This window comes from Brotocaccenecus cirricatena (genome assembly GCF_020687045.1).
Classification (GTDB): domain Bacteria; phylum Bacillota; class Clostridia; order Oscillospirales; family Oscillospiraceae; genus Vescimonas; species Vescimonas cirricatena.
Map to the genome: position 1 here is coordinate 1 of NZ_JAJEPW010000020.1, position 53,582 is coordinate 53,582.

Sequence of the window (53,582 nt, forward strand, 5' to 3'; positions counted from 1 at the left end):
TGCCCGCCGCCTGGTACTCCGTGGAGCGCGGCGACGTGTATATTGCCGTGCTGAACCACACCTCCGACAAGGATACCTTTCAGCAGTTTACCCAGTGGCTGGTGGAGGACGCGGCCAAGAGCACCTGCACCTGGAAGGTGCTGGTGACCCACGTGCCCGCCTACTACACCAATCCCACCGGCGGCGGCGAAACCTATGTGCAGTATCTGCCCGCAGCCTGCGATGCGGCCGGCATCGACTTCTACTTCTCCGGCAACGACCACAGCTATGCCCGCACCGCCCCCATGACCGGCGGTCAGGTGGACGAAAACGGCACGGTGTACTACATCTGCGGCTCCACCGGCGGCAAGTCCTATTCCATCGTGAACAACCCCGACTTCCACTTTGACGTAGCCACCCTGGACTTCGACAGCGTCTATGTGGACGTCACCGCCGACCGCTTCCAGGCCACCGTCACCGCCTATAACGTGGCCGCCGACGGCACCCGGACGGTGCTGGATCAGTTCACCAAGCGCACGGCTCCCGTCTGTGCAGACGACGAGCACTCTTATGTGTATGACCGGACCACCGGCGAATTGGAATGCTCCGTCTGCGGCCACACCGAAAACGCGGCCCAGGTGCAGTATAACGGATGGGCCACTGATAAGGACAGCGGCCGGAAGATGTTCTTCTCCGCCGGGCAGCCGGTTACGGGTTATGTGAAGCTTTCCGATCAGTTCTATCTGTTTGATGAGACCGGCCTGGCCTATGAGGGCAATTATGACCTCTGCGGTGAATCCTGCTTCTTTGAGTCCGGCAAGTACGTCAGCAGCTCCAACGCCGATGTGCTCAATGCGGGCAAGCTTGGCGATGACATTGCTTATGTCATCTATAAGGATGGCAGGATGGTCCTTGATGGCACGGGCAGGACCTATGACTTCCAAAGCAATGGTATGCGTCCCTACATCCACTATATTCAGCAGATCAGGTCCATTCGGATCGGGAGCGGCATCCAATACGTCGGTACATATTTGTTTGCATTTACAAATGTGACCTCCGTTGAGTTTGCTCCTGACGGAGCACTGAGCTACATTGGCCCCGCCGCTTTTTATCAGTGCTATTACCTCCAATCCATCGAGATCCCCAGCAGCGTGAGGCACATCGGCAACAATACGTTTGCCGGCTGCCCGGTCCTGAGCAAGGTCGTTATCCCCAGCGAGACAACCGCCATGCACTACAATACTTTCCGCAACAGTGCGAAGGCAACGCTCTATGTAGTGGAGGGCAGTTACGCACAAAACTATGCCATCAATTACAATATTCCCTATGTGCTGACCAGCACACCGATCAGCGGCGGAATCGTAACTGTAAATGGTGTCCTGTACTACTACAAGGGCGGCCATCCCTACTATGCGGGTCTGTTCCAGCTTGACGGCAACTACTATTATGCCCGCTCCAGCGGCCAGCTGGTGGTTGACCGTACCTATTGGATCACCAAGACCAACGACCTTCTGCCTGCTGCGAACTACCAGTTTGATGCCGACGGCAAGATGCTGAACGCTCCGACCCCCGATCCCAAGCCGGACCCCGATCCCAAGCCGGATCCTGATCCCAAGCCGGATCCTGATCCCGAGCCGGACCCCGATGCTCTGAGTATCGTCAGCGAAAACGGCGTGCTGTACTGCTATCAGCATGGCAGCCGCTATTATGCGGGTCTGTTCCAGCTTGACGGCAACTACTATTACGCCCGCTCCAGCGGCCAGCTGGTGGTTGACCGCGTCTATTGGATCACCAAGACCAACGACCTTCTGCCTGCCGCGAACTATCAGTTTGATACCAGCGGCAAAATGCTGAACGCTCCGACCCCCGATCCCAAGCCGGATCCCGATCCCAAACCGGACCCCGATCCCAAGCCGGATCCCGATGCTCTGAGTATCGTCAGCGAAAACGGCGTGCTGTACTGCTATCAGCATGGCAGCCGCTATTATGCAGGTCTGTTCCAGCTTGACGGCAACTACTATTACGCCCGCTCCAACGGTCAGCTGGTGGTTGACCGCATCTATTGGATCACCAAGACCAACGACCTTCTGCCTGCCGCGAACTATCAGTTTGATGCCAGCGGTAAAATGGTCGGCAGATAACGCATATCCAAAATTAATTTCGGGCTGGCTGGGAATCTTTTTCCCGGCCAGCCCGAAAATGAAAGAGAACATTACGATGAATGTTGAAACACTGGTTGTAACGACTGGCCAAAGTGATAACCACCTCCCCCAGCAGATGCATATTCAGACAGATGCCCTCATCGGGAATCAATGCGGCAAAGACAGTCTGTCAGAGCATGTCTATCTCGGCCACAAAATCCGCTATATCAACACCTCTACCCATGGTGTCGGGATCAATCGAAACGAAGTCTTAATGCGCGCTACAGGGGACATCTGTGTTTTAGCAGATGATGACATGGTTTTTCTGGATGGATACGAGAAAACGATCTGTACCTGGTTCCAGAAGCTCCCCCAGGCAGACATCCTGCTTCTGAATCTGGAGGGCGGTAAGGCTCGGCACCGCAACACAAAGGTGACGCGGATCACCACTATGAATTACGGAAAATACGGTGCCGCCCGTATAGCATTCCGCCGCGAGGCGGTGCACTTCAGCGGCGTGATGTTCCATACCATGTTCGGCGGCGGCTGCCGATACAGCTGCGGCGAAGATACCCTTTTTCTGCGGGACTGTCTGCGTAAAGGTCTCCGTATCTATGGCATTCCGGCATCGATCGCGCAGATTGATGACAGCAGTTCATCTTGGTTTCAAGGCTATTCCGACAAATATTTTCAGGATAAAGGGATTCTCTATTATGCGCTGGATGGTAAGTGGGGACGTCTGCACGCGTGGATCCATTGCTTCCGTCACCGGCACAGGTATCATGAGTATGGTTGGAAAAACGCTGTTAAGCAAATGGTGAAAGGAATGGGTACGGTCAAGTGATACACAAACCTGTTTTTTCGATCATCGTTCCGGTTTATAATGTGGAAAATTATCTGAACGCTTGCGTTCAGTCTCTTATAAATCAAACTTTTTCTGATATTGAGATCATATTAGTTGATGATGGCAGCCCGGATAACTGCCCCGCTATGTGTGATACATATGCCGCCGCAGATTCCCGCGTGCATGTCGTTCATCAGCCGAACAGCGGACTATCTGTCGCGCGAAATACGGGGCTCGCACATGCTGCCGGGTCCTATGTTCTCTTTGTTGACTCAGACGACATTATCAACCTCGACACATGTCAGCGCCTGCTCCCCTTCGTCGATAAAAGCGCAGATATCATCATCGGCGACGGGATCAGCGTTGGTTCCAGGAAAAAGCTCTCCCATGGATATACCGCAGCCTGTGTCCGCGGGGATATGTACCTGAAGCTGGCGCTGCATGAAGGCTCTATGCCTATGGCGGCGGTACTGTATATTTACCGGCGTGAATTTCTGCAGGAGAACCGGCTTGTTTTCAAGCCGGGAATTCTCCATGAAGACGAACAGTTTACGCCCCGTGCATTTCTATCTGCCGAAAGGGTAATTGAAAGTGGTATTTGCTTTTACCACTATATCACCAGAGATGACTCCATCACCACGCAGCAGGACTTGCGCAAAAATGCCGCCGATTTGTATGACAGCATTTTGGAGCTAACCGATTTGTATAAACAACTTGCAGATCAAAAGCTGAAAAATCGCCTGCTGGATTCGCTTGTAACAAAATACCTGAGCCTGTTTCAGGCCGGCAGACTCCAGCAATATGGGAAAGCTTATATTCACAAGCGCTTCGTACTATGCAATGCCAGGCGTCCAAAGACCGTTTGCAAAGCGTTGTTATTTGCCATAAGCCCCCCATTATACTGGCACGTGAATAACTGGGTAAAACAAAGGAGGGCGTAGTATGGAAGTGCCGCATCAAATTCCTAAAATCATCCATTATTGTTGGTTTGGTAAGACTTCCTTGCCGGAGGATGCGCAGCGCTGCATTGCCAGTTGGAAAAAGTTTTGCCCTGATTATGAGATTGTGGAATGGAATGAAACGAAGATCAATCTTTCCGCCCTGCCTCTCTATGTCCAACAGGCATATGCAGCACAAAAGTGGGCATTTGTTGCAGACTATGTACGCCTTTATGCTCTGATCAGGTATGGCGGAGTCTATATGGATACGGATGTAGAGCTTGTTGCCCCTCTGGATCGTTTTATGAACCAGGCAGCTTTTGCAGGGTTTGAGGATGCCTCGCATGTTGCAACATGTGTCATGGCCTGTGAGCCGGAATTCCCTCTTTTTAAAGAATTTCTGCTGCAGTACAGCAATATGCAGTTTTTGAATCCGGACGGAACGTTGAACACGACCACGAATGTATCTCGCCTGACAGATATCTGTCTCGAACGGGGGATGCTCCAGAATGGTCAATGTCAGTCTGTTGCAGGACTTACGATTTACCCTGCGGATTACTTTTGCCCTTTGGCATTGGATACCGGCCTTTTAAAACAGACAGAAAACACGGTCGCCATTCATTGGTTCGCAGGAAGCTGGTGGAGCAGCGAGGAAAAATACGCATGGAAAATCACCCGTCGCCTGCATCGCATCCTTCCTGTAAAAACGGCCAAACGGCTGGGCAAAGCGATCGCAATTGCACGATATCGCGGATGGAGTTCTCTTGCAGAAACTTTTTCCGATTTTTGCAGAAAGCAGAGGAAGCATGAATAATAAACTCGAAAAAAGCAAGAAACTGATCCAAAACGTCTTTCTCTTTTTTTTAGCAAGCTTTATCCCAAAAACCATCTCATTTTTCATGGTTCCGCTGTATACAGAGTGCCTGTCCACCCTGGAATACGGAACGATAGATCTGATCACGACAACCGTTCAGCTGCTTCTTCCTATATTGACTCTGCAAGTTCAGGATGCCATTCTGCGTTTTTCCGTTGCCGGACAAGATGATCCCCGCAAAGTCTTTTCCATTGGCCTGCGTATTGTATCAGCTGGCTTTGTTTTTTTGGCGTCTGCAACATTTTTGCTGACCATGCTGGGAGTTGTGGACCTGAACGGAGCTTACATTGCTTTTTTTCTTGCAAGCTATCTCACCGGTGCGCTGGGCAATGTTGTGAACTATTTTTTGAGAGCCCTGGACAAGGTCAAAGAAATCACGATCGCCTCAGTTATTACTTGTCTGATAACTGTGTCATGCAATCTTTTGTTTCTGCTGATCTTCCGTTGGGGTGTAAACGGATATTTACTGGCGAATATTCTCGGGCATGTATTGAGTCTGCTGTATCTGATGCTCGCAGCTCGTCTGGGACGATACATCTCTTTCCGGATAAATGATCCGGAGTTGACCCGCCGGATCATTGTCTTCAGCCTGCCGATGATCGTCAGCGCACTTTCCTGGTGGATCAATAATTCGCTGGATAAGTATATTCTTTCCTTTTTCTGCGGCGTCTCTGCAACCGGGCTTTTGGCTGTGGCCTATAAGGTTCCGACTATTATCTCCACCCTTGGCGCAACCATTTCCAAAGCGTATTCCGTTTCGGTGCTGCAAAATTTCGATCCAACAGATAAGGATGGATTCTTGGGGCAAAGCTATGCGGTCATCAGCTTTTCTATGGTGCTGTGTTCCTCCGCCCTGATGCTGATAAACATTCCGTTATCGCGGCTGCTATTTGCCAAAGAATTCTATGCGGCCTGGCAATTCGTACCTCCTCTGCTTTTATCGGCATTATTTAACTACATGTCGCTTTCCTGTGAAAACATGTGCCTTGCATTGAACCGCACGAGACTGATATCTTCAACGGCGCTGATAGGGGCGGGCATTAATACATTTCTGAACCTCTGCATGATCCCCCTTTTGGGAAGCTATGGCGCAGCGGTCGCCACGGCTATAGGCTTCTTCTGCGTATGGATGATGCGTTATATATGGATCCTGCGGCATATTCAATTGAAGAACGCACGCATAAAGGAACCCCTCAGCTACGGGCTGCTTTGGGGACAGATGTTCGCCGCATACTGGGGAAATCGTCTTTTGCTGCTGCAGATCTGCATTTTCGTCGTACTTATTTTCTTATATTGGCGCGAGTTTAGTCAAATGCTGCACGTCATTCTGAAAAGAATATCTTCACTACATTGTAAGGGGACACTGTGATGCTGCTATCCTATATTGTTTATTTCGGCTTACTGATAGAGTGCTGGATATTCTCTTATTTTGCCGAGAAGCGAAACCGCAAGCTTCTCATATGGGTAATCATTCTATCCCTTACCATGGCTGCCGGTCTGCGAGCCTATTCGGTAGGTCTTGATACCCCGAGCTATGTTGAGAAGTTTTCGTACATATACAAGGGGATGTTTTCCTATGCCTACGGTCTGGAGGAGTCCTTCAAATACATCTGCTATGGTATTTTGCACGTGATCCCGAATGCATCGTTTTTGCTTGGGCTATTGGCGCTGATTACGCACGCCTGCATTATTTTACGATTTTGGGAGCTGCGCGGGATCGCGTCCTTTCCATGCATGGTCGTATTCTATTATATGTCTTTCTACTTCATGTCCCTCAACGGGATAAGGCAATTTGTCGCTGTGGCAATCGTTTTTTGGGGAACGCGCTATTTGGGGCAGAAAAAGTCCCTGCGCTTTATTTTGTGCATTTGTATCGCCGCATTGTTCCACCAGACTGCAATCGTAGGCTTCCTTCTTCTGCTGCTGAATGCATTTCAGTGGAAGGAATTGCAGCAGAAGCAAAAGCTCCTGTACATTCTTTTCATTCTTTGCGTTCCGTTAATCATTGTCCTGCTTTCAAATAAGATGGCCCAATATAGCCGCTATTTTTCTGATCTTTCCATTAACATAGGGCTGATCGTGCCGGTAAAGCTTGCACTATGGATGTTGTGTATGCTGTTAATGGCGCACAGTGCAATGTATCAGGAATTCCTGTCATCCATCCATGCTTCCGAAAAATTCGACGTGCGCATATCGTACATAATTTATCTTTTTGGGCTTTTGCTCGTCTCATTGGGATACTTCTTCCCGACTTTTATCGAACGCATCAGTTGGTACTTTTATGTTTATGAAGGGGTATTTTATGGGGCCCTATTGAAAAATACGGAACGGGGCACAAAAATTCCAATTTCCTGTGGGATATTTCTCCTTATCGCCTATGGGTTCTGGTACAGTCTATCGCATGATTCTCAAGGAGTGATGCCATATCTGTTTATAATCTAAGCATATATTGACTTTTATATTCTGATATTTGTGTAGAACAAGAGCATGTCTCGCCGGTATTTACCGGTGAGACATGCTCTTGTTTATGTATTCGCCTCCGACAACGAGTTTCAAACCGTCTAGTCCACGACCTTTGAGTAACTGAAAGTGTCAGACTTACCCGATCTCCTCATTTACCGTAATGATCGAATGCGAATCGATCCAGTAGCATCCGAATCGCGCAAAGGCCACTGTCTTGCCGGAATAGGCCGGAACCGTGAGGCTGGCAAGATACCCGCCCGACATGGTATTCGTTCCAGTATCCTTCCAGTACGGGGCTGCTATCACCGCCTTGTTCGCATCATAAAATGCGATGCGTTGTTCGTTGATAGCGGCCGACCCTTCCTTCAGGTTCATCCCCTCAAATCGTACCGTGTCCCCGGAATGGACCGGGATGAATCCGGTAATGTATGTCGATGCTTGCGAGGACGGTTCACCAGTGCTGTTCAGCCGGTATCCCTGCTGGTATCCGACGCCGTTGAATACCGCCCCGCCGGCGTCCGTCGAAATGGGGATCTGATTTGTATACGCCGCAGTCGCCACAGCCGTGATAACGACGTTCCCGGTCACGCTTGCAATATGGACGGTGCTGCCGGACACCGCCGTGACCGTGATATCTGTGCCGCCCATGGTGACCGAGATGCTGCCGAGTTTCTTCCCGGCATTGGGGGTAATCGTGACGCTGAGCGCCGCGCCTTCGCTGATTTCCGTCCCCGCAGCATTGCTTGTGCAGTCCGTCAGATGCTGCGTCAGAGTATACTGCGTAACGTAGTCGGAGGCATTCAGCGCGGCGGGCGTTCCGTTTATGGCTGCTGAACGGTATGCGTTCAGCTCGTCGATCGTCAATCCGGCTTTCAATGCCCACTTCACGACATTATCCCGGAGGGAGGACTTTCCGAATGACGCGAAATAATTGGCCAGGCCGGTGTAGTTGGCCGAGGTCCGCTTCTGCGGCGTTCCGGCATCCGAGAGAGAGGAAAAGCCCGAAAGCTCATAGTCCATGTCCACGTGCTTTCTGGAAACGCCAAGCAGCGCAAGCAGGATGAACGACAGGGTCCCCGTTCTGTCCCGCCCCAGTGAGCAGTGATAGATCACCCCGTTCCCGTGGATGACCACATCGAACACCGCCCGCAGAAGTGCGGCCATCTCTGCGTAATGGGATTTCGTCAGGTCGACGAGGTCGCTGTAATAGGCCGACAGGGGATACCGCTTGTAATACACCTCGCTCCCAAACGGGGAGCTTTCCAGAGACGCGTTATCCCGCAGATCAAAGTGGTAGCGGATGTTTGCATTTTGGGCGATATTGGCATCTGCGGATTCCGCTGCACCCGGTGCGGCGCAACGATACATCCGCCCATACCTGACGGTTCCTCCGTCACATGCCCATCCACCGAGGTCCCGGCAGTTTTTCACATAGCCGATAAACTTCATCATGCGAACTGTTCCGGTCGGCTTCACGCGCCCGCTGTCGATTACATCCCCTCCGCTGCCTTTCACGATGTAGCGGAGGACGTGCCCGGGGACTGCGTTGTAGATCACGGTTTCTCCTCCCAGGATATTGTTGAGCTTTCCCCCGATGCCGGTGGTCTCATCCTGCTGGTAACGCGTTCCCCCCTGCATCGTGAGCGCTTTGCCCAGCGGAGCATCCTTGATTCCGCTGGCCCCCGTGTAGCTGTCCAGCACGCTTACGCTGCCGCCGTTGGCGTCCGTATAAGCGGCCTCCGCCGCAGTCAGATAGGCCGCAACCGTGGTGCTCATTTGCGGGTACTCCTCCACGTCAGGCTGTAGCGGAGCGATCGCCAAAACGGCATCGGCCATTTGGGCGACCTTATAGGTGGCCGTACTGCCGTTTTTGGCCCGGATGGCGTTTGCGATGGCCAGGACGCTTGCCTCCTCATAGAGCTTCTTTGCCATCAGTAGCTCACCTCCGTCCCGTCCGGCAGGGCCGCCAGCACATCAGCGACTATCTCCGCCTTGTCCGCTGCCGTCCAGTAGTCCGTCCCCTTCACCGGGGCGTGGCCAGCGGGGCCCCTGGGGCCGGTGTCGCCGGTGTCGCCTTTGGGGCCCTGCGGGCCGGTGCCGCCGGTGTCGCCTTTGGGACCTTGCGGACCGGTATCGCCGGTGTCGCCTTTGGGGCCTTGCGGGCCGGTATTACCGTCTTTTCCGTCAAACTCTCCGCTGGCCTTGGCCTGTGCCAGCGCCGCCTCCGTGGCCGCCTGCAGCGTGTCCGCCGACAACGCCCCCACCTCTGCCGCCGTGTAGGTCGGTTTGCTGTCCTCTTTGGCCCACGCCGGTACGGTGGGGTCCGCCTCCTTCACCGGATGCTCGGTCAGGTATCCTGCCACCGCCTTGGCGATGTCCTCCTCAGACGCACCGCCCATGCCACGGATCAGCTCCATCAGCTGATCGTACACGCTTTCGGGCGGGTCCGCCGGAGCGCCGCCGGGCGTGGTGACGGACGGCAGCACCCGCAGGTCCGCCGCCCGGCTGGTGTGCAGGTCCCCGGCGTACAGGCCCACGGACGCCCACCCCGGCGTGCTGAGCACCGGCAGAGCCGCCGTATTGCCGGTGAATACCACGTCCTGATAGGTGCCGTCTGCCAGGTTCACCCGCATGGTCTTGGTATCGTAAGCGGCCCACTCTGCATCCAGGTCCCACACCACCGTATAGTCGCTGTTGCCGCAGATCACGGTCCCCGTGCCTCCGGCCCGCTTGTCCCGAATTTTGATCTTGATTTCAGGCATTTGCATCAACTCCCTTCGGATACGCCCGCACGCGGCGGAAAAGTTGCCCCCGCTGTTGCCGTCTCCGTCTTAGTATGTGACGGGTGGTATATCGGCTATAGCACCCACCTTATTTCAAATAATACAGCTGAGTAACTTGATAACTAGTCTTACGCTGTTAATAGGCCACCACACCGTACCCCAGAATCTCATAGTATCCCACCGGGTATTGGTTCACCCGGCAGCTGTCGCCGGAGTTGCCCTCCACGGTGTAGATGATCCCGTCCTCGACCTTCCAGACAATGCCCACGTGGTCGGACTGCCCGTCCTGCGGGCCGGAGTGACCCTTGTTGTCCCAGTCGAAGAAGATAATCATGCCGGGCGCAGGCTCGATGGCGTTATCCGCCCATTGGCCACGGTCTCGGAACCACTGGACGCCGTTGACGCAACCTGTGAATTTGGGAATGACACCGGTGTCGATGTAGCCGCACTGGTCGGCGCACCAGGAAACAAAGCAGGCACACCATTCCACACGGCTGCCGAAGCCATACCATGACCAATAGGGCTCGCCGCCTACGTTGCCTACCTGCGTCAGCGCCACCTGCACGATCTGGTCGTCTGCACCGTACACGCCGTAGAGCACAGCCGCCCACATTCCGGAGGTGCCTTCCTCCAGCAGGGCATCCAGATGCTCCAGCTGCCGTTCTCCGAAGCCGTATTCCGCTGCCATCTCCGTTGCCGTTTTGTGGCTGACCACAATGTGCAGTGTGGTCTTGGTCTCCGTGACGGTCTCCTCCAGAATGTTGCCGTGGCCGTCGTCGCTTTCGATGATGGTCGTCACGCTTTCCGTGGTGGTGGAGTGGGAGATGGTGTTCATCGCCCAGAAAATATCCCGCAGAATCTGCTCCTTTTCCGGTGTGACCGTGGCCACCTCCTGCGGGTTATCCGGATCGGAGGTAACCTTCACTGCATAGACCGACAACACCTCCGGCCAGACGGCCCGGGAACCGGACATCTCCAACGTGTCGTAGACTACAGAGCCTTTGATATCGTCCAGCTGCGCCTGATACTCCTGATTGATCTCCTGCACCACCGTCCGCATGGGCTTGTCGCTGCCGGTATCCTCGCTGGAAAAGAAGATGCCGAAGCATGCCACCACTGCGGCGATCAGGCAGATGATCACTATGACGATCAGCGCCACCCAGCCGCCTGCGGCGATGGCGGCCACCAGTGCCTTGATGCCTTTGGATTTCTCCCGGGTCTTGATTTCCGCCATCAGCCCACCTTCTTTGCCACCACCACGAAACGGCCGTTTTTGTAGGTGTATTCGCAGGTGGAGAGAGTCAGCAGCGTATCGCCGTATTCCACTTCCATGTCCGTATCGTACAGCGCCCGGGCCCGGACATTCTCCAGAAATTCGGCAAATTCCGCTTCATCCATGTTGGTGTACTCGTTGTACCGGAAGGTGTCCCGGTTGGTGTTGAACCGGAAGGCAGCCACCACCTCATATTCGCCGGAGCCGGATAGGGTGTCAAAGCGGATAGTCTTGTGCCCCTCATAGAAGCCCCTGTCCGCATAGCCGCAGAGGTCAGCGAACATAGTGCCGTCGTTCATATGGTGACCGTAGATAACGATGTTGTTGCTGAGCCCCGGCGCACAGCCCTCGTCGATGTAGGGCACGCCATAGTTGCTGTATGCCTTGTCAAAGCCGTGCTTCAGGTAGTAATCCGGGTTATCCGGCGTCTGCATGACGGGATAGTGGATGCTCGTTTCGTCAATGGAGATCCAACCGACGAAGTCATTGTTCTGTTCAAAAAGAGCGCCATATTTCAGCTTATCAGCACGGCCCTCAATGCAGTCCCGGAGGGTCTCCATGTAGCCCAGCTCCAGCTTTTCAAAATCCCGCAGGACGTCGGCAACGGGGCACGGGGATTTCATCAGGGCCTGGCACTGCTCGGGCTGCAGTTCCAGATCCTCCATGGCAAATAAAATATCCTGCCGCACGGCGTACTCATAAGCGTGCTGCAGGATCTCATCCGGCGGAAGGGTCAGCAGCCAGTCCCGGTAGCTGTCCTGTTCCGCCTCCATCTTGTGGTAGCTGGCAGTATTCAGTTCTTCAGGTGTCATTGTTCCTCTCTTTCTCTCATCCCGGCTGCACCAGACGCTTGAACTTCAGCGGACATTCCGCAATGTAGCGAGTGATCAGCCGACTCTCGGCCTTGGTTTCGGGATAAGCGGTAATGGTGATGGTTTTGGTGTTCCAGTCCAGCGTATAGGTGTCGGCAGCCACATTGGTGATGTGGTGCTCCGCCAGGAAATCCCGGAAGGCCTGCATGGCCTCCAGATTATCCGACATAATGACGTTCACATAGGTTCTGTCCTTGCTGAGCTGATCGCTCACAAGGCAGGCCAGCGAGCAGCCCACGCCGCCCGCGATGGCGACTACCAGCAGTGCCAGCATACTGTCCGCCGACACGATACGCTTGGTGATCCAGAAATAAATGAAGTCGGACAGGATCGCGGCGATACCCGCCAGAACCCACCGACTTCTCTGGATCAGTATGGTTTTTGTAGTGGAAAGGGCGTTGTCCAGCACCTTGGCCAGAAACAGCGCACCGAGATAGAGCATAGGCTTGCCTCCTTTGATTTTTGTATTTGAACGGGCAAAGGCTGAACTTGCTTTTTCGTGCGGATCCGCATCTCATGAACTTGCTTTTTCGTGCAAATTAAACTCCTACGAACTTGCTTTTTTGTGTTCCCCGTGTTATACTTGGCATATAAATAGGGTAAGCTATCTGCATAAGGAGTGAGAAGATGCTGAAACGAAAAATATACGATGAACTCGTAGCGTGGAAAAGCAGCAGCAACGGAACAACTGCCATGATGATCGATGGCGCACGCCGTGTCGGCAAAAGTTATATTGCCGAAGCGTTTGCAAAGGCTGAATACAAAAGCTATATCCTGATCGATTTTGGACGAGCTCCCACAGACGTACTGGATCTATTCGCCAACGATAGCTCTGATCTTGATCTATTCTTCGCAAAACTCGCAGCCTTTTATGCAACGCCTCTCCACAGAAGGGAATCGCTGATCATTTTTGATGAAGTTCAACAATATCCGAGAGCACGCCAGCTTATCAAATATCTTGTAGCGGATGGCCGGTTTGATTACCTTGAAACAGGATCGCTGATTCGGCTGAAAAAGAATGTCCAAGATATCATTATTCCTTCGGAAGAGGATCACATTGAGATGTTTCCGCTGGATTTTGAGGAATTTCTCTGGGCAATGGGAGACGAGGCCACATATCCACTGATTCGGCATTGTTTTGAAGCAAAGCAACCCCTTGGCGCAGCACTTCACCGGAAGATCATGAATGACTTTCGCCAATACATTCTGGTTGGGGGGATGCCTCAGTCCGTTCTTGCTTACATGAATGGCAAGGACTTCGAGGCATCCGATGTTGCCAAACGCAGGATTCTGAAGCTGTATCATGAGGATGTGGCAAAATTTGCAGAGGGATATGAAGATAAAGTGTTTGCCGTATTCGATGGCATTCCGGGTCAGCTTTCAAAAAAAGAAAAGAAATACAAGCTTTCGTCTCTCGGAAAGCAGGCTCGTTTTCGCACTTATGAGGATTCATTTGTGTGGCTGAACGAAGCCATGATCGTAAATACCTGCTTCAATGCAACGGATCCTCATGTTGGGCTTGCGCTGAGTGCTGATAACGCCACGCAGAAGTGTTATATGGCAGATACCGGATTACTTGTAACGCACACTTTCCAGGATAAAAAATACACAGACAATGAACTTTATCGTGCAATTCTCTTCGATAAACTTAATATCAACGAAGGAATGCTGATGGAAAACATTGTTGCACAGATGCTTCGCCATAGCCGTTCGCGCCTGTACTTTTACTCTCGTTCCGACAGCCAAAACCGGGAAAACCACATGGAAATCGACTTTCTAATTACCGAAGGGAAAAAGATTGCTCCGGTAGAGGTTAAATCCGGCAATTATCGCTCCCATTCCTCTTTAGATAAATTTCGAAAGCACTTCTCATCTGTAATTGGCAATTCCTATATTCTCTACACCAAAGATGTTATGATCAAAGACGGCATCATTCATCTGCCTCTTTACATGGCAGAATTGCTATGATGTGAAGGGGCCTTGTAAATTTTTGCAAGGCTCCTTCCGCATATAACGAGTTGCTTTTGCACCTTCTGAATTACCTTGCCAGCCTCAGAATCAGTTCCTCTACATCCTCCGTAGACTTTCCGGCATTCAGCAGCTTATTGCGCCAGCGGAGAAGGATGCTGCGGGCATAGCGGGCTTCCTGCGGCGTCAGGGTCAGGACAACTTTGTCACGCTTGCGAAAGAACATAGCGGGCACCTCCGTTTTTTCTCCAGTGTAGCCGGAGGGGACGGCGGCGTCAACTGTGCGAATCAGCGTTCCCGATCCCGTTCCTTCTGCTTCACCTCCAGCACGGACCCGCAGGCCTGTTCATACTCCTTGTCGGTGATGAGCCCGGCCTTGTAGTCCATATAGGTGGCTGCCGCCTGTGCGTCCTTGATGGCACGGATCAGGGTCTCGGGCTTGTCCCGGATGGACTGGATCCAGGCCTGAACGTAGGCCTTGTGATTGTCGATGTGCTGGGGCGTGGCCGTCACGTCCAGATCCACGCCCATGAAGCAGGAACACATTATTCCGGTGAGGAACTGGCAAAGATGTTTTCTCTCAACGAAACCTTGACCAACAGACTGGGTGCCGCTGTTTTAATGCCGCCTTTCCTGGTGGGCCGAGCGTTGAAAAAGTATAACAACGGACAGCCGATCGTCTACTATACCGAAGGCGTCTTTGCGCCGGATACAAAGATCAGACTTCAGTCCATGTCGGATGCGCTTGGCGTATCTTATTCGGCACTTATCAACCGGCTCAGAGAACTGAGGCTGCTGGAATGCAGACCGATCGAAGAATATATTGACCACGCTCTTTTCCCGAAGGCATCAATATGATTCAGTATGACGCACGTTTCGGTACACCCAGCGACGAGGTGCTCCGAAAATTGGAACTGTCACGCATGGAAGTAGAATCCATGGAAAAGAGGAACCTTAACTGCCCAATCTGCGGCTTTCGCATCCTTGGTGTGTACGCTGACCGAAACGGTCATGCGGAAGTGAAATGCCGCAAATGTAAGTTTGAAGGTCCCATCAACCTGGCCTACTTCAGAAGGCAGCATCGGCACCATAGGTATATCCGCTTCGATAACCGCAAGCGGAACGTCACCAGATAACTTATAACTGAATATCTGAAAACAATACGATTTCTAATCGTGCAAGCGGAGCAGGACCCGTAAAGGGCTGAAAAACTTCCAAGCGCCGTACGAAGCCGGATTGAGACAAATTACAGGATCATTGTATCCTGATGTCTCTTTCCGATTTCTGCGGCGCTTTTTTGCACGGTTTTGCTTCGTACTGCGTTAGAAGGTCTTTTCTCAAAGCTCGCGCTTGGGAAAGGACCTTTATGTTTTGTGCCTGGCTTTGCTACATAGGCCGATATCCGTAGCTCCGAAATTTGGATTTCAACCAACAAACCAAATTTCAAAATAAGGAGCTACGAATCATGAAGAAGGAATTCTGGATCAAGAAAGATCGAACCAAGGACGAACCGGATAATTGGAAAAAGATGAGCAGCTATGAATTTGCTCGTTTTATGGAAACGGCAGATGGAAAGTCCCGCAAGGAGAATATCGCTAGGGTTCCCGGCGGCGAGTCCGGCGAACCGATCATCTATATGGAAGTTGACAGTCAAACCGCAAAAGAGTGGAAGCGTGAAAACAACAGGGCCTGTTATCTACAGAAAACCATGAATGCATTGGGCATCGAGGTGATCTCCTACAATGTTTCTCCTAACACTGAGGATTGGGAAGTAAATGGAGAGGCCTTGCTGGAGAACCCTGATTGCCATGTGGAGGACGATGTCCTTCGCAGCATTCTCACGGAGAATATGCTCGATGCAATGTGCCATTTGTCGGAGATTGAGCAGGAAGTAATCACCCGTCTGTATTTATTAGATGATCCTATGACCGAGCACGAGTTTGAAAAGGCTTTCGGTGTCAAGAGGTGTACGGTCCACTATTACAAAGTAAGTGCGTTAGAGAAGCTCAGAAAAATGCTGAGTGAAAATGTTTAAGGCAGTTACTAACAATTCACGGAAAAATTCAGCAACTGGTTAGTAGAAGGACTATTTTCATATCTGTCTACATACGCACCGAAAAACACGCATAAATTGAAGCAGGAAACGCTCCGGAAAGGAGGGCAGCCATGGACGTATTTTTGATTTTCCCCAAGTCTCAGCAAGCGCAAAAGGAGCTGGAGCAGCAACTTGCAAAATTTCAGGCGGATCAGGCGCTGAAAAACATCCACCTTCTGCCCTGCGGCACAGAGGAGAAGCTGGAACTGATGGACGCCGCCGTGAAGCATATAAAAGCGCAGCAATAATACATAGCAGACGAGCAGACCAGCCTCAACAGCCGGTCTGCTCGTTTTTCATATGTTTCTCGCTAAATTTGGCCCCACAAGGTTCACATAGAGCCGCGCGATGGCTTCAAGCTCCCGCTGAGCGCAAGGTCAGTCACGCCGATAGATCGCCTCCAGCCGTTTTCTGGATTCCTCCAGCGTATAGGCAGGCGCACCGGAAAGTCGGGCAGCCTCTGCTGCCTCCAGCTTTGCGCGCAGCTTCAAGGTTTCCTCGCGCTGTTCAGCTTCTTCATGCGCCAAATCAGAGATCATGCTGTAGTCGTTACACAGTGCAGTCGAAGATTTGATAATCATGGGTCGGCATCTCCTGAATGATTCTGTAATAATTCTATCGGACTTTTTTGCAGCTTTCAAGACTCTGCTTGAAATACTTCTCCCATGTGGATTTGAAAATCTGCTTGCGGTTTTGCTCCCAATGCTTGAGATTTCCAAGGCTGACGCCCAGCTTGTCCGCATATTGTCTCTGCGTCAGCCCCAGTTTCGTTCGGATCGCCTTGATCTGGTTGCCTTGACCATTCCTCAGAAATAGATTGTAGTCATCCAGAAGCATATCGACCGGCACTTCAAAAAGCTGCGCGATTTTCTCCATGTGCTCCGGCGGATAGAGGTCCTTGCCGTATTCCTCATAGTGGACGTAGGTGCTCCGGTCTATCCCAGCGTAGTCTGCAACGTCTCTCTGCCGCAGTCCTTTCTGGTAGCGAAGCCAGCGCAGCTTGTCCGCCGTTTCGGCGATTTCCGAGAAGTCCGAGAACTGCAAATTGAACTTTTCTGCGTCCTGAAACTTGTGCGGCAGCACCACCGGAAATTGAAGAATCTGGAGCGGGGCTACTTTTACCGCGCCCGATACATTGGAAATCAAAATATAGCAGCGGACTCCAACACTCGCCAGCAGATGCCATTTTGCCTCAAAAGGTGTCCGTTCCGCCACCTGCAAGGCCGTTTCTTCCGTTAGGTTAGTATAGCATTTTCAATACACCTGGACGCATAGGTTGCCAGGCGGATTTTTTTGTCCGGCTGGAAGGTGTTCACGGCCTTGATCAGGCCGATGGTGCCGATGGAGATCAGATCCTCCTGGTTGGCAGCCTGGGTGTAGTACTTCTTGATGATATGGGCCACCAGGCGGAGATTGTGCTCCACCAGGCGGTTGCGGGCAGACAGGTCTCCCCTGCCCCACTGCTCCAGGCACTCCCGCTCCTCCTGTCGGGACAAAGGACGGGGAAACGACCCGGGATTTCCGGACAGGTGCAGCGTCAGAAACAAGCTGTTGGACAGCAACAGCAAAGCCGCCGATAACATAAGCCATCCCTCCTTCACGGCAATCCTATGCCCAGGAGGGATGGTCCTATGTACCCGCGGCATACACTGCGTTTGAACCAGCGGTTCTCCGGCTCCCACCGGTATACGCAGCAGCTTACACGTCCTCGGGCTTGGAAATGGCCGCAGAGGGCGTTTTTTCATTTTGTTCATCAGAGGAAAGAATGCGCACCTCCAGACCGGTAATATAATTATCCGGGTGTCCCTCGCAGCACTGATCCACGATGTTGGGGGTGATAACACAGTCATCCACCGGCAGCTTCCGGCGGCGGGCTTCGTCAAACAGGCGGTCAATGGAGTCCTGAATGGTGAGATACGGCCCATAGTGATAGCCGCAGAGATAGTCCCCGGCGGGGATATAGGAAACGGGCTGGTCGGCCATCAGGTCCGGCAGGCGGCGGGCCTCGGCGGGAGTATCTTCATAGAGGTAGGCGCCGAACCATTTCCGCTGCCCCTGATAAAAGCCCACGGTGGGATAGAAGTAAAACAGCTCATGGGTAAAGAGGTTGATTTCCTCGCCGATGTGCAGAAAGGCCCGGCGCGGGAAGGAGCGGACATAGAATTTATCCCGTTGGCTGGCGGCCTGCTCCCGCTCGATAAACTCCACCTTCTGCTGGATGATCTGGATGGTGGCGTTCAGCTCGTCGCATTGACGGCGCAGCTGCTGCGCCTGCTGGGAGAGCATTTGCAGGTTATCACGCAGGCCGTTGCTGTGGAGAAAGGCCTTGATCTGGGCAAGAGAGTAGTCCAGCCGCCGCAGATACCGGATCGTGGCCAGCGGATAGACCTGGTCGAAGTGGTAAAAGCGGCGGTTATTTTCGCTGTTGCGCACCTGCGGCACCAACAGGCCCTTGGCGTCATAATGGCGCAGCAGCTGGACATCCATGTTGAAAATGTCGGCAAGCTCCCCGATGGTCAAAAATTCTTTCATAAAAAACCTCCCATTTTTCCGGGGTATAACAGCAGGATTTTGTGAGAACACCAGAAAATCCGGAAAAATCAAAATTAGGGCTTGAACCTATAACTGTTATAGGTTGTAGGGTGAGTATATCATTTTTGAAGCAGCTTGACAAGTATCTGGATGGAGGGATCTCATGCAAACCTATTTGAAGAATGGCTACATCGTCTCCATGGATCAGCAGGACACCGTTTTTGACGGCGGCGGCGTGCTGGTGGAGGATGACCGCATTACGGCGGTCGGTAAGGTTGACCCCAGGCTGGTGAAGCCCGACGCGGAGGTCATTGACCTGCAGGGCAAGTATGTGCTGCCCGGGTTTGTGAATACCCATGTGCACACCTCCCAGCAGATTTCCCGGGGCGTAGGCGATGATGTGGATTTCATCTGCTGGCTCCACGACCGGATGTGGCCCTTTGAGAGCAGCATGACGGAGGAGGACTCCTATGTGTCCACGCTGATGACCAGCTTGGAGCTGATCCGCTCCGGCGTGACCTCCTTTGCTGAGCCCGGCGGACAGTTCGTCTCCGGCATGGCCCGGGGTACGGCGGAGTCCGGTCTGCGCGGCAAACTGGCCAAATCCGTGATGGACTGCGGCGAGGGGCTGCCGGAAATCTGGCAGCGCACCATGGAGCAGGAGCTGGAGCAGCAGGTGGCGGACCTGGAGAAATTCCACAATACGGCCGATGGAAGGGTGCAGGTATGGTTCGGCCTGCGCACCATTTTCAACAACACCGATGAACTGTGCGTCCGCACCAAGGAGCTGGCGGACAAATACGGCGTCGGCATCCACATGCATGTGGCCGAGGCTAAGGAGGAGAAGGAATATACCTATGCCCGCTGGGGCGAGGGCACGGTGAAGCATCTGGAGCGGCTGGGCGTGCTGGATAAGAATTTGCTGGCCGTTCACACAGTATGGCTGACGGATGAGGAGCTGGAGCTGTTCAAGAAGCGGGAAGTGAAGATTTCCCACAACCCAGCTTCCGCCATGCGCGTGCTGGGCTTTGCACGGATCCCGAAGATGCTGGCGATGGGGCTGCGGCCCTCCATCGGTACGGACGGCGCGTCCTCCTCCAACCACATGGACATGGTGGACGAGATGTGGCTGACCAGCCTGATCCACAAGGGCTGGCGTCTGGACCCCACGGTGGTTCCCTCGCAGGATATTCTGCGGATGGCCACCAAGTGGGGCGCCCGCGCACTGCTGGACGAGGACCTGTACGGCAGTCTGGAATGCGGCAAGAAGGCGGACCTGATCGTCATTGACCCCCACGGTCCGTCGATGATGCCGGTGAACGACAAAATCGCCGCCCTGGTAACGGCCATGCATTCGGCCAATATCCAATCCACCATGTGCGACGGCAAGTGGCTTATGCGGGACCGGAAGATCCTAACCCTGGACGAGGAGGCCATCCTGAAGGAGGCCTGCGACCGGGCCAAGGCCATCTATAAGCGGGCGGGCATTGAGCTGCCGGACCGCTTCCCGGTGGTGAAGGTTTAAAGGGTTTTCAACGGTGCGGGGCACCAGAACATAGAAGCAGCAAGCGGAATTATGCGTTTAGTATGGAGGTACAGCATGAATCAGAAATTACTGTCCGTTGCGAAGGGTGAGACTCCGGCCGATCTGGTGATCCGGAACGGCAAGGTGGTCAATGTCTATTCCGGTGAGATCTATGACGGCGGCGTGGCCATCTGCGGCGACACCATCGCTGCCGTGGGCGATGTGGAATACTGCATCGGCGAGGGCACCCGGGTGGTGGACGCGGAGGGAAAGTATCTGACCCCCGGCTTCCTGGACGGACATATCCATCCGGAAAGCTCCTCGCTGGCCATCCGGCCCTTTGCCGAGGCGGTGCTGGCACACGGCACCACCGGCATTATGACGGACCTGCACGAGGTGGGCGTGGTGTCCGGGCTGGAGGGCATCGAGGCCATCCTGAAGGAGGCCGAGGCCACAGACCTGAAAATTTATTTCGTGGTGCCGTCCCACGTGCCGTTTTCCCCCAATCTGGAGACCAGCGGCGGGCGCTTTAATCCGGAGATTATCCGCAAGGCCCTGAAGCGTCCGGACGCGGTGGGCCTGTCCGAGTGTGTCGGCCCCTATATCACAGCCGGGTTCCCCGATCTGCTGGAGTCCTTTGACACCACGCTGTCTATGCCCGGCAAGACCCTGCAGGGCCATCTGCCGGATATGTACGGCCCGGCCATGAGCGCCTGCATCGCCGCCGGTGTGTCCACCGACCATGAGTCCTTCTGCGAAAAGGATGTGTTTGAGCGGCTGCGCAACGGCTGCCACCTGATGATGCGCGAGGGCAGCGCCGCCCGGAATATGCCGGTGCTGCTGAAGACCGTGATGGAAAATCATCTGGACACCGCCATGGTCAGCATCGTCACCGACGACCTGCACACGGTGGACCTGCAGGAGCGGGGCCATCTGGACGACTCGCTGCGCACGGCCCTGGGCATGGGTCTGGACTTTGTCAAGGCCATTCAGATGGTCACCGTCAACTGCGCGCGGGCTTTCAATCTGGACCGGGAAATCGGCGGACTGGCACCCGGACGCCGGGCAGACGTCAACATCACCACCGGCCCGGAGGATTTCCGCGTGCTGACCACCTTCGCCGGCGGCCGCCAGATCACAGACAACGGCAAGCTGCTGGTGCACTATGAGACGGCAGAGCATGAGCCCTGTGTGCTGAACACCATGCACCTGAAAAACCCCATCACGGCGGACAGCTTCAAGATCCATGCCCCCGCAGGCGCCAAGAAGGTGAAGGCCCTGGTGATGGATACGCTGCCCTACATGCCCTTCACCAATCGCCGGGACGTGGAGCTGCCGGTTGTGGACGGCGTGGTGCAGTGCGATGTGGAGCAGGATGCGCTGTATATTGCGCAGGTAGAGCGCCACGGCAAGAACGGCAATGTGGGCAAGGCCTTTATGGGCGGCTTCCACATCCGGGGCGGCGCAATGGCCTCCTCCGTGGGCCACGACAATCACAACATCATTGTCATGGGTGACAGCTTCGAGGACATGGCACTGGCGGTGAACCGCTGCGTGGAGCTGGGCGGCGGACAGGTGATCGTCCGCAATGGAAAAGTGGCCGCCGAGGTGGCATATCCCATCTGCGGTCTGCTGAGCGACCTGCCTCTGGATGAGCTGGCGGAGAAGAAGAAGGAACTGAACCGGGTGGCCCATGAAATGGGCACGGAAATCGCCATTCCCTTCATGTTCCTCAGCTTTATCTGTCTGGCGGCGATCCCTGCTTACGCCATCACCGACTGCGGATTCATTGATGTGGTGCAGCAGAAGGTCATCGACCCCATTCTGGAGGTCGTGGAATAAAACCGAATCCCCCAAAACCCAACTTGCAAAAGAGCACAGAGAGGAGCAACATGAAAAACGATTTTTTTAAGCTGAAGGATCACGGTACCACCGTCCGGCGGGAAGTGCTGGCGGGTATCACCACCTTTATGACCATGGCCTATGTGCTGGCAGTGCAGCCCTCCGCCATCTGCGGCTTCGGCCCCGATCCCTACATCACGGATATAAACGGCGTTGTGATCAGCAAGTCAGCGCTGCTGGTGATGTGCGCACTGGTCAGCGGCATCATCACCCTGTTTATGGGCCTGTATGCCAATCTGCCGCTGGCGCTGTCCACCGCCATGGGCAGCAACTTCATTCTCGGCGGGCTGGTCAACAGCGGCACGGTGTCCTTTGGTTGGGCCATGGCGCTTCTGCTGTGCTCCGGCATTCTGTTTATCCTGGTAACGGTGCTGGGCGTGCGGAAAATGGTGGTGGATCTGCTGCCGAAGAACCTGAAGATCGCCATACCAACCGCTGTGGGCTTCTTCATTGCCTATCTGGGCTTTAAGAACACCGGCCTTGCCGCCTTCAGCGACAGCGGTCTGGCCTTGGGTGATTTTACCCAGCCCGCGGTGCTGCTGGCCCTGATCACCATGGCGGTGATGGGCGTGCTGACGGCCTATAAGGTGCGCGGCGCGATTCTGATCGGCATCATTGTCGGCACCGTCATCAGCATCCCCATGGGCGTGTCCACGCTGCCCACCACGCTGGTGTCCCTGCCGGATATGAGCGAAATCGGCAACCTGGTGCTGTGCTACGACTTCAAGTCCGTGCTGGCAGACATCCCCGGCGCGCTGGTGTGGATCTTCATCCTGTTCACCAGCGACTTCTTTGCCACCTTCGGCGCGCTGATCGCCGTGGGCGCCCAGACCAATATGCTGGACGAGGACGGCAACTTCCCCCAGATTGAAAAGCCCTTCCTGGTGGATGCCGTTGGCACGGTGGTGGGCTCCGGCACCGGATGCACCACCATCTCCACCTTCATTGAATCCACCATCGGCGTGGAAGCAGGCGGCCGCACGGGTTTGACGGCGATCGTCAGCGGCGGGCTGTTCCTGGTGTGCATCTTCCTGTCCCCGCTGTTTCTGATGATCCCCACTGCCGTGACCGGCGTGACGCTGATCTTCGTGGGCTTCTCCATGCTGTCGGGCTTTACGAAGCTGGACTTCTCCGACTTCAAGAGCTGCTTCGGTCCCTTCGTGATGATCCTGTTCGGCACCTTCACCGGCGACATCGCCGCGGCAATCTGCCTGGGCGTGCTGACGGACGTGCTGATCAAGGTGCTGACGGGCGATGCAAAGAAGGTCCACCCGGTGCTGTATGTGCTGTGCATCCCGCTGGTGCTGTACTTCATCGTGTAAATAATCGGATAACAAGGCTCCCGGCGTACCGGGATGAATAGTCCGGATTGTGCAGAATGGCGCAGCTTACGCTGCGCCATTCTGATTTTTTGCCGCGCTTGAGTCGGCCGATCAAAGCGGTTCTTTTTCGTCCGGCTGCCGCCGGTACACGCAGCAGCCCTCCGCCATGCCGCAGAAGCGGAAGCCGGACTTTTCCGCGATGTGCCGGGTCACCGTCTGCTCCGGGACGCACTCAATGACCACGCCCCGCCCCTGACGCCGGGCGCGGTCCGTCAGCAGCCGGGTCAGCTCCCCGGAGTATCCCCGGCCCCAGCGGCTGCGGTCCAGGACCCAGCCCAGCTCCATGGACACATCGTCATAGGGGTGCCAGATCACATACCCCGCAAAGCCGCCGTCATCCACCGCCAGGATCAGCGGCTCCGGCGTCAGCCCCGCCCGTTCCAGAAAGGCCCGGGTCTGCTCCCGGGAAAAGGGCGGCTCCAGATACCGCATGACCTCCGGGTCCGACAGCAGCCGGTGCAGAGGCTCCAGGTCCGCCTCCGTCATTCGGCGGGCCCGCAGTCCGGCAGACTTACGCTCCATGCCCGCCTCCCTTACCGCAGCCAATCCGGCAGGGAGTGGCTCTGGACGCTGCTGACCATGCCCATGGCGGCAAACAGGGTCACGATGGACGAGCCGCCATAGCTGAAAAACGGCAGCGTCAGGCCGATCACCGGCAGCACAAACAGGCACATACCCACGTTACTGATGGTCTGGAAGATCAGCAACGCTGCCACCCCCACGCAGACATAGGACTCCGTGGTGTTCCGGGCCTTCCGCGCCACCATCAGGCACCGCACGATGATGGCCGCCAGCAGCAGCAGCACCGCCAGGCACCCCAGCATCCCCAGCTCCTCGCCGATGGCGGAGAAGATGAAGTCCGTGTACCGGAACGGCAGGCTGCCGGAGTATTCGCCCTGGGTCTGTATCCCGTGGAACAGCCCCTGGCCGGCGAGCTTACCGCCGCCCAGGGCCAGCAGGCTCCGGGTCTGCTGCCATCCGGCCCCCAGGGGGTCCAGGTTGTGGTCAAACACCACCATGAACCGCTCCTTCATATAGTCCGGGATCTTGTCCAGCTCCCACAGCAGGTAAAACGCCGCGCCGCCGCCCAACAGGGCGATGATGAACCACCGGGCCGCCACTCCGGCCACAAAGGCCATGGCCGCGAAGATGAAGATATACACCAGGGCGCTGCCCATGTCCGAGGAGATGACGTAGTAAAGCCCCACCATCAGCAGCACGTGCCCCGCCAGAAACGCAATGGAACGCAGGGATTTCAGCCCCCAGTTCTCCTTGACCCACACCAGCTGCCGGCTGAGCACCAGGATGAACGTCAGCTTCACGATCTCCGCCGGCTGGATATTGGCCGGAAAGCCCTGGATCCCCAGCCAGGCCCGGTTGCCGTTGTTTTCGATGCCCAGCGGCGTTTTCAGCAGCAGGAACATGACGATGCCGAAGCCCAGCAGCCATTTCCAGCGCTTGGCGGCCTCGGTCAGGTCGATCTGGGACATGAGAAAATAGATGCCCACTCCCAGCACAATGGCGCAGGCCTGGACGATGACCATCTTCCAGGAATTCAGAAAGTTCGTGGCGCTGGCGATCATCACCAGCCCGAACAGGGCCGCGCCGCAGCAGAGACACAGCAAAAGCCAGTCGGCCTGCCGCAAAATATCGAAAATGCTATCCTTGATTCGTTTCAGCATGAAAGGCTCCTCTTGTAAAACCGGTTGCATGGAACATGATATCAATTTAGTATAGCATACGAAACTTTTTCTGTAAACCGAATTTTCTCTTTTCAAGCGGGAATTCCTGTGATATAATCAGTTGATTTTACGGAGAGGAGGCCACCTATGGAGTATATCACCCACAGTCCCGCGGAAACGGAGGAGCTGGGCTGCCGTTTGGGACGGACCCTGGGCCCCGGTGCGGTGGTGGCCTACTTCGGCGGCCTGGGGATGGGCAAAACCGCCTTCACCCGGGGACTGGCCCGGGGCCTTGGCTGCCGGGGCCGGGTCACCAGCCCCACCTTCACCATCGTCAACGAATACGACGGCCCCACGCCCCTGTTCCACTTCGACATGTACCGCCTGGCGGACGCCGACGCCCTGTTCGACATCGGCTGGGAGGACTATCTGGACCGGGGCGGCGTGTGCGCCGTGGAGTGGAGCGAAAACGTCCGGGAGGCCCTGCCGCCGGACGCCGTTACCGTCACCATCGCCCGCTGTCCGGAAAACGACGGCTGGCGCAGCATTACCATTGAAGGAGGGGAGCCGCTTTGAAAATACTTGCCATCGAGACCTCGGCCAAAAGCGTCTCCGCCGCCGTGGTGGAAAACGGTGTTCCCCTGGCCAGCGCCTATCAGAACATGGGCCTGACCCACAGCCGCACCCTGATGCCCCTGGTGGACGGTATGCTGTCCGCCGCCGGACTGCGGGTCCGGGATATGGACCTGCTGGCGGCCGCCAACGGGCCGGGCAGCTTTACCGGCCTGCGCATCGGCGTATCCGCCCTGAAGGGCCTGGCCTGGGCCCTGGAAAAGCCCTGCTGCGGCGTGTCCACCCTGGCCGCCATGGCCCGGAACCTGGCCCATATGGAGGGCCTCATCGTCTGCGCCATGGACGCCCGGCGCAATCAGGTGTACAACGCCCTGTTCCTGGCCCATGACGGTGTTCTGACCCGGCAGTGTCCGGACCGGGCCATCGGCCTGGCGGAGCTGGCGGAGGAGATAAAAAACCGCCCGGAGCCGAAATTTGTTGTTGGCGACGGGGCCGGGCTGTGTTATAATTATCTGTTGGAGCAGGATGTCCCCTGCCGGATGGCCCCGCCTCAGCTGGTGATGCAGAACGCCGTGGGGGTGGCCCTGGCGGCGGGGGAAATGGCTGCCGCCGGACAGGTCACCACGGCCCGGGACCTGGTTCCCGTGTACCTGCGGCTGAGCCAGGCGGAGCGGGAGCGGCTGGCCCGGGGCCTGAAGATCACCTTGGATTAATAATTTTATATATAAAGGAGAAGCACCATGTTTAGCGAAAAAGTCCACGTCATGAACCATCCCCTGGTGGCCCACAAGCTCACCATCCTCCGGGACAAGAACACCAGCGTCAAGGATTTCCGGGAGCTGGTGTCCGAGATCGGCATGCTCATCACCTATGAGGCCACCCGTGACCTGCCGCTGACCACCAAGGTGGTGGAAACTCCCCTGTGCAAGGCGGAGCTGCCCACTCTGGCCGGTAAGAAGTTCGCCGTGGTGCCCATTCTCCGGGCCGGTCTGGGTCTGGTGGACGGCGTGCTGCGCATGGTGCCCTCCGCCCGCGTGGGCCACATTGGTATGTTCCGGGACGAGGAGACTCTGGAGCCCCACGTCTATTTCTGCAAGATGCCCAAGGACGTGGCCGACCGCGACATCATCATCGTGGATCCCATGCTGGCCACCGGCGGCTCCGCCGATGCCGCCATCACCGAGATGAAGAAGCGCGGATGCCACAACATCAAGCTCATGGTGCTGGTAGCTGCCCCTGAAGGCATTGAGCACCTGCAGAAGGTTCATCCCGATGTGGACATCTATGTGGGTGCGGTGGACGATCACCTGAACGAGCACGGCTATATCGTTCCCGGTCTGGGCGATGCCGGCGACCGCATCTTCGGCACCAAGTAACATGACGCGTTTTCCCCTGTCCCGGTACAGACCGGGACAGGGGATTTTTGCTTTTTCCTGCCCTTTTTGATATTCGCAAAAATAATGATTGACATTTGTCTTCATTTTTTATATATTGTATCTGCCAAATTTCAACGAGAGATATCAGGCCTATCCGCAAGGCCTCCCTTTGAACAGAGAAAAGAGGTAAGAAAAAAATATTTTACGAACGGGGGAGGATAAATGTCCAAAGAGTTGATTCGCCTGCGGGACCTCTGCATGGCGTTTGACGACGAGCTGGTTCTCGATCACATCAATCTGTATATCAACGATTCTGAATTCCTCACACTTCTGGGCCCCAGCGGCTGTGGCAAGACCACAACGCTGAGGATTATTGGCGGTTTCACGACACCCACGTCGGGAGACGTCACCTTTGACGGTGTGAGGATTAATGATGTCCCGCCGCATAAGCGGCAGATCAACACGGTGTTCCAGAAATATGCGCTGTTCCCTCATCTGGACGTGTTTGAGAATATCGCCTTTGGCTTGCGGATCGCCAAGGTGCCTGCCGAGGAAATTGAGGAGCGCGTGACGGAAATGCTGGGCGTGGTGAGTCTGAAGGGCTTCGAGCACCGGAAGATCACCCAGCTGTCCGGCGGCCAGCAGCAGCGGGTGGCCATCGCCCGGGCGCTGGTGAACCGGCCCAAGGTCCTGCTGCTGGATGAGCCCTTGGGCGCGCTGGACCTGCGCCTGCGGAAGGATATGCAGAACGAGCTGAAGCGTATCCAGCAGCAGATGGGCATTACCTTCATCTATGTGACCCACGACCAGGAGGAGGCCCTGACCATGTCCGACACCGTGGTGGTGATGGACAAGGGCCGCATTCAGCAGATCGGCACCCCCGAGGACATCTATAACGAGCCGAAAAACGCCTTTGTGGCGGACTTTATCGGCGAGAGCAACATCTTAAACGGCACCATGGTCCGCGACAACGTGGTGAAAATGTACGGCAAGGAGTTCCCCTGTGTGGACGGCGGGTTCGCCCCCAACGAGCCGGTGGACGTGGTCATCCGCCCCGAGGACATCGACATTGTCCCCGTGGAGCAGGGGCAGCTGGCGGGCACCGTCACCAACGTCACCTTCAAGGGGATGCAGTACGACATCATTGTGGACTTCCGGGGCTTCAAGTGGCTGATCCAGACCACGGACCACTCCCCGGTGGGGGCCCGCATTGGCGTGAAGATCGACCCCGACGGCTTCCACATCATGAAAAAGAGCGAATATTCCGGTCAGTTCGGCGACTACAGCTCCTATTCCGAGGAGTATGAGGAGCTGGCGGACGCCTCCTGGGAGACGGATGAGGAGGAGAGCGGGGATGAAGAATAAGCTCTCCCGGTTCGCCGTGCCCTATGAGGTGTGGATGGCCATTTTCGTGGTGGCCCCCATCCTCATCATGGTGATTTATGCCTTCTCCTCCTCGGAGGGGGGCTTCACCCTGGACAATTTTGTGCAGATGGGCGGCTATACCCAGGTGTTTCTGCGGTCCTTCAAGCTGGCCATCATCGCCACGCTGATCTGTCTGGTCATCGGCTATCCTGTATCCTATCTCATGAGCCGGGAGGGTCCGGCCTTCCAGCGGACGGCTATGGTGCTGATCATGCTGCCCATGTGGATGAACTTCCTGCTGCGGACGTATTCCTGGATGACTATCCTGGAAAACCACGGCCTGCTGAACCAGCTGTTTGAAAAAATCGGGCTTATCAGCCTGTATAACCACATTTTCGGCACGGAGCTGGAGTATTTCTCCATGATGAATACCCAGGGGGCCGTGGTGCTGGGCATGGTGTATAACTATCTGCCCTTTATGATCCTGCCCATCTATTCCGTGATCATCAAACTGGACGGCTCCCTGCTGGAGGCCGCCCGGGACCTGGGGGCCAATTCCATGACGGTGTTCCGCCGGGTGATCCTGCCCCTGAGCCTGCCGGGGGTCATCTCTGGCATCACCATGGTGTTTGTGCCGTCGGTGTCCACCTTCGCCATCAGCCGGATGCTGGGCGGCGGCACGGAGCTTCTGCTGGGCGACCTCATCGAGCGGCAGTTCCTGGGCGGGGCCTATAACCCACAGCTGGGCGCGGCCATCTCCCTGGTGATGATGATCATCGTGCTGGTGTGCATGCTGGTGATGAATCGCTTCGGTGAGGGTGAGGAACAGGCGGTGATGCTATGACCGGCCGCAAGCAGAACAGCGTCGGCGATCGGGTGCTGATGGCGCTGGTGTTCCTGTTTCTCTATGCACCCATTATCATTCTCATCGTGTTCTCCTTCAACGCAGGCACCAGCTCCAGCGTCTGGAAGGGCTTTTCCCTGAAATGGTACGAGTCCCTGCTGTCTAACCGCCTGATCATGAACAGTGTGTACACCACCCTGATGGTGTCGCTGCTGTCCACCATCGTGGCGGCCATTGCGGGCACGTTTGCCGCCATTGGACTGTACGCCATGAGCCGGCGGCGCCGGACCATCGTCAATTCCGTCAACAACATCCCCATGATGAACGCGGATATCGTCACCGGCGTCAGCCTGTGCCTGCTGTTCGTGGTGTTCTTCAACGGATGGGGCGCCTTTGCCGGGTGGGTGAACTCCTGGCAGTCGGCGGTGGTGCTGCCGGAGCGGCTGACCATGGGCTTCGGCACCCTGCTGATCGCCCACATCTGCTTCAACATCCCGTATGTCATCCTGTCCGTGGGGCCAAAGCTGCGGCAGATGGACCGGAACCTCATCGACGCGGCCCAGGACCTGGGCTGCACTTGGATGCAGGCCTTCTGGCGGGTGGTGATCCCGGAGATCAAGCCCGGCATCGTGTCCGGCGCACTGACGGCCTTCACCATGTCCGTGGATGACTTCATCATCAGCTACTTCACCGCCGGAACCAGCGCCTCCACCCTGGCCATGACCATCTACGGCATGACCAAAAAGCGCGTCAGTCCGGAGATCAACGCCATTTCCACCCTGCTGTTTGTGACGGTGCTGGTGCTGCTGGCCATCATCAACCTGCGTGACAGCCACGCCGCCCGGCGGGAGCATCACGCGGCGGCGTCCGCCGCCTCCGGCGGCCCGGTGAAGCCCCACCGGCGGCCCAACAAGCTGTTGCGCCGGGCGGCGGCCGGAGCCATGGCCTGCGCCTTAGTGGCGGTGCTGGTGGTCACCGGACACTCCGTCCAGTCGGAGCGGGTGGTGAACGTGTGCTCCTGGGGCGAGTACATCGACGAGGACCTGATCACCCGGTTCGAGGAGCAAACCGGCATCCGGGTGAACTATCAGACGGCGGAGAGCAACGAGGCCCTGTATTCCCTGATCAAGATGGGCGGCGCGGATTTCGACGTTATCGTCCCCTCGGACTATATGATCGCCCGCCTGATTCAGGAGGATATGCTGGCGGAGCTGGACTACAGCCACATTCCCAATTTCCAACTCATTGACGACACCTACAAGAACCTCAGCTACGACCCGGAGAACAAGTACACCGTGCCCTACACCTGGGGCACCCTGGGTATTATCTACAACACCACCATGGTGTCCGAGCCTATTACCAGCTGGGACGCCATGTTCGATCCCCAGTACGCCGGTCAGGTGCTGATGATCAACAACTCCCGGGACGCTCTGGCCGCGGCCCTGCTGGACTTGGGCTACAGCATCAATACCACGGACCCCGGCCAGCTGGAGGAGGCCTTCAACCTGCTGAAAACCGCCAAGGACAGCGGCGTGTATCAGGCCTTCGTCATGGACGAGGTGTTCCAGAAGATGGAGGGCGGCAATGCCGCCATCGCCATGTACTACGCCGGCGACTACCTGACCATGCTGGAAAACAACGAGGACCTGGCCTTCGTCATCCCGGAGGAGGGCAGCAACTGGTTCGTGGACGCCATGTGCGTCCTGAAGGACACCCAGCACATGTCCGAGGCGGAGGAGTGGATCAACTTCATCGCCTCCACGGACTCCAACCTGTCCAACATGGACTATATCTGGTACGCGTCCCCCAACCGGGAAGCCCTGGAGCAGTACCCGGCCTACTATGCGGAGGTCAACGAGGAGGAGCTGGATCCGGAGATCTACGAAATTATGGCCCCCCCGGCGGAGACGCTGGACCGCTGCGAGATCTATGAAAACCTGCCCAAGGACACCCTGCGGCTGTATGACCGGCTGTGGACCCGGCTGGGCGTATAAAGGAGGAACGGATATGATCGAAATCGGCAAATCCTATACCATTGAGCAGGTGGTCACCCCGGAGATGACCGCCCGGGCCATCGGCTCCGGCGGCCTGGAGGTGTTCGGCACCCCGTTTATGATGGCCATGATGGAGCACGCCGCCATGGACTGCGTGCAGCCGGACCTGCCGGAGGGCAAGGGCACCGTGGGCGTGGACATTCACTCCAGCCACCTGGCCCCCACCCCTGTGGGCATGACCGTCCGGGCCACGGCCACCGTCACCGGCGTGTCCGAAAACGGCAAGCTCATCACCTTCCGGGTGGAAGCCAGCGACGACTGGGGCCCCATCGGCGAGGGGACCCACACCCGGGCCATCATCGCCAACGACCGCTTCCTGCAGAAGTGCAACAGCAAGCTGACGGAGCGGAAATAGCCCCAGCAGCTTCCAAAGAGGGAGGAGAGCGCCGCTCTCCTCCCTCTTTTTGCAATGCCCGCAAAAAAAGTTGTCCCGCCCCTTCAAAAGCTCTTGCAATCAGAGGACGGGAACCGTATAATATAAGTTCAGTGTGAAAACACGGGATTACGACCGAATAAGGAGTGTGAGACAATGACCGAGGAAGTGAAGGCCCCTCTGACGGAGGAGAGTGCCGAAAGCAAAAACTTTATTCTGAACTTTATCGACGAGGACATCGCAGAGGGTGGCCGGTTCCAGGGACTGACCGTTCACACCCGTTTCCCGCCGGAGCCCAACGGCTATCTGCACATCGGCCACTGCAAGGCCCTTTGCATCGACTTCGGCACCGCCGAGCGTTACGGCGGCCTGTGCAACCTGCGCATGGACGACACCAACCCCGCCAAGGAGGACACCGAGTATGTGGACGCCATCCAGCAGGATATCCACTGGCTGGGCTTTGACTGGGGCGACCGGTTCTTCTACGGGTCCGACTATTTTGAAAAGGACTATGAATACGCCGTGGAGCTCATCAAAAAGGGCCTGGCGTATGTGTGCGAGTTGACGCCGGAGGAGTTCAAGGCCAACCGCGGCGACATCGGCATCCCCGCCACCTCCCCCTACCGGGACCGCCCCATTGAGGAGAATCTGCGTCTGTTTGAAATGATGAAGAACGGCCAGGTGGAGGAGGGCAAGATGACCCTGCGGGCCAAGATCGACCTGGCCAGCGGCAATCTGAACCTCCGGGACCCCATCATTTACCGCATCCGCTTCATCAACCACCACCGCCAGGGCACCAAGTGGTGCATCTATCCCATGTACGACTTTGCCCACCCCATCCAGGACGCTCTGGAGGGCATCACCCACAGTCTCTGCTCCCTGGAGTTCGAGTCTCACCGGCCTCTGTATGACTGGGTGGTCAGCAATGTGTCCATCCCCTATCACAAGCCCCGCCAGATCGAATTTGCCCGGCTGGGCATCGACCACACTGTCATGAGCAAGCGCAAGCTCCGCAAGCTGGTGGAGGAGCACTATGTCTCCGGCTGGGACGATCCCCGGATGCCCACCCTGTGCGGCCTGCGCCGCCGGGGCTATACCGCCGCCTCCATCCGCAGCTTCTGCGAGCGCATCGGCGTGGCCAAGTCCCCCAACACCGTGGAATACGGCTTCCTGGAGCACTGCCTGCGGGAGGACCTGAACGGCTCCGCCCAGCGGACCATGGCGGTGCTGCACCCGGTGAAGCTCACCGTCACCAACTATCCCCAGGGCCAGAGCGAGACCTTCACCGTGGAGAACAACCCCACCGATCCCAGCCAGGGCACCCATGAGATCACCTTCAGCCGCCACCTGTGGATCGAGCATGAGGACTTTCTGGAGACGCCCATTCCCAAGTATAAGCGCCTGTATCCCGACGGCCCCGAGTGCCGCCTGAAGGGCGCGTATCTGGTGAAGTGCACCGGCTGTGTCAAGGATGAAAACGGCCAGATCGTGGAGGTCCTGTGCACCTACGACCCCGACAGCCGGGGCGGCGATCCCGCCGACGGCCGCAAGGTCAAGGGCGCCACGCTGCACTGGGTGGACGCGGAGAGCTGCGTGGACGCCGAGGTGCGCCTGTATGACAATCTGTTCTCCGATCCCCAGCCCGACGGGCCGGACAAGGATTTCCTGAACTGCCTGAATCCCGACTCCCTGATGGTGCTGGAGGGCTGCAAGGTGGAGCGGGCCATGGTGGACGTGGCCCGGGACTTCGACCGGGTGGAAAACCGCACCGGCATCAACGCCCCCACCTTCCAGTTCATGCGCACGGGCTATTTCTGCATGGATAACCGGGACTGCACGGCGGATCACCTGGTGTTCAACCGCAGCGTGTCCCTGAAGGACAGCTTCAAAAAGTAACCTGTAAAGTAAAAGTTGCGCTGCCCAAAAGGCGGCGCAACTTTGTTTTGCTGGACAAGAGGCGGGGCAGCCTATATAATAGGGAAAAAACGGGAGGACCACGCCATGCCTCTGTACGATGCCGTTCGCGCACCCCGGCCCCGGAAACGGGACCCCAGGCTGCTTGCCTGCATAGCCATCGCACTGACCCTGGTGTTGCTGGCATTTTTTCCCATTCTATGGGCCGCCCATTTACAGCGGCAGTACCGCCATTTTATAAGCGGGCTGGGAGAAAGCGTCCTATATGCCAAGGCGCAGGGAAGTCTGTACGTCCGGCAGAACGGGCGGCAATTCCGGGCCCGGGAGCCCGCCTCCCGGCTGTATCTGGAGGTGAATGCCGCCGGCATGGGCAAGCGCCAGAGCAGCGCCCCCGATTCTGCGCCGGACGCGGAGCTGGAGTTCGGAGACGGGTGCATCCTGCGCTTCTGGGGCCTGGACGTGTGGGACGGGTACAACCGCCAATGGGTCCCCGGCGTGTTCGTCTGGTACCGGGGAGCCAACGGAAAAATCTATATGTATGACACCGACCAGATGCAATGGCAAACGCTGGTGCGGTGCCTGCCCGAAGAATAGGAGGAACGATATGGGTCTTTATGATGCGGTGCGCCGGGAGGAGAAACCCCGGCGGCGGCACCCCATGTGGGTGGTGGCGCTGGCCTTTGCGGCGGCGCTGGTGACGGCGCTGGGCCTGACCATCAGCAAGCCCCAGCGGGATCATGACCGGTTCATCCGCTGCATGAGCGACATCTCCAGCAGCACCACCTACGCTTTCAGCGGAAAATTCACCTCCCTCCGGGCCCGGGTGGACGGCCAGGACCTGCGCATCACCCAGGAAAACGGCTATGCCCTGTACGGGAAGCTCTTCAACATGAACGCCACCTTCAGCCGGGACGTCCCCAAGGAGGACAGCCTCCGCCTGGACTACGGCGACGGGGCGGTGCTGGAGCTGTGGCCCTATCACCTGCCGGACGGCTCCGACCGCAGCGAGGGCATATTCGTCCGGTTCGTAAATCCGGAGGGAAAAACCTACACCTACTACACCGACCGGGACACCTTCGCCCGGGTCACCCAATGCCTGTCGCCGGAAAATAACCCGGCATGGGCGGAATAACCGATTTTCGCAGGACGGCTTCCCGTCCTGCGATTTTTCTTGAAAAAAACCGGGATTTATGATATCATAAGCTGATTATATATGCACACAAGCGGGACGGGAGCCGCAGGCTGCGGAAGCGTCCCCTCCCGTAGGTCCTATGGAGGAGGAACACCGTTGAAATCCAGAGTTTTTGAGATCATTGCCGCCGAGCAGGCCCGGCAGAACAGCACCGTGGAGCTGATCGCCAGCGAAAACTTCGTGAGCGAAAATGTCATGAAGGCCGTAGGCTCCTGCCTGACCAACAAATATTCCGAGGGCTATCCCGCCCAGCGTCCCTCCGGCAACCGGGGCCGGTTCTACGGCGGCTGCCAGTATGTGGATGAGCTGGAGGAATACTGCTGCCACCAGTGGCAGGCCGTCTTTCAGACGGACTATCACGTCAATGTCCAGCCCCACAGCGGCTCCTCCGCCAACCTGGCCGCCTATATGAGCGTGCTGAAGCCCGGCGACACCATTCTGGCCATGAGCCTCAACAACGGCGGTCACCTGACCCACGGCTCCCCGGTGAATTTCAGCGGCAAGCTGTTCCACATGGAGTTCTACGGGGTGGACGAAAATGGCTTCATCGACTATGAGGACGTCCGCCGGAAAGCCCGGGAGTGTCGCCCCCAGCTGATTCTGGCCGGGGCCTCGGCCTACAGCCGCACCATCGACTTCCCGGCCTTTGCCGACGCCGCCCGGGAGGCGGGGGCGTATTTCATGGTGGACATGGCCCACATCGCAGGGCTCGTGGCCGCCGGGGACCATCCCTCCCCCTTCGGCCTGGCAGACATCATCACAACCACTACCCACAAGACCCTGCGAGGCACCCGGAGCGGACTGATCTTCTGTAGGCCCGAGCTTGCCAAGCGGGTGGACAGCGCCGTGTTCCCCGGCTGCCAGGGCGGCGCGCTGCAGCACGTCATCGCCGGAAAGGCCGTCACGGCGGAGGAAGCCTCCACGGAGGAGTTCCGGGAATACATCCACGCCGTTGTCCGCAACTGCAAAGCCATGTGCGATGAATTTATCTCCATGGGCTACAAGGTGGTCACCGGCGGCACGGACAATCACCTGTTCCTGCTGGACCTGACGGACACCGGGCTCACCGGGAAAGCCGTTCAGGATGAACTGGACCGCCACGGCATCACCCTGAACAAGAACTGCGTCCCCAACGAGTCCCGCTCCCCCCAGCAGACCTCCGGCGTCCGCATCGGGACGGCAGCCATGACCACCAAGGGCTACACGGAGCAGGATTTCATCGCCGTGGCCCGCCAAATTGACCGCATCATCCGGGATATGCAGGATATGCGGAAGGAGTGACAGAAACGTGTATTTAAAAGCACTGGAAATTCAGGGCTTCAAATCCTTTCCCGACAAAACGGTGCTGAATTTCGGCGCGGACATCACCGCCATCGTGGGTCCCAACGGCTCCGGCAAGTCCAACATCTCCGACGCCATCCTGTGGGTCATGGGCGAGCAGAACAGCCGCCAGCTCCGGGGCGCCAAAATGGAGGACGTGATCTTCGGCGGCACGGAAAAGCGCAATCAGATGGGCTTTGCCCAGGTGACGCTAATCATCGACAACACCGGCCACATCTTCCCCCGGGACGAGAGTGAGGTGGCCGTCACCCGCCGCTATTACCGCAGCGGGGAGTCGGAATACTATATCAACCGCCAGTCCGTGCGGCTCAAGGACGTCAACGAGCTGTTCATGGACACCGGCATGGGCCGGGAGGGCTACTCCATCATCGGCCAGGGCAAGATCGACGAGATCCTGTCCGTGAAAAGCGGCGAGCGCCGGGAGGTGTTCGAGGAGGCGGCGGGCATCAGCAAGTTCCGCCACCGCAAGGATGAGTCTGAGCGGAAGCTCCAGCGCACGGAGGAGAATCTGGTGCGCATCAACGACAAGATCGCCGAGCTGGAGCTGCAGGTGGAACCTCTGCGGCAGCAGGCGGAAACGGCGAAAAAATACCTGGTGCTGCGGGACGAGCTGCGGGTGCTGGAGATCTCCGTGTGGCTGGAAAACCTCCAGGCCCTGCGGGCCGGTGCCCTGAAGCTGGAGGCCGATCTGCGGACCGCCCAGGAGGACCGCCAGCGTGCCCAGGAAGACCTGGACGCCGTGTATGCCGCCGGGGAGGAGAGCCTGGAGAAGATCCGGGACAACGATGTCCGGGCCGAGGCCCTGCGGGGCCAGGTGTCCCAGCTGGACGCCGCCGCCCAGGAGGAGACCTCCGCCATGGCCGTGCTGGAAAACAGCCTGAGCCATGACAAGCAAACCCTGGAGCGGCTGGACCGGGAGCTGGCAGACACCCAGCAGCGGGCCGGTAATCTCCGGACCCAGGCTGACGCCCTGACGGACCGCATAGACCAGATCGACGCGGAGGTCCAGGACCTGGCCCGGCAGCTGGAGGAGCTGATGGACGCCCTGCGGCAGCTGGCCGAAAGCGCCGGAAGCGCCCAGCAGGAAGCCGAAGCCCTGCGAGCCAAGGAGACCCTGGCCGTGGCTGACGCCGCCCGGGGCCGGACGGAGCTGGCCGCTCTGGACGCCACCCGGACCCAGGCCCAGGCCCGTCAGGCCGCCATCGCCGCCGACAGCGCCGCCGCCCGGGAAAAGCTGGACCAATGCCGCCGGGAGGCCGAAGAAAACAACGCCTCCCTGACTGCCGCCCGGGAGGAGGAGCAGGCCGCCGCCAACGTCATCCAGGGCCACAGCCTGAAGATGGAGGGCCGGCGCCGCCGGGCCCAGGAGGCCGCCCAGCAGGCCGAACAGCTGCGCCGGCAGCTGGCCGCCATGGAGGACCGCATCCGTCTGCTGACGGAGATGGAGAATGACTACGAGGGCTTCTCCCGGGCGGTGAAGGGCGTGATGCAGGCGGCGGACCGGGGCACCCTGTCCGGGATCCACGGCCCCGTGGCAAGCCTTATGACCACCGACCCCCAATACACCGTGGCCCTGGAGATCGCCCTGGGCGCGGCTTTGCAGAACATCGTGGTGGACCGGGACACCGACGCCAAGGAGGCCATCGCCTTCCTGAAGCGCCGGGACGCGGGCCGCGCCACGTTCCTGCCCATGAGCGCCATCCGGGGCGATATGCTCCGGGAGCCGCGCCTGGACCAGGAATACGGCTTCGTGGGCATCGCGTCCCAGCTGGTGACGTATGACGCCCGGTATGACGGCATTTTCCAGAATCTGCTGGGCCGCACCGTGGTGGTGGAGGACCTGGACTGCGGCGTGAATATGGCCCGTCGGTATCAGAACCGCTTCCGCATCGTCACCCTGGACGGTCAGGTCATCAACCGGGGCGGCTCCATGACCGGCGGCAGCGTCAGCCGCAGTGCCGGGGTCCTGTCCCGGGCCAGCGAGCTGTCCGGGCTGCGGGAGCAGCTGACGGGGCTGAAAGCCTCCCTGGACCAGGCCGCCCACCGGGCGGAGGAAACCGGCCGGGACCTGCAAAAGGCCCAGTATGAGCTGGATGTGGCCCGGGAGCAGCAGCAGAACGCCGCCCAGCAGGTGCTGGCTCTGGAGACCCGCGGCCAGCACTATGACAGCCTGCGGGAGACCCTGGAAGCCACCCTGGAGGCCCTGGACGCCGAAAATCTCCGGCTGACCCGGCAGACGGCGGACGGTGACGCCCGCCGCCGGGAGCTTCAGACGGAGATCGACGGTCAGGAGGACCTGGCCCGGCAGCTGCGCCAACAGGCCCAGGACTGCCTGGCCGGGCAGAGCGACCTGCAGTCGAAAACCGGCGGCATCTCCGACCGGATCACCCGCTGCAAGGAGCAGCAGGCCGCCCTGGCCGCCGAGCGCCAGGGAGCGGAGAGCCGCCTGGCGGACCTGCGCCAGCTGATGACGGACCTGGACGGCGACTGCCGCAGCCGGGAGGATCTGGCCCGGCAGCTGCATGAATCCCAGGTCCGGGCACGGGAGCAAATGGCGGAGCATCAAGCCCGCTGCGACTCCCTGCACCGGCAGGCGGAGGACCTGCGCGGGCAGCTGCAGACCCTCCAGCAGGAGAAGCTGGACCTGGAGCAGCAGCGCACAGCCCTGAACCGCCAGACCCAGACCTGCAACGACGCGGTAATCGCCGCCCAGCAGGAGCTGTCCCGGCTGGAGCAGAAGCGCAGCGCCGCCGCCATGGAGGAGAAAACCATTCTCGATAAGCTCTGGGAGCGGTATGAGCTGAGCCATTCTGAGGCCCAGGCCCAGCGGGTGGAGCTGGAGAGTGTCCCCAAGGCCACCCGCCGCATCGGCGAGCTGAACCGGTCCATCAAGGCCCTGGGCACCCCCAACATCGGGGCTATCGAGGAGTATGAGCGGGTCAACGGGCGGTATACCTATCTGTCCGACCAGCGGGCGGACGTGGAGCAGGCCAAGGGCGAGCTCACCGGCGTCATCGACCAGCTGACCCAGCAGATGACGGAGATTTTCGCCCAGCAGTTCAGGCTCCTCAACGACAGCTTCCAGGAGACGTTTCTGGAGCTGTTCGGCGGGGGCAAGGCCCGGCTGGAGCTGGAGGATGAAAAGGACATCCTCAACTGCGGCATTGAGATCAAGGTGCAGCCCCCGGGCAAGCAACTGAAAACCATCACCCTGCTGTCCGGCGGCGAAAAGGCCTTTGTGGCCATCGCCCTGTACTTCGCCATTCTCAAGGTCCACCCCACCCCCTTCTGCGTGATGGACGAGATCGAGGCCGCCCTGGACGAGGCCAACGTGGTGCGCTATGCCCGCTATATGCGGCGCATCGCCGGAAAGACCCAGTTCATCGTCATCACCCACCGGCGGGGCACCATGGAGGAGGCCGACGTGCTCTACGGCGTCACCATGCAGGAGCGGGGCGTCAGCCGGATCCTCACCATCAACCTCAACGATATGGCCAAAGAGCTGAATATAAAGTAAGGAGACACGATTATGGGACTGTTCAAAAAATTCCGGGACGCGTGGTTTGCGCCCATGTCCTTTGACTCCCTGGACGACGATTTTTATGACCGGCTGGAGGAATCCCTGATCCTGGCGGACGTGGGCATGGACGTGGCCCTGGACGCCACCGAGAAGCTGCGCCGCCGGGCCTATGACGACCGTCTGCTGACGGCGGACCAGGTGAAGGGCGCTCTGCGGGAGATCCTGGCCGAGAAGCTGGAGGTGGGCGACAGCCGGCTGGACCTGTCCACCCAGCCCAGCGTCATTCTGGTCATCGGCGTCAACGGCGTGGGCAAGACCACGTCCATCGGCAAGCTGGCCTATCAGCTGAAAAAGCAGGGCAAAAAGGTCCTGCTGTGCGCCGGTGACACCTTCCGGGCCGCCGCCGCCGACCAGCTGGAGATCTGGGCGGGCCGTGCCGGGGTGGACATCGTCCGCCAGAACGAGGGCGCGGACCCCGGTGCCGTGCTGTTCGACGCCCTGGCTGCCGCCAAGGCCCGCCGCAGCGACGTGGTGCTGGTGGACACCGCCGGGCGGCTGCACAACAAGGCCAATCTCATGAAGGAGCTGGCCAAGCTCCGGAAGATCATCGATCGGGAGCTGCCCGGGGCCGCCAAGGAGACCCTGCTGGTGCTGGACGCCACCACCGGCCAGAACGGTCTCATCCAGGCTCGGCAGTTCAAGGAGACCGCCGGTCTGACGGGCATCGTGCTGACCAAGCTGGACGGCACCGCCAAGGGCGGCATCGTCATCGCCATCGCCCAGGAGCTGCAGGTGCCGGTGAAGTATGTGGGCCTGGGCGAGGGCATCAAGGACCTGGCCCCCTTCGACGCCAAGGAATTTGTGGGCGATCTGTTCTGATGGGAGGGACGAATATGATCCGTGCCGACGGAAGAAAGTATGACGAAAGCCGCCCGGTGGAGATCACCACGGGCTTTATCAAATTTGCCGAGGGCAGCGCCCTGATCCGCTGCGGCGACACGGTGGTGCTGTGCAACGCCTCGGTGGAGGACCGGGTCCCGCCCCATGTGCGCCCGGGCTGCGGCTGGGTGACGGCGGAGTATTCCATGCTGCCCCGGGCCAACCGGGAGCGGTCCCGCCGGGACGTGGACAAGCTGAAGCTGTCCGGCCGCAGCGCCGAAATCCAGCGGCTCATCGGCCGGAGCCTGCGGGCGGCGGTGGATATGCGCCGCCTGGGCGAGCGCACCATCACCATCGACTGCGACGTGCTCCAGGGTGACGGCGGCACCCGCACCGCCTCCGTCACCGGCGGCTTTGTGGCCCTGGCCCTGGCGTGCCGGGGTCTTCTGGAGCAGGGGCTGGTGAAGGCCATGCCCATCCGCCACTATGTGGCCGGTATCTCCGCCGGTATCGTGGACAACGTACCCATGCTGGACCTGCAATACTCCGAGGACAGCCGGGCCATGGTGGATCTGAACTGCGTCATGAATGAGCAGGGCGGCATCATCGAGCTGCAGGGCACCGGCGAGGGCCGGGCCTTCACCGCCCGGGAGCAGCAGGAGCTGGTGGCTCTGTGCGCCCAGGGCAATGCCCGGCTGATCCAGCTGGAGAAAAACATATTGGGGGAGATTCTATGAAATTCGTTTTGGCATCCCATAACCGCAAGAAGCTGGCGGAGATGCAGGAGATTCTGCGTGAGCTGGGGGTGGAGGTGGTCCTTCAGTCCGACGTGGGCCTGGACCTGGAGCCGGAGGAAAATGGAACCACCTTCGCCGAAAACGCCGCCATCAAGGCCATGGCCGTGATGCAGGCCAGCGGTCTGCCCGCCATTGCCGACGACTCCGGCCTGTGCGTGGACGCGCTGAATGGCGCACCGGGCATCTATTCCGCCCGATACGGCGGCGTGGACAGTGACCAGGCCCGCTATCGCCTGCTGCTGGAGAATCTCCGGGGTGCTGGGGCCCGCACCGCCCATTTCCACACTGCCATCGTCTGCTGCTTCCCCAATGGGGACCGGCTGGACGCAGCCGGAGATTGCTTCGGCACCATTGCCTATGCACCCCAGGGGGACAACGGCTTCGGCTATGACCCGGTGTTTTTCGTGCCGGAGCTGCGCAAGACCTTTGCCCAGCTAACGCCGGAGGAGAAAAACGCCATCAGCCACCGCGGCAACGCCCTGCGTGCCTTCGCGGCGGAGCTGAAAACCTATCTGGAAAAGAACTGAGGAGCATCTATGGAACTGACAAGCAAGCAGAGAGCCCAGCTGCGGGGCATGGCCGCCAACCTGGACACCATCGTCCACGTGGGCAAGGACGGCATCGGCGACAACCTGGTCAAGCAGGTCAACGACGCTCTGGAGGCCCGGGAGCTGATCAAGGGCCGGGTGCTGGAAAACTCCATGTACACCGCCCGGGAAGCGGCAGAGGAGCTGAAGGTGGCCGCCCGCTGCGAGGTGGTGCAGGTCATCGGCAGCAAATTCGTTCTCTTCCGCTATCAGCACAACAAGGACAAGCGGAAGATCGAGCTGGAAAAAGACAGGAAGCGCAGCGTATGAGGATCGGCATTTACGGCGGCACCTTCAACCCCATCCACCGGGGCCACCTGACGGCGGCCCGGGCGGCTATGGACGTCCTGGGGCTGGACCGTCTGCTGCTGATCCCCGCCAGCGTTCCGCCCCACAAGGCCCTGCCCCAGGGCAGCGCCGAGCCCGCCGACCGCCTGGAAATGGCGGCCCTGGCCTGTGCCCAGCTGGGCCCCGTGGCCCAGGCTCTGGACATCGAGCTGCACCGCACCGGCCCCAGCTATACGGTGGATACCCTGCGTCAGCTGCGCATGGAGCATCCGGAGGATGAGCTGTGGCTTCTTATGGGGACGGATATGTTTTTGTCCCTGGAGCGCTGGTATCATGCGTCGGACATTCTGTCTCTGGCCCACATCGGGGCCTTTGACCGGGCCCACCCCCAGCCGGGGGAGGATCTGGCGGCCCAGAAGCGGCTGCTGGAGACGAAATACGGGGCCACTGTGGCCATCATCGCCAACCGGCAGGTTATCGACCTGTCCTCCACCCAGGTGCGGGAGGCCCTTGCCGCAGGCCGGGGCCGGGATCTGGTGACGGACCCCGTATACGGCTATATCCAGCGCCGGGGGCTGTACGGCGTTCACACGGACCTGCATCACCTGACCCCGGACCAGCTGCGGCCCATCGCCCTGAGCTATCTGAAGCCCAAGCGCATGCCCCATGTTCTGGGTACGGAGCAGGAGGCCGTGCGCCTGGCCCGGCAGTATGGGGCCGACGAGACCCAGGCCCGGATCGCCGCCCTGCTCCACGACTGCACCAAGAAGCTGGACATGGACCGGCAGCTGGCCCTGTGCCGGCAGTACGGCATCCCCCTGGACGACCTGGAGCAGCACGCCCTGAAGCTGCTGCACGCCAAAACCGGCGCGGCCATCGCCCGGGACGTGTTCGCCGTGGATGACGCGGTCTACCGCGCCATCTACTGGCACACCACCGGCCACGCCAACATGACCAAGCTGGAAAAGATCATCTATCTGGCGGACTATATCGAGCCCAGCCGGGACTTCCCCGGGGTGGACGACCTGCGCCGGGCGGTCCATGCCGACCTGGACCGGGGCCTGCTGAAGGCGCTGGACGACAGCATCCGGGATATGCAGCAGTGGGGCAACCCCGTGCATCACAACACCCTGGACGCCCGAGACTATTTATTAAGAGGTAAACAGATATGAAAACTGCGAAGGAACTGGCCCTTATGGCGGCCCGGGCCCTGTCCGACAAGAAGGGCCGGGAGATCCAGGTGCTGGAGATCGGCGATCTGACCACCCTGGCGGACTATTTCGTCATCGCCACCGGCTCCTCCAATACTCAGATCAACGCCCTGGTGGACAACGTGGAAAAGGTCCTCTGGGAGGAGGCCCAGGAGGAGCCCCTGCACCGGGAGGGCTATCGGGCCGGCACCTGGGTGCTGCTGGACTACGGCTGCATCGCCATCCACGTCTTCAACGCCGAGGCCCGGGAGTTCTACGGCCTGGAGCGCCTGTGGCGCGACGGCAAGCCCCTGGACCTGACCGGCGTGGTGGATTGACAGCCATGAAGCTGGTTGTCGATCAACTGCAAAAGCGCTTCGGGACCCAGGAGGTGCTGCGGGGCGCGTCCTTCACCTTTGAACAGGGGAAGATTTACGGTCTCATCGGCCGCAACGGCGCAGGCAAGACCACGTTCTTCAACTGTCTCAACGAGGACCTCACCGCCGACGGCGGATCCTTCCACCTGGAGGACGACGCCGGTGCCGCCCGGCCCGTCACCGCCGACGACATGGGCTATGTGCTCTCCACCCCGGTGGTGCCGGAGTTTCTCACCGCCCGGGAATTTCTGCAATTCTTCCTGGAGATCAACCGGGGCAAGATCCCCTACCCCAAGGCCCCGGACGTATACCTGGACTATATGTGCATCGACCCGGCCGACCGGGGAAAGCTGCTGAAGGATTTCTCCCACGGCATGAAAAACAAGATGCAGATGCTGGTGAACATCATGGCGGACCCCGCCGTGCTGCTGCTGGACGAGCCGCTGACCTCCTTTGACGTGGTGGTGGCCGACGAGATGAAGGCCCTGCTGCGGCGGATCAAGACCCGGCATATCATCCTGCTGTCCACCCATATCATGGACCTGGCCCTGGACCTGTGCGACGACATCGTGATCCTGCACCACGGGGTCCTGCAGGAGGTACGGCGGGAGGACCTGGCCGATGAGGCGTACAAGGACCGCATCATCGCCGCCCTGAAGGAGGAGCCGGATGTGGTTTGACACCCTGGTTTTGCAGCTGCGGCTGCACATGGCCTATCGGGTCAACGGCATTCTGTACCGGCTGCGGTTTCTGCACCTGCCCTATGAAAACAGCTTTGCCAAGACCCTGGGGCTGGTGCTGGCCGTCCTGCGGGAGATTTTCGGCATACTGCTGGGAAAGCTCCTGTATATGGCGGTGTTTTTCGCCGCTCCCCTGCTGCTGATCCATCGGGAGCTGCCGTCGGAGCTGTACGGCCATCTGCTGGTGTTTCTGACGCTGATCGGCGGTATTTTCAACAACAATCTGCTGAATGGCGGCCGGGACGCCTATTACGCCGTGATCCTCCTGCGGATGGACGCCCGGCGTTACACCCTGTCGGCGTATGGGTACTATCTGCTGAAAACCGCCGTGGGCTTCCTGGCGGCGGCGCTGTTGGTGGGGCATCTGATCCTGGGCCAGGGGCTGGCCCTGTGTCTGCTGACCCCGGTGCTGGTGTGCGGCGTCAAGCTCCTCTCTGCGGGACTGGAGCTGCGGCACTTCCACCGGCGGGGTATCCTGCCCCGGGACGAAAAGAGGTTCTCCCTGCTACAGGGTGCCTCCGTTCTTCTGCTGGCGGCGGCGTATCTGCCCCCTCTCCTGCTGAACCGGGCCCTGCCCTCCGCCGCCGTATACGCTGTCTGCGGGCTGGCGGCGGCTGGCGGCGCGTGGGGTGCCGCATATCTGCTGCACTTTTCCGGCTATCGCCGGGTGTACCGGCACCTGTTCACGGCGGACGTATCCCTGCTCAGCGGCAACGACCCCCAGGCGACAGCCCGGGAGACCCAGGCCCAGTATCAGAGCAAGCTGACCCTGGACGCAGGCCCGAACAGCCGGAAAACCGGCTGTGCCCGGTTCAACGAGCTGTTTGTGCGCCGCAATTACCGGCTTCTGATGCGTCCGGCCCGGCGCACCGCCGTTATCGCCGGGGCCGCGCTGGCCCTGGGCTGCGCCGCCTGTCTGGCGCTGCCGGAGATAGCCGCCGCCATCAACGGCGCACTGGTTCCGGCGCTGCCGATGATGCTGCTTCTGATGTACTTCATCAACCGGGGCAACACCGTGACCCAGGTCCTGTTCTTCAACTGCGACAGCAGTATGCTGTCCTACCGGTTTTACCGGCAGCCCCGGGTCATCCTGGGCATTTTCACGGCCCGGCTGAAATCCCTGACGGCCATCAACCTGCTGCCCACCGCCGTCATCGCCCTGGGGCTTCCCCTGCTGCTGTTGTGCAGCGGCGGCACGGACACCCCCACGGATTATCTGGTGCTGCCCCTGGCCATTCTGGCCATGTCCGTGTTTTTCTCGGTGCACTACCTGGTGCTGTACTACCTGCTGCAGCCCTACACCGCCGGGCTGGAGAACACCAGCTTCGGCTATCGCCTGATCACGGGCCTGACCTATTTTGTCTGCTACATGATCTACGCCAACGTCCACGGGGCAACGATGGCCTTCGGCATCGGCATGATCGTCTTTGCCGCCGTGTATGTGGCCGCGGCCCTGCTGCTGGCCTATCGCCTGGCCCCCAGAACCTTCAGGCTGCGCACATAACAAAGCGCCTCTGGCCGAAAAGGCCGGAGGCGCTCGCTATTTTTTCTGTTATTCTCCCTTAAGCTCCCGCCGGATGGTCCGGAAGCGCTCCGGGATCTCCTGCTCCGTCATGCTCTTGGGAGCCTGCACGGTTCCGGCCTCTCTGGCCGTCTCATAAAACCAGCATTTGTACTCCACAGTTTCCAGGGTGTGTTGCATCTCCTCGATCCGGCGGCGCAGCACCTCCCGCTGGCTCCGGAACATCTCCAGCCGGTCGCCGATGGTGTCGTCCCCCTGGGCGGACAACTGGATGTAATGCCGGATGTCCCGAATGGACATTCCCGCCTTTTTCATGCAGCCGATCATCCGCAGCCACTCATAGTCCGACTCCTGAAACACCCGGATCCCCCCGGGGGAGCGCTCCACCTGGGGCAGCAGCCCCTCCTTATCGTAATACCGCAGCGTGGAGGCAGGCACCCCCAGCCGTTTTGCCATTTCACCCACCGTATAGGCCATAAAAATCCTCCATTCCGTTGGTTCGCTTTCCCATCAGCCCTCCACCGCCGGGAACAGGTTCCAGGGGTAGGTCCGGGGCGGCGGGCAGAACACGTCCACCTCACGGCCGGTGACCGGATGGCGGAAGGCCAGGCGGCAGGACCACAGGGCCGCCGTGCAGTTGGGGTCCTTGCTGCCGTACCGGATATCCCCCAGCAGCGGCAGCCCCCGGGAGGAAAACTGCACCCGGATCTGGTGGGTGCGTCCGGTGTGTAGCCGCACCCGCACCAGAGACAGATCCTCCGTCCGGGACAGCTCCCGGTATTCCAGGCTGGCCTCCCGGACGCCCTTCCGGGGACGCTTCACCACATAGCTCTTGTTGCGCCCGGCGTCCCGGAACAGCAGGTCCGTCAGGGTGGCGGCAGGCTCCTGCGGATGGCCCCGCAGCACCGCCAGATATTCCTTCACCAGCTCATGGGCCTGCACAGCGGCGGTGAGTTTTCCGGTGACCTCCCGCCGCCGGGAGAACACCATGACCCCGCCGGTGATCTTGTCCAGCCGGTGCACCGTGGCGATATAGGGGTTCTTCTGCCCCTGGGCCAGGTAGTGCTCCCGCAGCAGCTGCGGCATACACCGGCCGCTTTCGCTGTCCTCCGACAGCACCCCCACGGGCTTGCAGCAGATCACCAGGTGGGCGTCCTCATACAGAATCTTCAGCGGCTCCATGGCTCACCAGCGGCGGCGGCCCCGATAGGCCCGGCGCTGGCGGCGCTTCCCGCCCCGGCTGCCGTACCGCCGGCTGCGGCGGCCCAGCTTCAGCCACAGAATGAACACGATCACCAGCACCACAACGGCCACCAGAGCCAGCTTCACCCAGGTCTTGGCGAAAAACGCCTCCACGGCGGCCTTGGCCACCAGGAAACGGGACGCGGACACGTCCGCCTGGGCCAGCAGCGGCACCTCGGCGCACACCTGGTCGTTATAGGTAATGGTCAGGGTGCCCAGCTCCTGCCCGGCGGTGACGGGGGCGTTGACCACGTCCTCCTTCAGGGTGACGCTCTTGCGGATGTCCTCATCCTTGGCGTCCTTAGGCAGGAAGGCCTCCACGCTCTGGGCCGGATACAGCATCACCGTGTCCGTCTGCTTGGACAGAGCCACCGGCTGGCGGTACAGCTCGTCGGTGGCCGCCACCTGGCGCATGGAAAAGTTGTTATATGCCCAGTTATACAGCTTGGCGGACTCGGAGAAGCTCTCCACGGTGGCGCCGTTTCCCTTGCAGCCCAGCACCACCGCCACCAGACGGCGGCCGCTGCGCTTGGCGGAGGACACCAGGCAATAGCCGGACTCCTCGGTGGAGCCGGTCTTGATGCCGTCGGCTCCGTCGTACTGATAGCCCATGATCCTCCAGTTGGAGATTAGGGAATTGGTGGTGTACAGCTCCCGCTCCTCGGACATGTTGGTGGCGGGCACCACATAGGAGGCGGTGCTGCAGATCTTCATGAAGGTCTCGTTTTTCATGGCCTCCCGGGTGAACAGATAGATGTCCCAGGCGGTGGAATAGTGGTTGGGGTCATGCAGGCCGTTGGGATTGACAAAGTGGGTGCCGGTGCAGCCCAGCTCCTGGGCCCGCTGATTCATCAGGGCCACAAAGGCGTCCTGGGATCCGGCCACCGTCTCCGCCAGGATGCAGGCCGCCTCGTTGGCGGACACCAGCATCATGCAGTACAGCAGCTGCTCCACCGTCAGCACCTCGCCCTCCTTGATGTCGGCGGAGCTGCCGGTGGGGTCCATGTCGTTGACCAGGGACGGCGCCGCCACCTGCTGGTCCAGGGTCAGCACCCCCTGGTCCACGGCCTCCAGGGTCAGCAGGGCGGTCATGACCTTGGTGATGCTGGCGGGATACTCGGTGTCCCGCTCGTTGAGCCCGTACAGCATCCGCCCGGACTCATAGTCCATCAGCAGGGCCGCCTTGGCGTTCACCTGGGGCAGGTCCACCGCACTGGCCTGGGGCACGCAGAACAGGCCCGTCAGCAGAAGCGTCAGCAAAAAAACAGATAAAAACCGGCGAATTTTCATTTTCTTTTTCTCCATCTATGCTATAATGGTGGTGGGATAAGGGACAGCGTGCCCGATCCCTGCTTATCACCTCTCATTATAAGCAAAATCCAACAGGGAGTCAACAACAGAGCCTATGGGAAAAGTTACAAAAACGGAAATATTTTTGCTGGTCCTGACGCTTCTGTTTGCGGCGGCGGCGGTAGCGGCGCTGTTCTTCACCGGCCGCCCCCGGTCCGAGGGGTACACCGTCACCACCCAGCGGGACGATGCCGGTCCCCAGGAGCCCCAGTCCGGCCCCCTGAACATCAACACGGCCACTGCCGCCCAGCTGGAGACCCTGGACGGCATCGGCCCGGTGCTGGCCCAGCGCATCGTGGAATACCGCGAGACCAACGGCCCCTTCGCCTCCGTGGAGGGACTCCTGGAGGTCAAGGGCCTGGGACCCGGCATATTGGAAGCCATCCGCCCCCAGATCACCATAGAGGAGGAACCATGAAAATTTTAGTAGTAGACGACGAGCAGCTGCTGGTCAAGGGCATCAAATTCAACCTGGAAAACGAGGGCTATCAGGTGCTCACCGCCTATGACGGGGCCGCAGCCGTGGAGCTGGCCCGGCGGGAGAGCCTGGACCTGATCATCCTGGATCTGATGATGCCCCAGCTGTCCGGCAGCGAGGCCTGCATGAAGATCCGGGAGTTTTCCGACGTGCCCATCATCATGCTCACCGCCCGCAGCGAGGACGCGGACAAGCTCATGGGCTTTGCCTGCGGGGCCGACGACTATGTGACCAAGCCCTTCAACATCCTGGAGCTGAAGGCCCGGATCAAGGCCCTGCTGCGCCGGGCCAGGGGTCCCGCCCGGCCGGGCCGCAATTCCGCCCTGCTGACGGCGGGGGATCTGAGCCTGGATACCGAGCAGCGGGTGGCCATCCGGGACGGCCGCACCATCGACCTGACGGCCAAGGAATACGACCTGATCGAGCTGCTGATGAAAAATCCCCGGCGTGTCTATAGCCGGGAGAGCCTGATGAACCTGGTGTGGGGCTATTCCTACGCCGGGGACTACCGCACCGTGGACGTGCACATCCGCCGCCTGCGGGAGAAGCTGGAGCGGGTCCCGGCGGAGCCGGAATACATCATGACAAAGTGGGGAGTGGGTTACTATTTTGCGGGGGAAAACCAGCCTACAGTTTAAGTTCAGCATGAGCTATATCCTCATCATCCTGGCGGTGCTGGTGCTGCTGAATACCTATCCGCTGCTGGTGTCCCAGAGTCTGGTGTTCCGGACCAAGGAGACGGCCATGAAAAGCAGCGTCAAGATGGTGGAATCGGCCCTGTCGGGCCTGCCGGAGCTGACGGAGGAAAACGTGGGCCAGGCCCTGGCCTCGGTGGAGGAGACCGGCGTATCCCGCCTGCTGGTGACGGACACCTCCGGCTGCATCCTGTTCGACACCCGGGAGGGCGGCAGCGCCAAGGGGATGTACGCCATGTATACCGAGATCGTCCAGGCTCTGGACGGCAGCGACGCCTTCTACTGCCGGTATGACAGCCATGCTTTTTTAAGCCGGGGCGCTTCCCCGGTGGTATACCGCAACCGCATCATCGGCGCGGTGTACGCCTATGAATACGACACCCAGCAGGCGGAGCTGCTGCAGAGCTTCCAGACCAACCTGACCCGCATCTCCCTGCTGATCGGCGTTCTGGTGGTTGCCCTCAGCGCTCTGCTGTCCCGGGCCTTCACCCGGAAGATCCGGGAGCTGCTCCAGGCCATCCGTCAGGTCCGGGAGGGGGCCTACAGCCATCGGGCCTCCGTCCGGGGGAATGATGAAATCGCCCAGCTGGCCACAGAGTTCAACAGCCTGACGGACCGCCTGCAGACCACCGAGGCCGCCCGCCGCCGCTTTGTGTCCGACGCCAGCCACGAGCTGAAAACGCCCCTGGCCGGTATCCGTCTGCTGACGGACTCCATCCTTCAGACGGAGGACATGAACGCCGACACCACCCGGGAATTTGTGGAGGATATCGGCCGGGAGGCCCAGCGGCTCAGCCGCATCACCGAGGACCTGCTGCGCCTGACCCGGCTGGACAGCGGCATCCAGGACGCGGCCTATCCCGTGTCCGTGTCCCGGGTGCTGGAGCGGGTGGTCCGTATGCTGGGGGTGGTGGCCCGGGAAAAGGAGGTCACCCTGACCTATGAGACGGAGGAGGACGCCGTGGTCCGGGCCACCGAGGACGACATCCACCAGATTCTCTATAACCTCATGGAAAACGGCATCAAGTATTCCGGCTCCATGGGCTTTGTCCACACCACCCTGAAAACCGTCGGCGACACCGTGGTCATTTCCGTGGAGGACAACGGCATCGGCATCCCCAACGAGGACATGGAGCACATATTCGAGCGGTTCTACCGGGTGGACAAGAATCGCTCCCGGGCCGTGGGCGGCACGGGTCTGGGTCTGAGCATCGTCAGCGACACCGTGCGCCGCCGGGGCGGCTCCATCCGGGCCCAGCACCGGCAGTCCGGCAGCGGCACCGTGTTCATCGTGGAGCTGCCCCTGGCCCGGCGAGAGGAGGCGGACGAATGAAAAAACGGATCTTTCTCCTGCTGCTTTGTCTGGCACTGCTGCTTACCGGCTGCGCCGCCAGCCGCCGTACGCCCAAACAGACCTTCCGGATCTACGGCCTGTCCGGCGCCCCGGGCGGCGATGCCATCTCCGCCGTGGACGTGGACTGGTCGGAGCGGAAAAGCCTCACCGTGGACCAGCAGGCCCAGGCGGCTCTGGAGCAGCTGCTGGGGGCGTGCACCGAGCCGGGCTACCGCACGCCCATCCCCCAGGGGGTGACGCTGCGCAGCTGCCAGCTTACCGGCGGCATGGCCCTGGTGGACTTCTCCCAGGGGTATGAGCAGCTGTCCGGCATCGACCTGACCATCGCCGACTACTGCGTCACCCTGACCCTGTCCCAGCTGCCCGGTATCTCCGTGGTCCGCATCACCGTGGAGGGCCAGGACCTGGCCTATCGGACCCACAGCCTGCTGCAGTCCCGGGAGGTGCTGATGACCAGCGAGGACGACGTGACCCGCACCCTGGGGGTGCGCCTGTTCTTCCCCGCCTGGGAAAGCGGCCTGCTGACGTCGGAATCCCGGACCCTGACCCTCCACGAGGGCGACAGCGCCGTGGAGGCCATCATGTCCGCCCTGATGGAGGGCCCCCAGACCGAGAGTCTGTCCCCTCTGCTGCCGGAGGGCTTCCAGATGCTGACGGTCCGGGTGGAAAGCGGCACCTGCTATCTGAATCTGCCCCGGTCGGACGTGTCCCTGCTGCCGGAGGGCCTGGAGGCCCAGCAGCTGCTGGTCCGGGGCTTGGTGAACTCCCTGTGCTCCGCCAACGGCGTGGACCGGGTCCAGCTGCTGCTGGACGGCCAGGTGGCCGCCTCCTTCGGCCAGGTGGACATCAGCGGCCCCCTGTACCGGGAGTGACCGCTCCGATTCCTGAAAAAAGCGTGCTGCCCGCGGGCGGCACGCTTTTTTTGAACGATTTTGGCTTACTCCTGGTCCTCGTCGTCCTGGGCATTGGCCAGGTCGCTGAGATCGAACTCCAGCTTCTCGCCGCAGTTGGGGCAGCGGATCTCGCCGCTCTCCAGGGTATCCTCGTCGAAGACGATCTCCTCCTCGCACACGGGGCAGGTGGTCTCGAAATAGGACTCGTCGTCGTCATCGTCGTAGTCCTCATCCTCATCCTCGTCCACGTCGTCATCCAGCTCGTAGAGGGCCTGCTCCACGTCGGACAGATCGTCGCTGACGGCATCCAGACCGTCCTCCACGTCGCACAGCTCGTCCTCCAGGTCCACGAACTTCTCAGCCATGTCGTCCAGCACGTCGATGATGGCAGCGATGAGCTTGCCCTCCTTGGTGTCGGTGTCCAGCGCCAGGCCCTCGGCCAGGCCCTTCAGATAAGCTACCTTCTCAGAAATTTCCATGTTCATGCTCCTTTCCTGATATGGGTGGTGGTGGGAAAACCGCAGTCCTTACTTGGCGCGGCCCAGATACTCGCCGGTGCGGGTGTCGATGGTAATCTTGTCGCCAATGTTGATAAACAGGGGCACCTTCACCTCGGCGCCGGTCTCCACGGTGGCGGGCTTCAGGGTGTTGGTGGCGGTGTTGCCGGCCAGGCCCGGCTCGGTCTCGGTGACCTCCAGGTCCATGAAGTTGGGGCACTCCAGGCCGAACACGCTGCCCTTATAGCTCAGCACCTTGCACACGGTGTTCTCGGTGATGAAGCGGAAGGCGTCTCCCAGCAGGTCCTTGCCCAGGGGCACCATGTCGAAGGTCTCCTGGTCCATGAAGTAATACAGGTCGCCGTCGTTATAGCTGTAAGCCATGTCCTTGCGCTCCACGAAGGCTTCCTCGAACTTTGCGGTGGGGTTGAAGGAAGTTTCGGTGACGGCGCCGGTGACGATGTTCTTCATCTTGGTGCGCACGAAGGCCGCGCCCTTGCCGGGCTTGACGTGCTGGAATTCCACGACCTGCATGATCTTGCCGTCCATTTCAAAGGTCTTACCGTTACGGAAATCGCCGGCGGTAATGGTTGCCATATGTGTATCCTCCCATGTCATGAGAAAATAATCCTCAGCGGGAGTATTTCCTCGTATTCAAAAATTTGCCTATACAGCTCTATTATTTTACACGATAATAGGCGCTATTGCAAGAGCCAGACGGGATTTTTTCCCGGTTTTCCCGAAAAATCAGTCTCCAACAAAGCAAAGTTAAAAAGCCTCGCAGAGTTCACGGCCCGCAGGCCGTGAATCAAGTGCAATCCGTTTTTTGCGGCGGCGTGTACGTCGCAAAAAACACTTTGCGCGGAGAGAGTGTGTTCCGATGGGCTG

At 59.1% G+C, this 53,582-nt stretch carries 55 protein-coding genes and 2 pseudogenes; 37 read left to right on the forward strand and 20 right to left on the reverse strand.

The features are described 5' to 3' along the window. The 6 genes from LKD37_RS08055 to LKD37_RS08080 form a co-directional block, all read left to right on the forward strand. The coding region (locus LKD37_RS08055; RefSeq protein WP_302928741.1) for a leucine-rich repeat protein at positions 1-2,120 on the forward strand (2,120 nt) is incomplete at its 5' end. Then, positions 2,092-2,964, forward strand: a complete 873-nt coding sequence (locus tag LKD37_RS08060) for a glycosyltransferase family A protein (RefSeq protein ID WP_302928795.1) — start codon at positions 2,092-2,094, stop codon at positions 2,962-2,964. The genes LKD37_RS08055 and LKD37_RS08060, both read left to right, overlap by 29 nt. After that, positions 2,961-3,905 (forward strand): glycosyltransferase, encoded by a 945-nt coding sequence (locus LKD37_RS08065; protein WP_302928742.1) that lies wholly within the window; start codon positions 2,961-2,963, stop codon positions 3,903-3,905. Before LKD37_RS08060 ends, LKD37_RS08065 begins: the two co-directional genes overlap by 4 nt. Before the next feature lies 1 nt (position 3,906). After that, positions 3,907-4,716 carry a glycosyltransferase family 32 protein gene (locus LKD37_RS08070; protein ID WP_302928743.1) on the forward strand — a complete coding sequence of 270 codons (810 nt, stop codon included), beginning with the start codon at positions 3,907-3,909 and terminating at the stop codon, positions 4,714-4,716. Then, on the forward strand, positions 4,709-6,145 hold the full coding sequence (locus tag LKD37_RS08075) for an oligosaccharide flippase family protein (protein ID WP_302928744.1): 1,437 nt from the start codon (positions 4,709-4,711) through the stop codon (positions 6,143-6,145). Before LKD37_RS08070 ends, LKD37_RS08075 begins: the two co-directional genes overlap by 8 nt. Beyond that, the gene (locus LKD37_RS08080; protein ID WP_302928745.1) at positions 6,145-7,218 is read left to right on the forward strand and encodes an EpsG family protein; all 1,074 of its coding nucleotides are present in this window, start codon (positions 6,145-6,147) and stop codon (positions 7,216-7,218) included. Before LKD37_RS08075 ends, LKD37_RS08080 begins: the two co-directional genes overlap by 1 nt. Before the next feature lie 156 nt (positions 7,219-7,374). On the opposite strand, the gene LKD37_RS08085 is transcribed toward LKD37_RS08080, so the two are convergent. The 5 genes and pseudogenes from LKD37_RS08085 to LKD37_RS08105 form a co-directional block, all read right to left on the reverse strand. Then, the gene (locus LKD37_RS08085; protein ID WP_302928746.1) at positions 7,375-9,171 is read right to left on the reverse strand and encodes a tyrosine-protein phosphatase; all 1,797 of its coding nucleotides are present in this window, start codon (positions 9,169-9,171) and stop codon (positions 7,375-7,377) included. Beyond that, positions 9,171-10,001: a collagen-like domain-containing protein gene (locus tag LKD37_RS08090; RefSeq protein WP_302928747.1), complete on the reverse strand. Its 831-nt coding sequence runs from the start codon at positions 9,999-10,001 to the stop codon at positions 9,171-9,173. The genes LKD37_RS08085 and LKD37_RS08090 overlap by 1 nt, the downstream gene beginning before the upstream one ends. Positions 10,002-10,158: 157 nt before the next feature. Further along, a pseudogene (locus tag LKD37_RS08095) lies at positions 10,159-11,220 on the reverse strand (CHAP domain-containing protein); the annotation flags it as partial. 35 nt (positions 11,221-11,255) lie between these two features. Then, on the reverse strand, positions 11,256-12,107 hold the full coding sequence (locus tag LKD37_RS08100) for a DUF3848 domain-containing protein (RefSeq protein WP_302928750.1): 852 nt from the start codon (positions 12,105-12,107) through the stop codon (positions 11,256-11,258). Positions 12,108-12,123: 16 nt separating this feature from the next. Beyond that, positions 12,124-12,609: a hypothetical protein gene (locus LKD37_RS08105; RefSeq protein ID WP_302928751.1), complete on the reverse strand. Its 486-nt coding sequence runs from the start codon at positions 12,607-12,609 to the stop codon at positions 12,124-12,126. A gap of 185 nt (positions 12,610-12,794) precedes the next feature. Between LKD37_RS08105 and LKD37_RS08110 the strand changes: the two genes are divergently transcribed. Next, entirely contained in the window at positions 12,795-14,135 is a 1,341-nt protein-coding gene (locus LKD37_RS08110) for an ATP-binding protein (RefSeq protein WP_302928752.1), read from the forward strand. A 70-nt stretch (positions 14,136-14,205) separates the two neighbouring features. Here LKD37_RS08110 and LKD37_RS08115 read toward each other — a convergent pair whose 3' ends face one another. Both LKD37_RS08115 and LKD37_RS08120 read right to left on the reverse strand, forming a co-directional pair. Continuing rightward, positions 14,206-14,361, reverse strand: coding sequence for a hypothetical protein (locus tag LKD37_RS08115; protein WP_302928753.1), 156 nt, complete (start codon positions 14,359-14,361; stop codon positions 14,206-14,208). 62 nt (positions 14,362-14,423) lie between these two features. Continuing rightward, a complete protein-coding gene (locus LKD37_RS08120; RefSeq protein ID WP_302928754.1) occupies positions 14,424-14,681 on the reverse strand; it encodes a hypothetical protein in 258 nt (85 codons plus the stop codon). 45 nt (positions 14,682-14,726) lie between these two features. On the opposite strand from LKD37_RS08120, the gene LKD37_RS08125 reads away from it, so the two are divergent. Further along, positions 14,727-14,993, forward strand: coding sequence for an ImmA/IrrE family metallo-endopeptidase (locus LKD37_RS08125; protein ID WP_302928755.1), 267 nt, complete (start codon positions 14,727-14,729; stop codon positions 14,991-14,993). 59 nt (positions 14,994-15,052) lie between these two features. Here LKD37_RS08125 and LKD37_RS08130 read toward each other — a convergent pair whose 3' ends face one another. After that, entirely contained in the window at positions 15,053-15,226 is a 174-nt protein-coding gene (locus LKD37_RS08130) for a hypothetical protein (RefSeq protein ID WP_302928756.1), read from the reverse strand. A 374-nt stretch (positions 15,227-15,600) separates the two neighbouring features. Between LKD37_RS08130 and LKD37_RS08135 the strand changes: the two genes are divergently transcribed. Both LKD37_RS08135 and LKD37_RS08140 read left to right on the forward strand, forming a co-directional pair. Further along, a complete protein-coding gene (locus LKD37_RS08135) occupies positions 15,601-16,170 on the forward strand; it encodes a sigma-70 family RNA polymerase sigma factor (RefSeq protein WP_302928757.1) in 570 nt (189 codons plus the stop codon). Between the two features lie 131 nt (positions 16,171-16,301). Then, positions 16,302-16,478 (forward strand): hypothetical protein, encoded by a 177-nt coding sequence (locus tag LKD37_RS08140; protein WP_302928758.1) that lies wholly within the window; start codon positions 16,302-16,304, stop codon positions 16,476-16,478. A 129-nt stretch (positions 16,479-16,607) separates the two neighbouring features. On the opposite strand, the gene LKD37_RS08145 is transcribed toward LKD37_RS08140, so the two are convergent. From LKD37_RS08145 to LKD37_RS08160, 4 genes and pseudogenes are all read right to left on the reverse strand, one after another. After that, positions 16,608-16,811 (reverse strand): type II toxin-antitoxin system Phd/YefM family antitoxin, encoded by a 204-nt coding sequence (locus LKD37_RS08145; protein WP_302928759.1) that lies wholly within the window; start codon positions 16,809-16,811, stop codon positions 16,608-16,610. A gap of 34 nt (positions 16,812-16,845) precedes the next feature. Beyond that, on the reverse strand, positions 16,846-17,445 hold the full coding sequence (locus LKD37_RS08150) for a helix-turn-helix domain-containing protein (protein ID WP_302928760.1): 600 nt from the start codon (positions 17,443-17,445) through the stop codon (positions 16,846-16,848). Between the two features lie 26 nt (positions 17,446-17,471). Continuing rightward, positions 17,472-17,813 (reverse strand): annotated as a pseudogene (locus LKD37_RS08155) (sigma-70 family RNA polymerase sigma factor); the annotation flags it as partial. A gap of 115 nt (positions 17,814-17,928) precedes the next feature. Continuing rightward, the gene (locus LKD37_RS08160) at positions 17,929-18,762 is read right to left on the reverse strand and encodes a MerR family transcriptional regulator (RefSeq protein ID WP_302928761.1); all 834 of its coding nucleotides are present in this window, start codon (positions 18,760-18,762) and stop codon (positions 17,929-17,931) included. A gap of 163 nt (positions 18,763-18,925) precedes the next feature. Here LKD37_RS08160 and LKD37_RS08165 point away from each other — a divergent pair, with 163 nt between their 5' ends. The 3 genes from LKD37_RS08165 (at position 18,926) to LKD37_RS08175 (ending at position 23,511) form a co-directional block, all read left to right on the forward strand. Further along, positions 18,926-20,287: an amidohydrolase gene (locus tag LKD37_RS08165; protein ID WP_302928762.1), complete on the forward strand. Its 1,362-nt coding sequence runs from the start codon at positions 18,926-18,928 to the stop codon at positions 20,285-20,287. A 75-nt stretch (positions 20,288-20,362) separates the two neighbouring features. After that, on the forward strand, positions 20,363-22,129 hold the full coding sequence (locus tag LKD37_RS08170; protein ID WP_302928763.1) for an adenine deaminase: 1,767 nt from the start codon (positions 20,363-20,365) through the stop codon (positions 22,127-22,129). Between the two features lie 50 nt (positions 22,130-22,179). Further along, complete coding sequence (locus LKD37_RS08175; RefSeq protein ID WP_302928764.1) at positions 22,180-23,511, forward strand: NCS2 family permease; 1,332 nt, start codon at positions 22,180-22,182, stop codon at positions 23,509-23,511. Between the two features lie 111 nt (positions 23,512-23,622). On the opposite strand, the gene LKD37_RS08180 is transcribed toward LKD37_RS08175, so the two are convergent. Both LKD37_RS08180 and LKD37_RS08185 read right to left on the reverse strand, forming a co-directional pair. Next, positions 23,623-24,093, reverse strand: a complete 471-nt coding sequence (locus LKD37_RS08180; protein ID WP_302928765.1) for a GNAT family N-acetyltransferase — start codon at positions 24,091-24,093, stop codon at positions 23,623-23,625. An 11-nt stretch (positions 24,094-24,104) separates the two neighbouring features. Then, entirely contained in the window at positions 24,105-25,253 is a 1,149-nt protein-coding gene (locus tag LKD37_RS08185) for an FtsW/RodA/SpoVE family cell cycle protein (RefSeq protein ID WP_302928766.1), read from the reverse strand. A gap of 147 nt (positions 25,254-25,400) precedes the next feature. Here LKD37_RS08185 and tsaE point away from each other — a divergent pair, with 147 nt between their 5' ends. From tsaE to LKD37_RS08285, 20 genes are all read left to right on the forward strand, one after another. Beyond that, complete coding sequence (gene tsaE / locus LKD37_RS08190) at positions 25,401-25,829, forward strand: tRNA (adenosine(37)-N6)-threonylcarbamoyltransferase complex ATPase subunit type 1 TsaE (RefSeq protein WP_302928767.1); 429 nt, start codon at positions 25,401-25,403, stop codon at positions 25,827-25,829. Continuing rightward, positions 25,826-26,539, forward strand: a complete 714-nt coding sequence (gene tsaB / locus LKD37_RS08195; RefSeq protein WP_302928768.1) for a tRNA (adenosine(37)-N6)-threonylcarbamoyltransferase complex dimerization subunit type 1 TsaB — start codon at positions 25,826-25,828, stop codon at positions 26,537-26,539. The genes tsaE and tsaB overlap by 4 nt, the downstream gene beginning before the upstream one ends. Positions 26,540-26,566: 27 nt before the next feature. Continuing rightward, positions 26,567-27,202, forward strand: a complete 636-nt coding sequence (upp, locus tag LKD37_RS08200; RefSeq protein WP_302928769.1) for a uracil phosphoribosyltransferase — start codon at positions 26,567-26,569, stop codon at positions 27,200-27,202. Positions 27,203-27,424: 222 nt separating this feature from the next. Continuing rightward, entirely contained in the window at positions 27,425-28,567 is a 1,143-nt protein-coding gene (gene potA / locus LKD37_RS08205) for a spermidine/putrescine ABC transporter ATP-binding protein (protein WP_302928770.1), read from the forward strand. Next, complete coding sequence (locus tag LKD37_RS08210; RefSeq protein WP_302928771.1) at positions 28,557-29,411, forward strand: ABC transporter permease; 855 nt, start codon at positions 28,557-28,559, stop codon at positions 29,409-29,411. The genes potA and LKD37_RS08210 overlap by 11 nt, the downstream gene beginning before the upstream one ends. Beyond that, positions 29,408-31,405: an extracellular solute-binding protein gene (locus LKD37_RS08215; protein WP_302928772.1), complete on the forward strand. Its 1,998-nt coding sequence runs from the start codon at positions 29,408-29,410 to the stop codon at positions 31,403-31,405. The genes LKD37_RS08210 and LKD37_RS08215 overlap by 4 nt, the downstream gene beginning before the upstream one ends. A gap of 13 nt (positions 31,406-31,418) precedes the next feature. Further along, positions 31,419-31,820, forward strand: coding sequence for a thioesterase family protein (locus LKD37_RS08220; protein WP_302928773.1), 402 nt, complete (start codon positions 31,419-31,421; stop codon positions 31,818-31,820). A 174-nt stretch (positions 31,821-31,994) separates the two neighbouring features. Further along, positions 31,995-33,734, forward strand: coding sequence for a glutamine--tRNA ligase/YqeY domain fusion protein (locus LKD37_RS08225; RefSeq protein ID WP_302928774.1), 1,740 nt, complete (start codon positions 31,995-31,997; stop codon positions 33,732-33,734). Positions 33,735-33,839: 105 nt separating this feature from the next. Beyond that, positions 33,840-34,346: a hypothetical protein gene (locus LKD37_RS08230; protein ID WP_302928775.1), complete on the forward strand. Its 507-nt coding sequence runs from the start codon at positions 33,840-33,842 to the stop codon at positions 34,344-34,346. Between the two features lie 10 nt (positions 34,347-34,356). Continuing rightward, on the forward strand, positions 34,357-34,884 hold the full coding sequence (locus LKD37_RS08235) for a hypothetical protein (protein WP_302928776.1): 528 nt from the start codon (positions 34,357-34,359) through the stop codon (positions 34,882-34,884). A gap of 156 nt (positions 34,885-35,040) precedes the next feature. Then, positions 35,041-36,225: a serine hydroxymethyltransferase gene (glyA, locus tag LKD37_RS08240; protein WP_302928777.1), complete on the forward strand. Its 1,185-nt coding sequence runs from the start codon at positions 35,041-35,043 to the stop codon at positions 36,223-36,225. Positions 36,226-36,232: 7 nt separating this feature from the next. Further along, the gene (gene smc, locus LKD37_RS08245; RefSeq protein ID WP_302928778.1) at positions 36,233-39,802 is read left to right on the forward strand and encodes a chromosome segregation protein SMC; all 3,570 of its coding nucleotides are present in this window, start codon (positions 36,233-36,235) and stop codon (positions 39,800-39,802) included. A gap of 12 nt (positions 39,803-39,814) precedes the next feature. After that, positions 39,815-40,684 (forward strand): signal recognition particle-docking protein FtsY, encoded by an 870-nt coding sequence (ftsY, locus tag LKD37_RS08250; protein WP_302928779.1) that lies wholly within the window; start codon positions 39,815-39,817, stop codon positions 40,682-40,684. Between the two features lie 14 nt (positions 40,685-40,698). Continuing rightward, the gene (gene rph, locus LKD37_RS08255; RefSeq protein WP_302928780.1) at positions 40,699-41,421 is read left to right on the forward strand and encodes a ribonuclease PH; all 723 of its coding nucleotides are present in this window, start codon (positions 40,699-40,701) and stop codon (positions 41,419-41,421) included. After that, positions 41,418-42,008 carry an RdgB/HAM1 family non-canonical purine NTP pyrophosphatase gene (rdgB, locus tag LKD37_RS08260; RefSeq protein ID WP_302928781.1) on the forward strand — a complete coding sequence of 197 codons (591 nt, stop codon included), beginning with the start codon at positions 41,418-41,420 and terminating at the stop codon, positions 42,006-42,008. Before rph ends, rdgB begins: the two co-directional genes overlap by 4 nt. Before the next feature lie 9 nt (positions 42,009-42,017). Continuing rightward, the gene (yhbY, locus tag LKD37_RS08265; RefSeq protein ID WP_022176757.1) at positions 42,018-42,338 is read left to right on the forward strand and encodes a ribosome assembly RNA-binding protein YhbY; all 321 of its coding nucleotides are present in this window, start codon (positions 42,018-42,020) and stop codon (positions 42,336-42,338) included. Continuing rightward, positions 42,335-43,528 carry a nicotinate (nicotinamide) nucleotide adenylyltransferase gene (nadD, locus tag LKD37_RS08270; protein ID WP_302928782.1) on the forward strand — a complete coding sequence of 398 codons (1,194 nt, stop codon included), beginning with the start codon at positions 42,335-42,337 and terminating at the stop codon, positions 43,526-43,528. Before yhbY ends, nadD begins: the two co-directional genes overlap by 4 nt. Beyond that, positions 43,525-43,884, forward strand: coding sequence for a ribosome silencing factor (gene rsfS / locus LKD37_RS08275; protein ID WP_302928783.1), 360 nt, complete (start codon positions 43,525-43,527; stop codon positions 43,882-43,884). Before nadD ends, rsfS begins: the two co-directional genes overlap by 4 nt. A 5-nt stretch (positions 43,885-43,889) precedes the next feature. After that, the gene (locus LKD37_RS08280; protein ID WP_302928784.1) at positions 43,890-44,603 is read left to right on the forward strand and encodes an ATP-binding cassette domain-containing protein; all 714 of its coding nucleotides are present in this window, start codon (positions 43,890-43,892) and stop codon (positions 44,601-44,603) included. After that, the gene (locus LKD37_RS08285) at positions 44,593-46,167 is read left to right on the forward strand and encodes a hypothetical protein (RefSeq protein ID WP_302928785.1); all 1,575 of its coding nucleotides are present in this window, start codon (positions 44,593-44,595) and stop codon (positions 46,165-46,167) included. The genes LKD37_RS08280 and LKD37_RS08285 overlap by 11 nt, the downstream gene beginning before the upstream one ends. Before the next feature lie 48 nt (positions 46,168-46,215). Here LKD37_RS08285 and LKD37_RS08290 read toward each other — a convergent pair whose 3' ends face one another. From LKD37_RS08290 to LKD37_RS08300, 3 genes are read right to left on the reverse strand one after another with little or no spacing between them, the layout of a single operon-like run. Beyond that, complete coding sequence (locus tag LKD37_RS08290; RefSeq protein ID WP_302928786.1) at positions 46,216-46,662, reverse strand: MerR family transcriptional regulator; 447 nt, start codon at positions 46,660-46,662, stop codon at positions 46,216-46,218. Positions 46,663-46,695: 33 nt separating this feature from the next. After that, positions 46,696-47,367, reverse strand: coding sequence for an RluA family pseudouridine synthase (locus tag LKD37_RS08295; RefSeq protein ID WP_302928787.1), 672 nt, complete (start codon positions 47,365-47,367; stop codon positions 46,696-46,698). 3 nt (positions 47,368-47,370) lie between these two features. Continuing rightward, entirely contained in the window at positions 47,371-48,717 is a 1,347-nt protein-coding gene (locus LKD37_RS08300) for a D-alanyl-D-alanine carboxypeptidase family protein (RefSeq protein WP_302928788.1), read from the reverse strand. A gap of 115 nt (positions 48,718-48,832) precedes the next feature. On the opposite strand from LKD37_RS08300, the gene LKD37_RS08305 reads away from it, so the two are divergent. The 4 genes from LKD37_RS08305 to LKD37_RS08320 are packed head-to-tail and all read left to right on the forward strand — an operon-like array spanning position 48,833 to position 52,176. Beyond that, complete coding sequence (locus LKD37_RS08305) at positions 48,833-49,195, forward strand: ComEA family DNA-binding protein (protein WP_302928789.1); 363 nt, start codon at positions 48,833-48,835, stop codon at positions 49,193-49,195. Then, positions 49,192-49,893 carry a response regulator transcription factor gene (locus LKD37_RS08310; RefSeq protein WP_302928790.1) on the forward strand — a complete coding sequence of 234 codons (702 nt, stop codon included), beginning with the start codon at positions 49,192-49,194 and terminating at the stop codon, positions 49,891-49,893. The genes LKD37_RS08305 and LKD37_RS08310 overlap by 4 nt, the downstream gene beginning before the upstream one ends. A 7-nt stretch (positions 49,894-49,900) precedes the next feature. Next, positions 49,901-51,283 carry a sensor histidine kinase gene (locus LKD37_RS08315; RefSeq protein ID WP_302928791.1) on the forward strand — a complete coding sequence of 461 codons (1,383 nt, stop codon included), beginning with the start codon at positions 49,901-49,903 and terminating at the stop codon, positions 51,281-51,283. Continuing rightward, entirely contained in the window at positions 51,280-52,176 is an 897-nt protein-coding gene (locus LKD37_RS08320) for a GerMN domain-containing protein (protein WP_302928792.1), read from the forward strand. Before LKD37_RS08315 ends, LKD37_RS08320 begins: the two co-directional genes overlap by 4 nt. Before the next feature lie 65 nt (positions 52,177-52,241). Here the strand turns inward: LKD37_RS08320 and LKD37_RS08325 are convergent, their stop codons facing one another. The 3 genes from LKD37_RS08325 to LKD37_RS08335 form a co-directional block, all read right to left on the reverse strand. After that, complete coding sequence (locus LKD37_RS08325; protein WP_302928793.1) at positions 52,242-52,676, reverse strand: CD1247 N-terminal domain-containing protein; 435 nt, start codon at positions 52,674-52,676, stop codon at positions 52,242-52,244. Between the two features lie 48 nt (positions 52,677-52,724). Beyond that, entirely contained in the window at positions 52,725-53,291 is a 567-nt protein-coding gene (efp, locus tag LKD37_RS08330) for an elongation factor P (protein WP_022178020.1), read from the reverse strand. A gap of 104 nt (positions 53,292-53,395) precedes the next feature. Continuing rightward, positions 53,396-53,582: hypothetical protein (locus LKD37_RS08335; protein WP_302928794.1), on the reverse strand; the 187-nt coding region annotated here is incomplete at its 5' end.

Excerpts from the sequence above, each read along its gene's own strand:
- LKD37_RS08325 (WP_302928793.1), bottom strand. The coding sequence starts at position 52,676 with ATGGAAATTTCTGAGAAGGTAGCTTATCTGAAGGGCCTGGCCGAGGGC.
- LKD37_RS08160 (WP_302928761.1), bottom strand. The coding sequence starts at position 18,762 with ATGAAAGAATTTTTGACCATCGGGGAGCTTGCCGACATTTTCAACATG.
- LKD37_RS08295 (WP_302928787.1), bottom strand. The coding sequence starts at position 47,367 with ATGGAGCCGCTGAAGATTCTGTATGAGGACGCCCACCTGGTGATCTGC.
- LKD37_RS08300 (WP_302928788.1), bottom strand. The coding sequence starts at position 48,717 with ATGAAAATTCGCCGGTTTTTATCTGTTTTTTTGCTGACGCTTCTGCTG.
- LKD37_RS08115 (WP_302928753.1), bottom strand. The coding sequence starts at position 14,361 with ATGTTCTTTCGCAAGCGTGACAAAGTTGTCCTGACCCTGACGCCGCAG.
- LKD37_RS08130 (WP_302928756.1), bottom strand. The coding sequence starts at position 15,226 with ATGGTGCCGATGCTGCCTTCTGAAGTAGGCCAGGTTGATGGGACCTTC.
- efp (WP_022178020.1), bottom strand. The coding sequence starts at position 53,291 with ATGGCAACCATTACCGCCGGCGATTTCCGTAACGGTAAGACCTTTGAA.
- rph (WP_302928780.1), top strand. The coding sequence starts at position 40,699 with ATGATCCGTGCCGACGGAAGAAAGTATGACGAAAGCCGCCCGGTGGAG.
- LKD37_RS08100 (WP_302928750.1), bottom strand. The coding sequence starts at position 12,107 with ATGACACCTGAAGAACTGAATACTGCCAGCTACCACAAGATGGAGGCG.
- LKD37_RS08070 (WP_302928743.1), top strand. The coding sequence starts at position 3,907 with ATGGAAGTGCCGCATCAAATTCCTAAAATCATCCATTATTGTTGGTTT.
- LKD37_RS08090 (WP_302928747.1), bottom strand. The coding sequence starts at position 10,001 with ATGCCTGAAATCAAGATCAAAATTCGGGACAAGCGGGCCGGAGGCACG.
- LKD37_RS08085 (WP_302928746.1), bottom strand. The coding sequence starts at position 9,171 with ATGGCAAAGAAGCTCTATGAGGAGGCAAGCGTCCTGGCCATCGCAAAC.
- LKD37_RS08060 (WP_302928795.1), top strand. The coding sequence starts at position 2,092 with ATGCCAGCGGTAAAATGGTCGGCAGATAACGCATATCCAAAATTAATT.
- LKD37_RS08310 (WP_302928790.1), top strand. The coding sequence starts at position 49,192 with ATGAAAATTTTAGTAGTAGACGACGAGCAGCTGCTGGTCAAGGGCATC.
- LKD37_RS08075 (WP_302928744.1), top strand. The coding sequence starts at position 4,709 with ATGAATAATAAACTCGAAAAAAGCAAGAAACTGATCCAAAACGTCTTT.
- LKD37_RS08235 (WP_302928776.1), top strand. The coding sequence starts at position 34,357 with ATGGGTCTTTATGATGCGGTGCGCCGGGAGGAGAAACCCCGGCGGCGG.
- LKD37_RS08080 (WP_302928745.1), top strand. The coding sequence starts at position 6,145 with ATGCTGCTATCCTATATTGTTTATTTCGGCTTACTGATAGAGTGCTGG.
- LKD37_RS08185 (WP_302928766.1), bottom strand. The coding sequence starts at position 25,253 with ATGCTGAAACGAATCAAGGATAGCATTTTCGATATTTTGCGGCAGGCC.
- LKD37_RS08305 (WP_302928789.1), top strand. The coding sequence starts at position 48,833 with ATGGGAAAAGTTACAAAAACGGAAATATTTTTGCTGGTCCTGACGCTT.
- LKD37_RS08170 (WP_302928763.1), top strand. The coding sequence starts at position 20,363 with ATGAATCAGAAATTACTGTCCGTTGCGAAGGGTGAGACTCCGGCCGAT.
- LKD37_RS08280 (WP_302928784.1), top strand. The coding sequence starts at position 43,890 with ATGAAGCTGGTTGTCGATCAACTGCAAAAGCGCTTCGGGACCCAGGAG.
- LKD37_RS08140 (WP_302928758.1), top strand. The coding sequence starts at position 16,302 with ATGGACGTATTTTTGATTTTCCCCAAGTCTCAGCAAGCGCAAAAGGAG.
- upp (WP_302928769.1), top strand. The coding sequence starts at position 26,567 with ATGTTTAGCGAAAAAGTCCACGTCATGAACCATCCCCTGGTGGCCCAC.
- tsaE (WP_302928767.1), top strand. The coding sequence starts at position 25,401 with ATGGAGTATATCACCCACAGTCCCGCGGAAACGGAGGAGCTGGGCTGC.
- LKD37_RS08220 (WP_302928773.1), top strand. The coding sequence starts at position 31,419 with ATGATCGAAATCGGCAAATCCTATACCATTGAGCAGGTGGTCACCCCG.
- nadD (WP_302928782.1), top strand. The coding sequence starts at position 42,335 with ATGAGGATCGGCATTTACGGCGGCACCTTCAACCCCATCCACCGGGGC.
- rdgB (WP_302928781.1), top strand. The coding sequence starts at position 41,418 with ATGAAATTCGTTTTGGCATCCCATAACCGCAAGAAGCTGGCGGAGATG.
- rsfS (WP_302928783.1), top strand. The coding sequence starts at position 43,525 with ATGAAAACTGCGAAGGAACTGGCCCTTATGGCGGCCCGGGCCCTGTCC.
- LKD37_RS08215 (WP_302928772.1), top strand. The coding sequence starts at position 29,408 with ATGACCGGCCGCAAGCAGAACAGCGTCGGCGATCGGGTGCTGATGGCG.
- LKD37_RS08320 (WP_302928792.1), top strand. The coding sequence starts at position 51,280 with ATGAAAAAACGGATCTTTCTCCTGCTGCTTTGTCTGGCACTGCTGCTT.
- yhbY (WP_022176757.1), top strand. The coding sequence starts at position 42,018 with ATGGAACTGACAAGCAAGCAGAGAGCCCAGCTGCGGGGCATGGCCGCC.
- LKD37_RS08105 (WP_302928751.1), bottom strand. The coding sequence starts at position 12,609 with ATGCTCTATCTCGGTGCGCTGTTTCTGGCCAAGGTGCTGGACAACGCC.
- LKD37_RS08180 (WP_302928765.1), bottom strand. The coding sequence starts at position 24,093 with ATGGAGCGTAAGTCTGCCGGACTGCGGGCCCGCCGAATGACGGAGGCG.
- LKD37_RS08120 (WP_302928754.1), bottom strand. The coding sequence starts at position 14,681 with ATGTGTTCCTGCTTCATGGGCGTGGATCTGGACGTGACGGCCACGCCC.
- potA (WP_302928770.1), top strand. The coding sequence starts at position 27,425 with ATGTCCAAAGAGTTGATTCGCCTGCGGGACCTCTGCATGGCGTTTGAC.
- LKD37_RS08145 (WP_302928759.1), bottom strand. The coding sequence starts at position 16,811 with ATGATTATCAAATCTTCGACTGCACTGTGTAACGACTACAGCATGATC.
- LKD37_RS08315 (WP_302928791.1), top strand. The coding sequence starts at position 49,901 with ATGAGCTATATCCTCATCATCCTGGCGGTGCTGGTGCTGCTGAATACC.
- LKD37_RS08225 (WP_302928774.1), top strand. The coding sequence starts at position 31,995 with ATGACCGAGGAAGTGAAGGCCCCTCTGACGGAGGAGAGTGCCGAAAGC.
- LKD37_RS08285 (WP_302928785.1), top strand. The coding sequence starts at position 44,593 with ATGTGGTTTGACACCCTGGTTTTGCAGCTGCGGCTGCACATGGCCTAT.
- LKD37_RS08290 (WP_302928786.1), bottom strand. The coding sequence starts at position 46,662 with ATGGCCTATACGGTGGGTGAAATGGCAAAACGGCTGGGGGTGCCTGCC.
- LKD37_RS08175 (WP_302928764.1), top strand. The coding sequence starts at position 22,180 with ATGAAAAACGATTTTTTTAAGCTGAAGGATCACGGTACCACCGTCCGG.
- LKD37_RS08165 (WP_302928762.1), top strand. The coding sequence starts at position 18,926 with ATGCAAACCTATTTGAAGAATGGCTACATCGTCTCCATGGATCAGCAG.
- LKD37_RS08135 (WP_302928757.1), top strand. The coding sequence starts at position 15,601 with ATGAAGAAGGAATTCTGGATCAAGAAAGATCGAACCAAGGACGAACCG.
- LKD37_RS08210 (WP_302928771.1), top strand. The coding sequence starts at position 28,557 with ATGAAGAATAAGCTCTCCCGGTTCGCCGTGCCCTATGAGGTGTGGATG.
- ftsY (WP_302928779.1), top strand. The coding sequence starts at position 39,815 with ATGGGACTGTTCAAAAAATTCCGGGACGCGTGGTTTGCGCCCATGTCC.
- LKD37_RS08110 (WP_302928752.1), top strand. The coding sequence starts at position 12,795 with ATGCTGAAACGAAAAATATACGATGAACTCGTAGCGTGGAAAAGCAGC.
- LKD37_RS08230 (WP_302928775.1), top strand. The coding sequence starts at position 33,840 with ATGCCTCTGTACGATGCCGTTCGCGCACCCCGGCCCCGGAAACGGGAC.